This is a genomic window from Kitasatospora sp. NPDC058170 (genome assembly GCF_042883905.1).
Classification (GTDB): domain Bacteria; phylum Actinomycetota; class Actinomycetes; order Streptomycetales; family Streptomycetaceae; genus Kitasatospora.
Genome location: NZ_JBHVUV010000026.1, coordinates 55,183 through 110,457, shown reverse-complemented (window position 1 = coordinate 110,457; position 55,275 = coordinate 55,183). Strand labels below are relative to the sequence as shown.

At 74.4% G+C, this 55,275-nt stretch carries 54 protein-coding genes (1 of these 54 only partly in view); 32 read left to right on the top strand and 22 right to left on the bottom strand.

Features of this window, described 5'->3' with window-relative positions:
* Positions 1 to 351: 351 nt before the first annotated feature.
* Positions 352 to 1,623 (top strand): branched-chain amino acid ABC transporter substrate-binding protein, encoded by a 1,272-nt coding sequence (locus ACFVVX_RS27645; protein ID WP_387949384.1) that lies wholly within the window; start codon positions 352 to 354, stop codon positions 1,621 to 1,623.
* A gap of 40 nt (positions 1,624 to 1,663) precedes the next feature.
* Here the strand turns inward: ACFVVX_RS27645 and ACFVVX_RS27640 are convergent, their stop codons facing one another.
* Both ACFVVX_RS27640 and ACFVVX_RS27635 read right to left on the bottom strand, forming a co-directional pair.
* Positions 1,664 to 2,449 (bottom strand): alpha/beta hydrolase, encoded by a 786-nt coding sequence (locus ACFVVX_RS27640; protein ID WP_387949347.1) that lies wholly within the window; start codon positions 2,447 to 2,449, stop codon positions 1,664 to 1,666.
* Between the two features lie 132 nt (positions 2,450 to 2,581).
* Complete coding sequence (locus tag ACFVVX_RS27635) at positions 2,582 to 2,935, bottom strand: DUF6401 family natural product biosynthesis protein (RefSeq protein ID WP_387949345.1); 354 nt, start codon at positions 2,933 to 2,935, stop codon at positions 2,582 to 2,584.
* Between the two features lie 161 nt (positions 2,936 to 3,096).
* Here ACFVVX_RS27635 and ACFVVX_RS27630 point away from each other — a divergent pair, with 161 nt between their 5' ends.
* From ACFVVX_RS27630 to ACFVVX_RS27610, 5 genes are all read left to right on the top strand, one after another.
* The gene (locus tag ACFVVX_RS27630; RefSeq protein WP_387949343.1) at positions 3,097 to 4,053 is read left to right on the top strand and encodes an LLM class F420-dependent oxidoreductase; all 957 of its coding nucleotides are present in this window, start codon (positions 3,097 to 3,099) and stop codon (positions 4,051 to 4,053) included.
* 325 nt (positions 4,054 to 4,378) lie between these two features.
* Entirely contained in the window at positions 4,379 to 5,008 is a 630-nt protein-coding gene (locus tag ACFVVX_RS27625; protein ID WP_387949341.1) for an AAA family ATPase, read from the top strand.
* 260 nt (positions 5,009 to 5,268) lie between these two features.
* Positions 5,269 to 6,279 carry a zinc metalloprotease gene (locus tag ACFVVX_RS27620; RefSeq protein ID WP_387949339.1) on the top strand — a complete coding sequence of 337 codons (1,011 nt, stop codon included), beginning with the start codon at positions 5,269 to 5,271 and terminating at the stop codon, positions 6,277 to 6,279.
* A gap of 259 nt (positions 6,280 to 6,538) precedes the next feature.
* Positions 6,539 to 7,000 carry a universal stress protein gene (locus ACFVVX_RS27615; RefSeq protein ID WP_387949337.1) on the top strand — a complete coding sequence of 154 codons (462 nt, stop codon included), beginning with the start codon at positions 6,539 to 6,541 and terminating at the stop codon, positions 6,998 to 7,000.
* A 142-nt stretch (positions 7,001 to 7,142) separates the two neighbouring features.
* The gene (locus tag ACFVVX_RS27610) at positions 7,143 to 8,000 is read left to right on the top strand and encodes a DNA-formamidopyrimidine glycosylase family protein (RefSeq protein ID WP_387949336.1); all 858 of its coding nucleotides are present in this window, start codon (positions 7,143 to 7,145) and stop codon (positions 7,998 to 8,000) included.
* On the opposite strand, the gene ACFVVX_RS27605 is transcribed toward ACFVVX_RS27610, so the two are convergent.
* Positions 7,948 to 8,583: a uridine kinase gene (locus ACFVVX_RS27605; protein WP_387949334.1), complete on the bottom strand. Its 636-nt coding sequence runs from the start codon at positions 8,581 to 8,583 to the stop codon at positions 7,948 to 7,950. The two genes, ACFVVX_RS27610 and ACFVVX_RS27605, sit on opposite strands and share 53 nt — an antisense overlap.
* 79 nt (positions 8,584 to 8,662) lie before the next feature.
* Entirely contained in the window at positions 8,663 to 9,988 is a 1,326-nt protein-coding gene (locus tag ACFVVX_RS27600; protein WP_387949332.1) for a PQQ-binding-like beta-propeller repeat protein, read from the bottom strand.
* Positions 9,989 to 10,135: 147 nt separating this feature from the next.
* Here ACFVVX_RS27600 and ACFVVX_RS27595 point away from each other — a divergent pair, with 147 nt between their 5' ends.
* Complete coding sequence (locus ACFVVX_RS27595; RefSeq protein WP_387949330.1) at positions 10,136 to 10,702, top strand: Uma2 family endonuclease; 567 nt, start codon at positions 10,136 to 10,138, stop codon at positions 10,700 to 10,702.
* Between the two features lie 11 nt (positions 10,703 to 10,713).
* Here ACFVVX_RS27595 and ACFVVX_RS27590 read toward each other — a convergent pair whose 3' ends face one another.
* Entirely contained in the window at positions 10,714 to 11,031 is a 318-nt protein-coding gene (locus ACFVVX_RS27590; protein ID WP_387949383.1) for a DUF4326 domain-containing protein, read from the bottom strand.
* Positions 11,032 to 11,101: 70 nt separating this feature from the next.
* Here ACFVVX_RS27590 and ACFVVX_RS27585 point away from each other — a divergent pair, with 70 nt between their 5' ends.
* The 3 genes from ACFVVX_RS27585 (at position 11,102) to ACFVVX_RS27575 (ending at position 16,237) form a co-directional block, all read left to right on the top strand.
* Positions 11,102 to 13,627 carry a SpoIIE family protein phosphatase gene (locus tag ACFVVX_RS27585; RefSeq protein WP_387949329.1) on the top strand — a complete coding sequence of 842 codons (2,526 nt, stop codon included), beginning with the start codon at positions 11,102 to 11,104 and terminating at the stop codon, positions 13,625 to 13,627.
* A gap of 184 nt (positions 13,628 to 13,811) precedes the next feature.
* Positions 13,812 to 15,503 (top strand): sensor histidine kinase, encoded by a 1,692-nt coding sequence (locus ACFVVX_RS27580; RefSeq protein WP_387949327.1) that lies wholly within the window; start codon positions 13,812 to 13,814, stop codon positions 15,501 to 15,503.
* Between the two features lie 65 nt (positions 15,504 to 15,568).
* A complete protein-coding gene (locus ACFVVX_RS27575) occupies positions 15,569 to 16,237 on the top strand; it encodes a response regulator (RefSeq protein WP_387949326.1) in 669 nt (222 codons plus the stop codon).
* 67 nt (positions 16,238 to 16,304) lie between these two features.
* Here the strand turns inward: ACFVVX_RS27575 and ACFVVX_RS27570 are convergent, their stop codons facing one another.
* The gene (locus ACFVVX_RS27570) at positions 16,305 to 16,736 is read right to left on the bottom strand and encodes an Lrp/AsnC family transcriptional regulator (protein ID WP_387949324.1); all 432 of its coding nucleotides are present in this window, start codon (positions 16,734 to 16,736) and stop codon (positions 16,305 to 16,307) included.
* Between the two features lie 70 nt (positions 16,737 to 16,806).
* Between ACFVVX_RS27570 and ACFVVX_RS27565 the strand changes: the two genes are divergently transcribed.
* Positions 16,807 to 17,508 carry a lysine transporter LysE gene (locus ACFVVX_RS27565; RefSeq protein WP_387949323.1) on the top strand — a complete coding sequence of 234 codons (702 nt, stop codon included), beginning with the start codon at positions 16,807 to 16,809 and terminating at the stop codon, positions 17,506 to 17,508.
* Positions 17,509 to 17,619: 111 nt separating this feature from the next.
* Here ACFVVX_RS27565 and ACFVVX_RS27560 read toward each other — a convergent pair whose 3' ends face one another.
* Positions 17,620 to 17,814: a hypothetical protein gene (locus tag ACFVVX_RS27560; RefSeq protein WP_387949322.1), complete on the bottom strand. Its 195-nt coding sequence runs from the start codon at positions 17,812 to 17,814 to the stop codon at positions 17,620 to 17,622.
* A 219-nt stretch (positions 17,815 to 18,033) separates the two neighbouring features.
* Here ACFVVX_RS27560 and ACFVVX_RS27555 point away from each other — a divergent pair, with 219 nt between their 5' ends.
* From ACFVVX_RS27555 to ACFVVX_RS27545, 3 genes are all read left to right on the top strand, one after another.
* Complete coding sequence (locus ACFVVX_RS27555) at positions 18,034 to 18,855, top strand: transglycosylase family protein (RefSeq protein WP_387949321.1); 822 nt, start codon at positions 18,034 to 18,036, stop codon at positions 18,853 to 18,855.
* Positions 18,856 to 19,144: 289 nt separating this feature from the next.
* Positions 19,145 to 19,885, top strand: a complete 741-nt coding sequence (locus ACFVVX_RS27550) for an SDR family NAD(P)-dependent oxidoreductase (protein ID WP_387949320.1) — start codon at positions 19,145 to 19,147, stop codon at positions 19,883 to 19,885.
* Positions 19,886 to 20,046: 161 nt separating this feature from the next.
* A complete protein-coding gene (locus ACFVVX_RS27545; protein ID WP_387949319.1) occupies positions 20,047 to 20,643 on the top strand; it encodes a TIGR03086 family metal-binding protein in 597 nt (198 codons plus the stop codon).
* A 219-nt stretch (positions 20,644 to 20,862) separates the two neighbouring features.
* Here ACFVVX_RS27545 and ACFVVX_RS27540 read toward each other — a convergent pair whose 3' ends face one another.
* On the bottom strand, positions 20,863 to 22,080 hold the full coding sequence (locus ACFVVX_RS27540; RefSeq protein ID WP_387949318.1) for an alpha/beta hydrolase: 1,218 nt from the start codon (positions 22,078 to 22,080) through the stop codon (positions 20,863 to 20,865).
* A 266-nt stretch (positions 22,081 to 22,346) separates the two neighbouring features.
* On the opposite strand from ACFVVX_RS27540, the gene ACFVVX_RS27535 reads away from it, so the two are divergent.
* Complete coding sequence (locus tag ACFVVX_RS27535) at positions 22,347 to 22,691, top strand: RidA family protein (protein WP_387949317.1); 345 nt, start codon at positions 22,347 to 22,349, stop codon at positions 22,689 to 22,691.
* 126 nt (positions 22,692 to 22,817) lie between these two features.
* Here ACFVVX_RS27535 and ACFVVX_RS27530 read toward each other — a convergent pair whose 3' ends face one another.
* The 3 genes from ACFVVX_RS27530 to ACFVVX_RS27520 form a co-directional block, all read right to left on the bottom strand.
* Complete coding sequence (locus tag ACFVVX_RS27530) at positions 22,818 to 23,294, bottom strand: (2Fe-2S)-binding protein (protein ID WP_387949316.1); 477 nt, start codon at positions 23,292 to 23,294, stop codon at positions 22,818 to 22,820.
* A 96-nt stretch (positions 23,295 to 23,390) separates the two neighbouring features.
* On the bottom strand, positions 23,391 to 25,664 hold the full coding sequence (locus ACFVVX_RS27525) for a molybdopterin cofactor-binding domain-containing protein (RefSeq protein WP_387949315.1): 2,274 nt from the start codon (positions 25,662 to 25,664) through the stop codon (positions 23,391 to 23,393).
* A gap of 418 nt (positions 25,665 to 26,082) precedes the next feature.
* A complete protein-coding gene (locus ACFVVX_RS27520; RefSeq protein ID WP_387949314.1) occupies positions 26,083 to 26,988 on the bottom strand; it encodes a LysR family transcriptional regulator in 906 nt (301 codons plus the stop codon).
* Positions 26,989 to 27,294: 306 nt separating this feature from the next.
* Between ACFVVX_RS27520 and ACFVVX_RS27515 the strand changes: the two genes are divergently transcribed.
* The 8 genes from ACFVVX_RS27515 to ACFVVX_RS27480 all read left to right on the top strand — a co-directional run bounded on the left by ACFVVX_RS27515 (position 27,295) and on the right by ACFVVX_RS27480 (position 37,135).
* Positions 27,295 to 27,912, top strand: coding sequence for a cupin domain-containing protein (locus ACFVVX_RS27515; RefSeq protein ID WP_387949313.1), 618 nt, complete (start codon positions 27,295 to 27,297; stop codon positions 27,910 to 27,912).
* A gap of 32 nt (positions 27,913 to 27,944) precedes the next feature.
* A complete protein-coding gene (locus tag ACFVVX_RS27510) occupies positions 27,945 to 28,568 on the top strand; it encodes a 2'-5' RNA ligase family protein (protein WP_387949312.1) in 624 nt (207 codons plus the stop codon).
* 323 nt (positions 28,569 to 28,891) lie between these two features.
* Positions 28,892 to 29,302: a peptidase inhibitor family I36 protein gene (locus ACFVVX_RS27505; protein WP_387949311.1), complete on the top strand. Its 411-nt coding sequence runs from the start codon at positions 28,892 to 28,894 to the stop codon at positions 29,300 to 29,302.
* Between the two features lie 161 nt (positions 29,303 to 29,463).
* On the top strand, positions 29,464 to 29,919 hold the full coding sequence (locus ACFVVX_RS27500; RefSeq protein WP_387949310.1) for a peptidase inhibitor family I36 protein: 456 nt from the start codon (positions 29,464 to 29,466) through the stop codon (positions 29,917 to 29,919).
* A gap of 170 nt (positions 29,920 to 30,089) precedes the next feature.
* On the top strand, positions 30,090 to 31,337 hold the full coding sequence (locus ACFVVX_RS27495) for an MFS transporter (protein WP_387949309.1): 1,248 nt from the start codon (positions 30,090 to 30,092) through the stop codon (positions 31,335 to 31,337).
* A 190-nt stretch (positions 31,338 to 31,527) separates the two neighbouring features.
* On the top strand, positions 31,528 to 33,297 hold the full coding sequence (locus tag ACFVVX_RS27490) for a peptide-N4-asparagine amidase (protein WP_387949308.1): 1,770 nt from the start codon (positions 31,528 to 31,530) through the stop codon (positions 33,295 to 33,297).
* 277 nt (positions 33,298 to 33,574) lie between these two features.
* Positions 33,575 to 35,197, top strand: a complete 1,623-nt coding sequence (locus tag ACFVVX_RS27485) for an alpha/beta fold hydrolase (RefSeq protein ID WP_387949307.1) — start codon at positions 33,575 to 33,577, stop codon at positions 35,195 to 35,197.
* 270 nt (positions 35,198 to 35,467) lie between these two features.
* Positions 35,468 to 37,135, top strand: a complete 1,668-nt coding sequence (locus ACFVVX_RS27480; protein ID WP_387949306.1) for a phospholipase D-like domain-containing protein — start codon at positions 35,468 to 35,470, stop codon at positions 37,133 to 37,135.
* Positions 37,136 to 37,210: 75 nt separating this feature from the next.
* On the opposite strand, the gene ACFVVX_RS27475 is transcribed toward ACFVVX_RS27480, so the two are convergent.
* Positions 37,211 to 38,200, bottom strand: coding sequence for an MBL fold metallo-hydrolase (locus ACFVVX_RS27475; RefSeq protein ID WP_387949305.1), 990 nt, complete (start codon positions 38,198 to 38,200; stop codon positions 37,211 to 37,213).
* A gap of 187 nt (positions 38,201 to 38,387) precedes the next feature.
* Here ACFVVX_RS27475 and ACFVVX_RS27470 point away from each other — a divergent pair, with 187 nt between their 5' ends.
* A complete protein-coding gene (locus tag ACFVVX_RS27470; protein WP_387949304.1) occupies positions 38,388 to 39,200 on the top strand; it encodes a helix-turn-helix domain-containing protein in 813 nt (270 codons plus the stop codon).
* A gap of 42 nt (positions 39,201 to 39,242) precedes the next feature.
* Here ACFVVX_RS27470 and ACFVVX_RS27465 read toward each other — a convergent pair whose 3' ends face one another.
* Together ACFVVX_RS27465 and ACFVVX_RS27460 are read right to left on the bottom strand one after the other, a co-directional pair.
* Positions 39,243 to 40,127: an aldo/keto reductase gene (locus ACFVVX_RS27465; protein ID WP_387949381.1), complete on the bottom strand. Its 885-nt coding sequence runs from the start codon at positions 40,125 to 40,127 to the stop codon at positions 39,243 to 39,245.
* A 25-nt stretch (positions 40,128 to 40,152) separates the two neighbouring features.
* Entirely contained in the window at positions 40,153 to 41,106 is a 954-nt protein-coding gene (locus tag ACFVVX_RS27460) for a reductase (protein WP_387949303.1), read from the bottom strand.
* 88 nt (positions 41,107 to 41,194) lie between these two features.
* Between ACFVVX_RS27460 and ACFVVX_RS27455 the strand changes: the two genes are divergently transcribed.
* The 5 genes from ACFVVX_RS27455 (at position 41,195) to ACFVVX_RS27435 (ending at position 45,714) form a co-directional block, all read left to right on the top strand.
* Complete coding sequence (locus tag ACFVVX_RS27455) at positions 41,195 to 42,112, top strand: LysR family transcriptional regulator (RefSeq protein WP_387949302.1); 918 nt, start codon at positions 41,195 to 41,197, stop codon at positions 42,110 to 42,112.
* A 147-nt stretch (positions 42,113 to 42,259) separates the two neighbouring features.
* Positions 42,260 to 43,321, top strand: coding sequence for a phosphatidylinositol-specific phospholipase C domain-containing protein (locus ACFVVX_RS27450; RefSeq protein ID WP_387949301.1), 1,062 nt, complete (start codon positions 42,260 to 42,262; stop codon positions 43,319 to 43,321).
* A gap of 81 nt (positions 43,322 to 43,402) precedes the next feature.
* Complete coding sequence (locus ACFVVX_RS27445) at positions 43,403 to 43,759, top strand: ArsR/SmtB family transcription factor (protein ID WP_387949300.1); 357 nt, start codon at positions 43,403 to 43,405, stop codon at positions 43,757 to 43,759.
* 182 nt (positions 43,760 to 43,941) lie between these two features.
* Positions 43,942 to 45,225, top strand: a complete 1,284-nt coding sequence (locus ACFVVX_RS27440; RefSeq protein ID WP_387949299.1) for an MFS transporter — start codon at positions 43,942 to 43,944, stop codon at positions 45,223 to 45,225.
* A gap of 93 nt (positions 45,226 to 45,318) precedes the next feature.
* Positions 45,319 to 45,714: a hypothetical protein gene (locus tag ACFVVX_RS27435; RefSeq protein WP_387949298.1), complete on the top strand. Its 396-nt coding sequence runs from the start codon at positions 45,319 to 45,321 to the stop codon at positions 45,712 to 45,714.
* Between the two features lie 168 nt (positions 45,715 to 45,882).
* On the opposite strand, the gene ACFVVX_RS27430 is transcribed toward ACFVVX_RS27435, so the two are convergent.
* Genes ACFVVX_RS27430 through ACFVVX_RS27420 form a run of 3 tightly spaced genes read right to left on the bottom strand, consistent with a single transcriptional unit; the run spans position 45,883 to position 47,809 of the window.
* The gene (locus ACFVVX_RS27430; protein ID WP_387949297.1) at positions 45,883 to 46,755 is read right to left on the bottom strand and encodes a hypothetical protein; all 873 of its coding nucleotides are present in this window, start codon (positions 46,753 to 46,755) and stop codon (positions 45,883 to 45,885) included.
* Positions 46,752 to 47,411: a DUF6875 domain-containing protein gene (locus ACFVVX_RS27425; RefSeq protein WP_387949296.1), complete on the bottom strand. Its 660-nt coding sequence runs from the start codon at positions 47,409 to 47,411 to the stop codon at positions 46,752 to 46,754. The genes ACFVVX_RS27430 and ACFVVX_RS27425 overlap by 4 nt, the downstream gene beginning before the upstream one ends.
* Complete coding sequence (locus ACFVVX_RS27420; RefSeq protein ID WP_387949295.1) at positions 47,408 to 47,809, bottom strand: hypothetical protein; 402 nt, start codon at positions 47,807 to 47,809, stop codon at positions 47,408 to 47,410. Before ACFVVX_RS27420 ends, ACFVVX_RS27425 begins: the two co-directional genes overlap by 4 nt.
* Positions 47,810 to 48,085: 276 nt before the next feature.
* On the opposite strand from ACFVVX_RS27420, the gene ACFVVX_RS27415 reads away from it, so the two are divergent.
* Positions 48,086 to 49,408, top strand: a complete 1,323-nt coding sequence (locus ACFVVX_RS27415; RefSeq protein ID WP_387949294.1) for a multiprotein-bridging factor 1 family protein — start codon at positions 48,086 to 48,088, stop codon at positions 49,406 to 49,408.
* Here the strand turns inward: ACFVVX_RS27415 and ACFVVX_RS27410 are convergent.
* A complete protein-coding gene (locus tag ACFVVX_RS27410; RefSeq protein ID WP_387949293.1) occupies positions 49,395 to 50,219 on the bottom strand; it encodes an alpha/beta hydrolase in 825 nt (274 codons plus the stop codon). The genes ACFVVX_RS27415 and ACFVVX_RS27410 overlap by 14 nt on opposite strands.
* Positions 50,220 to 50,395: 176 nt before the next feature.
* Here ACFVVX_RS27410 and ACFVVX_RS27405 point away from each other — a divergent pair, with 176 nt between their 5' ends.
* Positions 50,396 to 51,064: an O-methyltransferase gene (locus ACFVVX_RS27405; protein ID WP_387949292.1), complete on the top strand. Its 669-nt coding sequence runs from the start codon at positions 50,396 to 50,398 to the stop codon at positions 51,062 to 51,064.
* 104 nt (positions 51,065 to 51,168) lie between these two features.
* On the opposite strand, the gene ACFVVX_RS27400 is transcribed toward ACFVVX_RS27405, so the two are convergent.
* From ACFVVX_RS27400 to ACFVVX_RS27385, 4 genes are all read right to left on the bottom strand, one after another.
* Positions 51,169 to 52,443, bottom strand: coding sequence for an NAD(P)/FAD-dependent oxidoreductase (locus ACFVVX_RS27400; RefSeq protein ID WP_387949291.1), 1,275 nt, complete (start codon positions 52,441 to 52,443; stop codon positions 51,169 to 51,171).
* A 222-nt stretch (positions 52,444 to 52,665) separates the two neighbouring features.
* Positions 52,666 to 53,097 carry a nuclear transport factor 2 family protein gene (locus ACFVVX_RS27395; protein WP_387949290.1) on the bottom strand — a complete coding sequence of 144 codons (432 nt, stop codon included), beginning with the start codon at positions 53,095 to 53,097 and terminating at the stop codon, positions 52,666 to 52,668.
* A gap of 6 nt (positions 53,098 to 53,103) precedes the next feature.
* Positions 53,104 to 53,907 carry an MBL fold metallo-hydrolase gene (locus ACFVVX_RS27390; protein ID WP_387949289.1) on the bottom strand — a complete coding sequence of 268 codons (804 nt, stop codon included), beginning with the start codon at positions 53,905 to 53,907 and terminating at the stop codon, positions 53,104 to 53,106.
* 200 nt (positions 53,908 to 54,107) lie between these two features.
* A complete protein-coding gene (locus ACFVVX_RS27385; protein ID WP_387949288.1) occupies positions 54,108 to 54,938 on the bottom strand; it encodes a helix-turn-helix transcriptional regulator in 831 nt (276 codons plus the stop codon).
* 87 nt (positions 54,939 to 55,025) lie between these two features.
* On the opposite strand from ACFVVX_RS27385, the gene ACFVVX_RS27380 reads away from it, so the two are divergent.
* Positions 55,026 to 55,275 carry the start of an MFS transporter gene (locus ACFVVX_RS27380; RefSeq protein WP_387949287.1) on the top strand. The gene runs 1,238 nt beyond the window's last position, so only the first 250 of its 1,488 coding nucleotides appear in the window; its start codon is at positions 55,026 to 55,028; its stop codon lies off the right edge, out of view.

Below are 55,275 nucleotides of genomic sequence, written 5' to 3'. Positions count from 1 at the left end.
TCGCCGGTGCCGCGGCCGCCGACGGAGGTCGCCGCGCCGGCGCCGCCGAGCACACCACCGCCGACCGCTCGGCCGATCACGCCGCCGTTGACGACGCCACCGCCGACCGCGCCGCCGACCGCGCCGCCCCTGCCGTACGAGGCGGCGCCGCCCGGCACACCGCCGTTCGCCCCTCCGTACGCCGGTACGCCGACGCCTCCGTCGGCGCCGTCCCTGCCTTCCACACCGTCCCCGTGGGCCGATCGCGCCGACTCCTACCCGCCGGTGACCTACCGCCCGCCCGACGACCCGGCCGCCACCACGCCGCGGCGGCCGTCCGCCGCCCGGCGGGCCGCCGTGGTGGGCGTGGCGCTGACCACGCTCGCCGTCAGCGGCATCGTGGCCTGGTCCCTGACCCGGGGTGACTCCCCGGACGACCGGAGTGGACCCACGGGACCGGCCGCGCCGCCCGCGTCGACCGGAGCGCCCGCGTCGACCGGAGCGGCCGGAGGCGACGCGGTGCCCGCCACCACCGTGGTGATCGGCCTGGACGCGCCGCTCACCGGCAGCCTGGCGGCGCTCGGCCTCGGCATCAGGAACTCCGCCGACCTGGCGGTGAAGACGGCCAACCGCACCCACCGCGTGCCCGGTGTCACCTTCGAGCTGCAGGCCCTGGACGACCAGGCGCAGCCCGCCGTGGGCCAGCAGAACGCCACCCGGCTGGTCGCGGACGCCAAGGTGCTCGGGGTGGTCGGGCCGCTCAACTCCAGCGTCGCCCAGTCCATGCTGACCGTGTTCGACCAGGCCGGTCTGGCCGGTGTCTCGCCGGCCAACACCAACCCGGTGCTGACCCAGGGGGCCGACTGGGCCAAGGGCGTCAAGTCCCGCCAGCACCCGTCGTACTTCCGCACCGTCACCACGGACGCCACCCAGGGGCCGTTCGCCGCCCGGTACCTCTACACGGACGCCCGGAAGAGCCGGCTGTTCGTCGTCGACGACGGCAAGACCTACGGCAGCGGCCTGGCCGCCGGCTTCACCAAGGAGTTCGGCCGGCTCGGCGGCTCGATCCTGGGGGCGGGCCACGTCAACCCCGACGACCACGACTTCTCGACGGTCGTGGGGACGATCAAGTCCGCCGGGGCCGACGCCGTGTACTTCGGCGGTGAGTACCCGGCCGGGTCGGCGCTGTCCCAGCAGCTCAAGCAGGCGGGGGTGACCGTCCCCCTGATGGGTGGCGACGGCCTCTACGCACCCGAGTTCATCAGCGCCAACAACAAGGCCGAGGGCGACCTGGCCAGCGCCGTCGGCGCGCCTCCGGAGGAGCTGGCCAGCGCCAGGACCTTCCTGTCGGACTACCGGGCGGCCGCGTACCCGGAGGCGGCCGGCGCGAACGGGGGCTACGCGTACGACGCGACCTGGGCCGTCATCGAGGCGGTCCGGTCGGTGGTGGAGGCGAACGGCGGGACGCTTCCCTCCGGCGCCCGCGCCAAGGTCCTGCAGGCGGTGGCCCGGGTGGCCTTCGACGGCGTCACCGGGCGGGTCGCCTTCGACGAGTACGGGGACACCACCAACCGGCAGCTCACCGTGTACTCCGTGAAGGGCGGCTCCTGGAGCACCGCCAAGACCGGCCTCTACACCCCCTGACGCGAGCCGCTGGGAACCGCAGCCCGGACGCGGGGGCGGTTCAGGCGTCGGTGGGGAGCGCGCGGGCGGGGGTGCGGGGCGGCGCGGTCCGCGGCTGGGCGGGGAGCGGCAGGTCGAGGGCCCCGGTGGCGTCGGCGGGGAGGGCGAGGGCGGCGGCGACCTCGGCGGGCAGCTCGCGCAGGCCGAGCAGACCGGAGGAGAGCCGGGCGGTGGCGCGGTGCCAGTCGCCGACCCGCTGCAGCAGCGCGTGACCGCTGCCCGTCACGGTGTAGCCGCAGACCCGTGCGCCGGCGGCCCGGCCGCGGGCGGCGAACAGGCGGGTCTCGGCCGGCGCGGTGATCCTGTCGCGGTCGCCGTGCAGCATCAGCACGTCACGGTCGGCCAGCTGCTCGCACGGGTCCTCCGGCGGGCACCAGGGTGCGAGGGCGATCACGCCGGTCACGTTCGGGTGGCCCGCCGCGCGCAGCGCGGCCCGGCCGCCCATCGAGTGGCCGACCAGCACCGTCGGGATGTGGCCCAGCTCCTCGGCGAGGTCGCCCAGGGCGGCGCGGGCGTCCCGGGCGGCATCGGCCCGCTCGCCGTTCCAGCCCCGGTGGCGGTAGCGGACGGTGCCGATCGCCACGCCGGCCCCGGCGGTCTCCCGGCGCAGCGCGCGGACGAAGCCGGCCATCCGCAGGCCGGGCAGGTTGATCGGGCCGGGCCGGGAGAGGCTGTGCTCCTCGCCGCCGTGCAGTACCAGGACGGCCGCCGAGGGCCGGTCCGGCAGCTCGCGCCAGACCAGTGCCCGGTGGCCCGCCGTCGAGTTGCCCGTACCGTCCGCGCTCACCTGAACCGTCCCGCCGCCGTCCGCCCTGTGGACCGCCACTGTACGCGCCGGCCCGTCCGTGCAGGTTCACCCGGGTGGATCAGCGTCGGCCCGGCCGGTGCGGGCCCGGGCCGGGGTTCGGCCGGGGTCCGGTCAGGCGGCGAGCAGGTCCTGTTCGCGGACCAGCCAGCAGATCGCCGTCAGCCGGAACACCGCGAAGTCGTACCCCGCCGGCTCCCGCCAGCCGATCTCGGCGAGCGCGGCGAGGAAGCCGACGGCGTAGTCCGAGAGCTCCGCGCGCTCCACCGGCAGCGGCAGCAGGTCGGGCCCCTGCGCGTACAGCAGCTCGCGCACCTCGGCGGCGTGCTGGTCGACCGCGGCGACCAGGCCGGGTTCGAAGGCGGACTCGGCCAGCCGGGGGGCGAAGGCGGCGGCGATCCCCGGCAGCGGACAGCCGGCCGGCTCGTGGGGGGAGCCCCGGTGGGACTCGTCGGGCGTGGCGAACATCCGTCCACGGTAGGGGAGCGGCGCCGCGGGCACGGCAGGCCGTTGCGGTTCCGTGTTGAGACCTTGGCCACCCCCGGCCGTCCGGGCGGCCGCCGTCCGAGGTCCGGCGGGATCCGTGAAACCACGGGGATCATGGGGTGGTCCGGACCAGAATGGGCCGCATGGATCTTCGCATCTTCACCGAGCCGCAGCAGGGCGCCGACTACGAGACGCTGCTGCGGGTGGCGCGGGCCGCCGAGGAGCTCGGCACCTTCAGCGCCTTCTTCCGATCCGACCACTACCTGCGGATGGGCTTCGCCCCGGGCACCGACCCGGCCGCCGCCATCCGGGCCGGCCTGCCCGGGCCGACGGACGCCTGGATCACCCTGGCCGGCCTGGCCCGGGACACCAGCACCATCCGCCTCGGCACCCTGATGACCGCCGCGACCTTCCGGCTCCCCGGCGTCCTGGCCGTCCAGGTCGCCCAGGTCGACGCGATGAGCGGCGGCCGGGTCGAGTTCGGCCTCGGCGCCGGCTGGTTCGAGGACGAGCACACCGCCTACGGCATCCCCTTCCCGAAGGAGAGGTTCGGGCGGCTGGAGGAGCAGCTGGCCATCGTCACCGGGTTGTGGAACACCAAGCTCGGCGACACCTTCGACTTCGCCGGCCGCTACTACACGCTGACCGACTCGCCCGCGCTGCCCAAGCCCGTCCAGGACCGGATCCCCGTCCTGATCGGCGGCAAGGGCCCGACCCGCACCCCGGCGCTAGCCGCCCGCTTCGCGGACGAGTTCAACCTGCCCTTCGTCTCCGTCGAGGACAGCGCCGCCCAGTTCGGCCGGGTCCGCGCGGCCGTCGAGCGGGCCGGGCGGCAGGCCGACGAACTGGTGTACTCCAACGCGCTGGTCGCCTGCGTCGGCCGCGACGACGCCGAGGTGGCCCGCCGGGCCGCCGCGATCGGCAGGAACGTGGACGAGCTCAGGGCCAACGGCCTGGCCGGCACCCCCGACGAGGTGGTGGAGGCCATCGGGCGCTACGCCGCGATCGGCACCCGGCGGGTCTATCTGCAGATCCTCGACCTGCACGACCTGGACCACCTGGAGCTGATCGCCTCCCGGGTCGCCCCGCAGCTGGGCTGACGCCGCGCCGACCTGCCCCGCCGCCGACTGCGCCGTCCTGCCGACCGCGCAGCCCCGCCGACCGCGCCGCCTCCGCCCCCGCCGAGGGGAAGGGGACGGCGCGGTCCTGTGAGCGGACGGTGAAGGGGCTCGGCCGCACCGGGGCTGACCACTAGTCTTTACTCTCTCTTGAAGGGGAAGACTCCTTCGGGAGGCGGAAGCCGGGGAGTCAGGGGGAGTGCCGGTGGTGGAGACGAGGTCGTCCGGGGCGGAACGGTCGGGAGTGGAACGGGCCGGGGCCGAGCAGCCGGGCGTCGAGCGGCCCGGGGCGCCGGGGCGGGTGCCCGTGCCCAGATCCGGGTGCCGGGGCGCGCTCGGGCCGGCCGAGCCGGTGCTGCGCCCCCGCGGCCTGCACGACGTTCGGCACGGGCGCGGGCCGGCCGCCCTGCACTACTCCGCCGACGACCTGCTGGTCGTCTCCGGTCTGCCCGGCAGTGGCAAGAGCACCCTGATGCGCCGGTGCATCCGCGCCCGGCTGGTCGACTCCCAGCAGGTGCGGGAGGAGTTCGCCGCCCGGCTGCCCGGGTGGCTGCCGTACTTCGTCTACCGCCCGCTGGTCCGGGTCGCGCACTACCACCGGCTGCGCCGTGCGGTGCTGGCCGGCGGCCCGCTCGCGGTGCACGACTGCGCGGCGCTGCCCTGGGTGCGGCTCTGGCTGACCAGGGCGGCCGGGCGGCAGGGGCGGCGGGTGCACCTCGTCCTGCTGGAGGCGAGCGCCGCGGAGGCCCGCGAGGGCCAGCACACCCGGGGACAGGCGGTCTCCGCGTACGCGTTCGCCCGGCACCGGGAGGCGGCCGGGCGGCTGCGCCGACGGCTGGCGGGCACGGGGACGCCACCGGCCGGGTGTGCGTCGGCCGTGGTACTCGACCGGGCCGCTGCGCGTGCCCTACGGGAGATCGTCTTCGTCGCGTCGTAGTCTCGGCGGGTCGGTGCGGGGCTGCCTGGACGGACGGAGTGTCAACTTTCGGACAGCCCGGGAGCGCCCCGGTGATGTGGTGGCACGGTAAATGCTCCACCTGTGGCCGGTGCCGACCATACGTGCTTCCAGGTTATGTCCGATTTGTCGTCAGAATTTTCAGGCCGGAACAGATCTGACGCGTACACGCAGCCCTGCGTACCCTCGGCTCGGCGGCTGCTTGCGGTCGCCGCCCCCACAACTCCCCTTCAGGAGCGCAGATGCGTCGTTCTGCCCGCGTCCCCTCGCGTGTCCCCAGCAGATTCCTCAGCGCCGCCGCCCTCGTCGCAGCCCTCGGGCTCAGCCAGTTCGCCGCCCCCTCGGCGTTCTCCTCCTCCACCACCAACGCCCAGGCCCCGGCCGCCACCCAGTGCGTCGGCGGGGAGGGCCAGGACGCCGCGGCCCGCAAGCCCGCCGGAAGCCCGGGCGGCCAGGAGCCCAACGCCGTCACCGAGGCCCAGGCCAAGGCCATGGAGGCGGACCTCGCGGTCAAGGTCGCCCAGCTCGGCCAGTCGTCCAAGGGCAGCGCGCTGGTCGCCCCCGGCACGCTGGCCGCCGCCACGACCATCCCGGTCTACGTCCACGTCGTCCACGCCGGCGCGACCGGCAAGCTCAGCGCCACGACCATCAGCAAGCAGATCGCCGTCCTCAACGCCGCGTACAGCGGCCAGGGCGCGGGCAACACCGCGAGCCAGTTCCAGTTCCAGCTGGTCGGCACCGACTACACCGACAACTCGTCCTGGTACAACGGCATCACCCCCGGCTCCTCGGCCGAGCGGTCGATGAAGAGCTCGCTGCGCAAGGGCGGCGCCAACGCCCTCAACCTCTACACCGCCAAGCTCGGCCAGTCGCTGCTCGGCTGGGCGACCTTCCCGAGCTCCTACCGGTCGAACCCGAGCGACGACGGCGTGGTCATCCTCGACACGTCCTTCCCGGGAGGCTCGGCCACCAACTACAACGAGGGCGACACCGTCACCCACGAGGTCGGCCACTGGCTGGGGCTCTACCACACCTTCCAGGGCGGCTGCGGCGGCCAGGGGGACTACGTCTCCGACACGCCCGCCGAGCAGAGCGCCGCCTACCAGTGCCCCACCGGCCGCGACACCTGCAGCGCCACCGGCATCGACCCGATCCACAACTTCATGGACTACACCTACGACTCCTGCATGACGCAGTTCACCCCCGGCCAGGTGGCCCGGATGGCCAACTCCTGGGCCGCCTACCGGGCCTGACGGTCCCGGCCGCACCGAAGCCCTGACGGGTGCGCGGGCGATCGGGCCCGCGCACCCGTCAGAACCAGTGGTACCCGGGCCGTGGCGGCCGGCGGCGGAAGGCCCCCGAGCGCCACGGCACACGGTTCGCAAGCCCAGCAGGCCCTCCAGCGCGGCATTTACCGGTCGTATGTCCGTTTTGATCTACCTTTGGGGTGTCAGGACGGAACTCGGTGTGCACCCGGCGAGCACCCGGTGTGCAAGGGCAAGGAGCAGCGGCATGGGCAACAGCGCTAACCCCCGGATCGTCGTCGGCGTCGACGGATCACCGGCCTCGGCGCAGGCGCTGCGCTGGGCGGTCGACTACGCGCGGCTGACCGGCGGCACGGTCCACGCGATCGCCGCCTGGGAGTACCCGGCCTTCTACGGCTGGGCCGGGCTGACCGTGCCCCCGGCCGAGGGCTTCAACCCGGAGGAACTGGCCGGCCGGACGCTCTCCGACACCGTGCGGGGCGTGGTCGGGGACGACCCGGGCGTCAAGATCACCGAGGCCGTGCTGCCCGGCAACGCCGCGAGGGCCCTGCTGGACGCCGCCCAGGGCGCCTCCCTGGTCGTGGTCGGCAGCCGGGGCCTCGGCGGGTTCTCCGGCGCGCTGCTCGGCTCCGTCAGCCGGCACCTCACCGAGCACGCCCCCTGCCCGGTCGTCGTCGTCCGGGACACGCAGGAGCCGGCCGACGGGTGACCGGCGGCGGGGCCGGAGCGCGGTGCCCCGGAGCGCGACGCCCCGGAGCGCGGGGCCCGGAATGCGGGGCCCTGGCCTTTCGGGGGCCCGGGCCGCGGCCCAAGGTCTGCGCCGGACCGCCGAGCGGGGGCAGGATGGAGACATGCCCGAAGGCGACTCCGTCCACCGCGTGGCGGCCCGACTGCACGAGGCCCTCGCCGGCCGACTGCTGACCACCGCCGACCTGCGGGTGCCCGCCCACGCCACCGCCCACCTCGCCGGACGGCGGGTCCTGGAGGTCGCCCCGCGCGGCAAGCACCTGCTGACCCGCCTCGAAGGCGGCCTCACCCTCCACACCCATCTGCGGATGGACGGCCGCTGGGAGGTCTACCGCCCCGGCGAACGCTGGGCCGGCGGGCCCGCCTGGCAGATCCGGGCCGTCCTCGGCACCGAGCGGAGCACCGCCGTCGGCTACCGGCTGCCGGTCGTGGAACTGCTGCGCACCGCCGACGAGCAGCGCGTCGTCGGCCACCTCGGGCCCGACCTGCTCGGGCCCGACTGGGATCCGGCCGAGGCACTGCACCGCCTGCTCGCCCACCCCGGCCGCCCGCTCGCCGAGGCCCTGCTCGACCAGCGCAACCTGGCCGGGATCGGCAACATCTACGCGAACGAGCTGTGCTTCCTCGCGGGCCTCACCCCGTGGACCCCGGTCGGTGAACTGCCGCGCCCGGAGCGGCTGGTGGACCGCGCCCGGCAGCTGCTCGACGCCAACCGGCTGCGCCCGGGGCACGTCACCACCGGCGACACCCGGCCCGGGCACCGGCACTGGGTGTACGGGCGCGCGGGCCGGCCCTGCCAGCGGTGCGGGACCTCGGTGCTGACGGCGGGCCACGGCGCGCCGCCGCAGGACCGGGTGGCGTACTGGTGCCCGTCCTGCCAGCGCGGCCCGGCGCCCGAGGCGCGGCCGGTCAGCGGCGCTCGACCAGGGCCGGGTGGCGCGGGTCGTCCACCCGGACGGTGAGGTCGGCCGCCTCGGCGGGGGCGGTCTCGGCCTCGTAGCGGGCGAAGGCGGGCAGCGTCCACTGCTCCTCGGGCGGGGTGCGGCGGGCCAGCGCGCCGGGGGTGAGGGCCAGGTGGACGGTCAGCTCCAGCGGCAGCCACCGGCCGAGCAGCAGTGCGCCGTCCAGCAGCAGCACACCGCCGGGCGGCAGCACCGCGTGCGGCACCCGGGTCGAGCGGTCCGTCGCCGGATCGCGCAGCGAGGGCAGGACGCTGCCGCTGCCGCCCGGCTCCAGCGGGTCGAGCACCTCGCGCAGCAGGGCGTTGTCGTCCAGCCAGAGGTCGTGGAAGGCGTCCGCGTCCTGCCGGCCGTACTCCAGCCGGACCGAGGCGGGCCGCAGGAAGTCCCGCGCCGAGACCCGCAGGGCCGGTCGGCCGCGCAGCCGCAGCGGCTCGACCAGGGCGTCGGCGAGCAGTTCGGGCCGGGTGGCGGCGGCGCCGTCCACGGCGACCCGCAGCCACCGCTGCCCGGAGCCGGGCAGGGCGGTGATGCGTTCGGCGAGGAGTTCGGTCAGCCGTTCGGGCGAGATCGGGCGTACCTGCATCGGCCCATCCTGCCTCAGGCCGGGGCCGCCGGATCCGCCGGGCGCCCGCGCTGCGCGGCCAGCCGTCACCGGTGGGCGGTCAGCCGAGCGGGAGGGCGTGCAGGATGTCGTCGTGGCCCGCGTAGAGGCGCGCGGGGTCGGCGGAGAGCGACCAGACGTCGACACCGGGGCCGGAGTCGCGGAAGGTCCAGAGCTCGGCGCCACTGCCGGCGTCGAGGGCGCAGATCCCCGCGGCGGCCGGGCCGGGGACGTACAGGGCCGGCCCGGCCAGCAGCGGGCGGCTGCGGCGGTCCAGCCGGAACGGGACCCGGTGGGACCAGATCCGGGCGCCGGTCGCCGCGTCGTGCGCGGTGATCAGGCCGTTGTCGCGCGGCACGTAGACCCGGGCGCCGTCGCTCACCGGCGGCAGGCAGCGCCACTCCTCGGACGGGCCGGGCAGGACCGACCAGCGCGCGGCGCCGTCGGCCAGGCGCAGCGCCCGCACGCCGAACTGCCCGTCGGGAACGTAGACGTGCTCCTTGTCGGTGGCCGCCCAGCGCAGGTTCTCGTCGGCCGGGACCACCCACACGCGGCGGCCGTCGGCCGCGTCCAGCAGGACCAGCCGGGTCGATCCGCTCTCCGTGGCCCGGGCCGGGAGGCGGTCGGTGGAGGTGGCGAGCGGAACGTCCACGTCCTCGGCCGGACGGGACCAGCGCAGGGTCCGGTCCTCGATCCGCAGGGCGAACAGGGTGGCGGGAATCCGGTCGCCGGTGCTCGGCGCGGCCCAGCTGCGCCCGTACAGGGTGCTGCCGTCGCAGCCGAACAGGTCGACGGTGCCCTCCAGCAGCTCGGGCAGCGGCAGGCTCCAGTCGGCGGCGGAGTCGGTCAGATGACGGCTGTCGATGTGGCCGCGCGAGGAGGTGAACACCCGGTTGGCGCCGACCACCACCCGGGCGGCCGGCAGTTCGAGGTCGCTCGGCCAGTCCTTGCCGGGCGCCGGGAACGCCAGCGTGCGCAGCCGGGTGCCGGCGGCCGGATCGAGCACCTGCAGCCCGCCGCGGGAGAGGAAGACCGGCAGACCGGGCCGGTCGGTCAGCCGCTCGGGCGTCATCGCCTCGGGCCCCCGGTACGTCCAGAGCGGCTCCGGCCCGGCGAGCCGGGTCGGGGCCGGCTTGGGCGGTTGCGGCGCCGACCCGCCCCCGGCGGACCGGGTGAACGCCCAGACGGCGCCGCCCGCGGCCAGCACCCCGGCCCCGGTCAGCAGCCGCCGCCGGCTCAGCCACGGCCCGTCGGGCTCGCCGCCCCCGGAGACGACATCGCCGGCCTCGGCACCGCCGCCACCCTCCTCACCGTCCCACTGCCACCCGGCGGCGCCCGACTCCTCGGACGCCTGCTCTGCGGAACGCTCGGACGGTGCCGACTGCATGCTCGATCCCACTTCCCCCGGTGGCAGCCGGTGTGCTGCGCTGTCCGACGGAGGATATCCGAGCAGCTGGAACGGCTTGTCGGCCGCTGACAGTAGGCTTTGGCCCGGAGAGCACGTCCCGCCGAGCAGGCCCAGGGGAGGTACGCCGTGGCAGCAGAGATGATCGCGCCCGCGTGGATGCACCGGCAGATCACCAGCGAGCAGTACGACTCCTGGTCGGAGGAGCAGTGCGCGGGCATCGAGATCGTCGACGGGATGGTGGCCGTGAGCCCCAGCGCCTCCAAGCGGCACAACCGCCTGGCACGGCTCCTCGCGAACGCCCTGGACCGGGCCGGTGGCACGGAGTGGAACGCGGACACGGACTTCGACGTCCGGCTCCAGGACGTACCGCTCAACAACCGCCGTCCGGACGTGGTCGTCTACCGGGCTGACACCATCGACACCTCGCCGACGAGGCCGGAGCACGTGCTGCTGGTGGTCGAGGTGGTCTCGCCCGGCTCGGAGACCACGGACCGGGTCGTCAAGGTGGACCAGTACGCCAACGCCGGCATCCCGTTCTACTGGCGGGTCGAGCAGGCGGCCACGGGTGTCCCGATCGTCCACACCCACGTCCTCGATCCGGCGGGCCGGGCCTACCGCGACGGCGGGGTGTTCGGCGGCGTGCTCAAGGCGTCGGTGCCGTTCCCGGTGGAGATCGACCTCGGCACGCTCTGAAGCCGGGCTCGTCAGCCGCCGGGCCCGTGGTCGGCGAGGTCGGCGAGGACGTCGGCGTGGCAGGGGAGCGGGGCGCACCAGCAGCCGAGGCGGCGGCCGCGCAGGGCCGGGACGAGGGCCAGCAGCTCCGGACGGGCGAGCAGGTGAGCACGGTAGCGGACGAGCATCTGCGCGCGGGTGAGGTCGGGGCCCGGGCGGAAGGGGCAGTGCAGCGGGGAGCCGGCCAGCTGCCAGCCGCCGCGGTGCATCGGGCGGCCGACGTAGACGACGTCCGCGAAGCCGGGGTCGTCGCGATGACCCTTGAGATTGACCACGGTGGTGGGCTGCACGGTGTCCATGGTGGCGCAACCCGGGGGGACTCGCCTTGACAGTCCCTTGACCCGGGCGTAGCAAGAGAGGATGCGCCAGGGTGTGCCGGCGGACCGGTACGGTCCGCACCTGACCGGCGGGGCCCGGGCGGCGCGACCCGACGCGAACCGCCCCCGGGGGCACGATGCCGCCGCGAGGGCGGCGCACGAGCGGGACGCGCTGCTCGCGACCGCCGTCCGGAAGTCGCTCGCCGTCACCGATGCGTACGGCGGGATGATCTACCTGCGGTCGCGCGACCGGAAGTCGCTGGTGCTCTGCACCATCGCGGGCGTGCCGCTGTCGATCATCAGCGCGTTCCGGCGGGTCGCCGCGGCCGGACCGCTGCCCGCGGCGGTGAGCTACCGCAGCGGGCGGACGATCACCCTGGCGGACACCGAGGACACCATGCGGCGCTTCCCGCAGCTCGCCGTCGGCATGCCGTACGACTTCGCCTCGGCCTGTGTGCCGGTCAAGGCGGGCGAGGAGACCTACGGGGTGATCAGCGTGCTCTGGGCGGCCTCCGACGAAGGCGTACCGGAGGGCGCGCGGCGCCACCTGCGGACGGTGGCCAACCGGCTCGCGGCGGGGCTGGCGGGCCTGGAGGAGGGCGGCCACCTGGTCGAGCCGAACGGCGACACGGCCGTGGTGGAGCTGACCCCGCCGACCGAGCCCACCACCCGGGTCGGACTGTTCGACTGGAACGTCGCCACCGGGGCGCTCTCCGCCGACGACCAGTTCTGCGAGATCTTCGGCCTCGACCCGGCCGAGTTCGACGGGCGGGCGGCCACCCTGACCACCCGGATCAGCCCCGGCGACCTGCCCGAGTTCCGGGCCGCCTCCCGCGCCGCCCTCAACGAGGGCCGGATGCTGGCCACCCGGGTCCGGGTGCTCGACCAGCAGGGGCACCCGTACCCCGTCGAGCTGTGGGGCAGGGTCCCCGAGGGCGGCGGACCGGACGGGCGCACCCACCTGGTCGGCGCCGTCCTCGACACCCGGACCGGCACCGCCGCCGCGGCCGCCGTCGAACGGCTGCGCGACGGGGTCTTCTCGCTCGACCCGGACGGCCGGATCACCTACGCCAACCGCAGCGTCGAGCTGCTGCTGCGCGCCCGCCGCGAGGACCTGATCGGCCACCACCCCTGGGACGTGCTGCCCTGGCTCTCCGACCCGGTCTACGAGAACCGCTACCGCGCCGCGATGCTCTCCCAGCAGCCCACCGCCTTCCTCGCCGCCCGCCCGCCGGACGGCTGGCTCGCGTTCTCGCTCTACCCCGACGCGCACGGCGTCACCGGCCGGGTCGTCGCCGCCGAACCGCCCGCCGGCGCGGTCGAGGCACCGGCCGAACCCCCGCCCGGCGCCCGGACCAGCGTCGGCGCGATGTACCACCTGCTGCAGCTCGCCAGCGCGCTCAGCGAGGCCGTCACCGTCCGGGAGGTCTGCCGGGCCGTCGCCGACCAGATCCTGCCGGCCTTCGGCGGCCAGGAGCTCGCCATCTACGCCGTCCGCGACAAGCGCCTCCACCTGGTCTCCCAGACCGGCTACCCCGACGGCTTCCTCGACCGCTTCGAGGGCACCCCGATCGGCGCCCGCGTCCCCGGCGCCGAGGCGCTCAGCACCGGCACGCCGATCTTCTTCGAGTCCGTCCACCAGCTCGCCGCCGCCTACCCCGGCATCGCCCTGGACGAGATGCGCGCCTGGGCTTTCCTGCCGCTGATCGCCTCCGGCCACCCCGTCGGCAGCTGCATCATCGGCTTCGACGAGGCCCACCCGTTCACCCACGAGGACCGCGGCCTGCTCACCGCCCTCGGCGGTTTCATCGCCCAGGCGCTGGAGCGCGCCCGGCTCTACGACGCCGAGTTCGCACTCGCCCGCGGCCTCCAGCAGGCCCTGCTGCCGCACCGGCTGCCGCACCTGGACGGCATCCGGATCGCCGCCCGCTACCTGCCCGGCACCCAGGGCATGGAGATCGGCGGCGACTGGTACGACGCCATCATCACCGGCCGCCACCTCACCCTGGTGATCGGCGACGTCGAGGGCCACAGCGTCGGCGCCGCCGCCACCATGGGCCAGCTGCGCAGCGCGGTGCGCGCCTTCGCCGCCAGCGGGAACCGGCCGGACGAGGTGCTCGCCCGCACCAACCAGCTGCTGCTCGACCTCGACCCGGGGCTGCTCGCCTCCTGCTGCCTGGTGCGGCTCACCCCCGCCGACGGCACCGCCAGGATCGCCCGGGCCGGGCACCTCCCGCCGGTGCTGCGCCACCCCGACGGACGCACCGAGGCGCTGTACGTGGCCGGCGGCCCGCTGCTCGGCGTCGACCAGCGGGCCGACTACCCGGTCAGCGAGCTGCAGCTGGCCGAGGGCTCGGTGCTCGCCCTCTACACGGACGGGCTGGTCGAGGACCCGGCCGTGGACATCGACCTGGGCGTCGACCGGCTGTGCGCCGCGCTCGCGCACGGCATCGGGGCGGGCGACCCTGCCGACGAGGCGCTGGACCGGCTCGCCGAACGGCTGCTGCGCGAGGTCGGCTCCACCCACCGGGTGGACGACGTGGCGCTGCTGCTCACCGCCTTCGGGTGAGGGCGCGCGGGCCGTCCGGGTGTCTGCCTGCCCCGGTGCTCCGGCGCTCTGCCTGTCTGCCTGTCCGCCTGTATGCCGCTCGCCCCGGCGGCGCGTCTGCTGGTCGGCCGGCGCGACTTTCGTCGGGGCCGGTCGCGACGAAGGGTGGCGGCGGGCGGACCTGCCGCGCCGTTACCCTCGCCCGGTGGATGCGATAGCGAGGGCCTGGTCGAGGGCGGTACGGACGGCGTTCCCCGGGCCCTGGCGGCCGTGGTGGACGACCGTGCGCGAGGTCGGCGGCGCGCTGCTGCTGGGCGGGCTCGCGCTAGTGCTGGAGAGCGCCGACAGCTCCGGCCTGTGCCCCTTCATCGGCCCCGTGGTCGCCGCGCTCTTCCTGCTCCGGCGGGGTCTGCCCGCGACGGTGCTGGTGCTCGCCGCCGCCCTCGGCGGCTGGGCCGCCGGGCCGCTGCCGCTGCTGGTCTTCGCGGGCTGGTCGGTCGGGGCCCGGGTGACCAGGGTCGGCGTCCTGCTCGGCTCACTGACCGGCGGGTTCGTGCTGATGACGGCCACCGGGGTGCTCAGGGAGATCGGCTCGGCACCGATGAAGCTCCTGTTCGGGCTCTCGCTGGGCGGGTTCCTGGTCGTCGCCGTGCTGCCCGCGCTCTGGGGCCGCTACCGGGCCCAGCGCCGGGCCCTGCTGGACGCGATGCGCGAGCGCAACGAGCAGCTGCTGCGCGAGCGTGCGATGGTCGCGCACCAGGCGCGGCTGCGTGAGCGGCACCGGATCGCCCAGGACATGCACGACAGCCTGGGTCACCAGCTCGCCCTGATCTCCGTCCACTCCGGTGCCCTGGAGGTCGACCGGACCCTGGGCGACCGGCAGCGGGAGGCCGTCGGGGTGCTGCGGCTGGCCGCCGTCAGCGCGATGCGCGAGCTGCGCGAGGTGGTCGGGGTGCTGCACGACGAGTCGAGCGCCCCGGCGGCCGCGCCGGGCGGGCCGGGCTCCGGTCCGGCCGCGGGCGGCGCCCGGACGGGCGGCGTGGCGGAGATCGAGAAGCTGGTGGAGTCCTCGCGGGCGGCCGGCACCGAGGTCTCCTTCGGACTGGAGGGCGAGCGCCGCCCGCTGGCCGCCGCCGTCGGCCACGCCGCGTACCGGATCGTCCAGGAGGCGCTCACCAACGCGCACAAGCACGCCCCCGGCGCGCCGATCGGCGTCGCGCTGCGCTACGAGCCGGACGCGCTGGTGGTGGAGGTCGCCAATCCGCGGGCGCCCGAGCCGGTCGGCGCCGGGGCCGGCGGCCTGGTGGCGGTCAGCGGCGGGCAGGGGCTGACCGGGCTGCGCGAGCGGGCCCGGCTGGTCGGCGGCATGGTGCACGCCGGGCCGACTCCCGAGGCGGGGTTCCGGATCGCCGCGGTGCTGCCCTTCGAGGGCTCGGCGGACGGGACCTCCGGCGGCGACGGGGGCGCGGGCGCGGAGCCCTGGGAGCTGGACGTCCTGCTGCCGACCGGCGGCCTGGACACCGGGAAGCGCCGCCGCAGCCCGGCGATGGGCTGCGCGATCGGCGTGCTGGTGGTGCTGCTCACCATGCTCGGGCTGCTGGTGTGGGGCGTGGTGTCGTTCCTCCGGGCCGCCGACGAGGCGACCGTGCAGAAGTCGGTGTCCGAGTCCGTCCGGGAGGGCGATCCCGAGGACGAGGTGGAGCGCCGGCTCCCGGCCGGCAACGGCTTCTTCACCAGGGACTACGAGCACAGCGGCCCCACGCCGCCGCCGGACGCCAGGTGCCGGGTGTTCCTGGCCGGCGACTCGACGGACCGCTGGGGCCGGGACGAGGTGATCCGGTTCTGCTTCAAGGACGGTGTGCTGGTCGAGAAGAAGCAGTTCCTGGCGGAGTCCTGAGCGGCGGGGATGTGAGGATGGTGCCAGCAGGGCCGCCAGCAGCACCGTTCGAGGGGTGACCAGTAGTGATCCGAGTCCTCGTCGCCGACGACGAGCCGCTCATCCGGGCCGGGATCAGGATGATCCTGTCCTCCGCCGACGACATCGACGTGGTCGCCGAGGCCGCCGACGGACGGGAGGCCCTGGAGCTGGCCCGGTCCCACCGGGTGGACGTGGTGTTGCTGGACATCCAGATGCCGGTCATGGACGGGCTGACCGCGCTCGGTGAACTGCCCCGGGTCGCGCCCGGCGCACGGGCGCTGATCCTCACCACCTTCGGGGAGCGGGACAACGTGCTGCGCGCCGTCACCGAGGGCGGTGCCGGGTTCCTGCTGAAGGACACCGCGCCCAACGAGCTGATCCAGGCCGTGCGCGCGGCCGCCACCGGGCACGCCTTCCTGTCGCCCGCCGCCACCCGGCACATCGTGGACAGTCTGGCGGGCGCCCGGGCCGACCCGGCCGCCGCCCGGGGTGCGGCGGCCCGGCGGCGGCTGGAGGTGCTGACCGGGCGTGAGCTGGAGGTGCTGGCGCTGCTCGGGGAGGGGCTGTCGAACGCGGATGCGGGGACCCGGATCCATATGAGCGAGGCGACGGTGAAGACGTACGTGAGCCGGATCCTGGCCAAGCTGGGGTGCGACAACCGGGTGCAGGCGGCTCTGCTGGCCCGGGACGCGGGGCTGGACGCGGGGGCCTGAGGGGGGGGCTTCGGGGGCGGGCGGGGCGGGGCGTGGCGCCGGGGCCGGACCGGGTGCGGTGCCGGGGTCAGCGGGTGGTCGTCCGCAGAGCGAGGCGGGTGCTGGACACGGCGACGCCCGCCTCGTGTTTGAGCCGGCGCAGCAGCTGGTCGAGTGCGGCGGCGTCGGCGGCGCGGGCGCGCAGCAGGTAGTCGTACTCGCCGGTGACGTGGGAGGCCTCGGTGACGCCGGGCAGCCGCAGGGCCAGCGCCTCGAAGGCGTCGCTGTCCGTCTCCGGGCGCAGCCGGACGTCGATGAACACCGTCAGGCCGGGGCGGCTCGCGTCGGCGGCCGGGTCGACCAGGGCGGTGAAGCCCCGGATCACCCCGGTGCGGACCAGCCGCCGGACCCGGTCGGCGGCGGCGTTGGCGCTCAGGCCCACCCGGGCCCCGAGATCGCGGTAGGAGATCCGCGCATCCGCCCGGAGTTCGCCGAGGATCTCTCTGTCGAGGTCGTCCATGCCGCGATTATCGCGGTCGGGGCCGGAAAACGGCCGGTGGTTTTCGCGCCGGTCGGCCACGGTGACGGGCATGGAATCTCTGGTCGGGGCGACGGCGTCGGGTGTGTTGGCGGGGTTGGGCGTGGCCGTGCCGCTGGGTGCGGTCGGGGTGCTGCTGCTGGAGGAGGGGCGGCGGGGGTGGCGGTCGGCGGCGAGCGCGGCGTCCGCCGTGGCCCTGGTCGACATGGTGTACGCGGGGCTGGCGACGGCGTTCGGGGCGCGGTTGGCGCAGGCACTGGCGGGGTGGGAGGTGTGGGCGCGGGCGGGTTCGGCGGTGGTGCTGGGCGTGGTGGCGGTCCGGGGGCTGCTGGGGCTGCGGCGGCCGGTGGCGTTCGCGGGCGGCGGGGGCGGTGCGGGGGCCGTAGGGGTCGGCGGGGCTGTGGGGGAGGGCGGGGTCACCGGGGCTGCGGGGGAGGGTGGGGCCGGCACGGCTGCGAGGGAGGGCGGGGTCGCCGGGAGCTTTCTGCGGTTCGCCGGGTTGACCCTGGTGAACCCGGCGACGGTGCTGTACTTCGCGGCCCTGGTCACGGGCGGTGGCGGGCCGGCCGGCTGGGCGGGCGGCGCGGCGTTCGTCCTCGGTGTACTGGTGGCCTCGCTGACGTGGCAGCAACTGTTGGCGGCGGTGGGGGTGTCGGTGGGCGCACGGCTCTCGCCCAGGGCGCGCAGGCTGACGTATTGCGCCGGATACGGACTGATCGTGTACTACGCCGTGCGGATGGCGTGGCCACGGTGAGTGACGACTGTGGCGGGCGCCACGCGGCCGCCGCGCGGAACCGGGAACTCCGCCGACTCCGGTGACGCTGGGTGGAGTTCGTGTTGCCCTGGGTGGATGGTGTGGGTGGCTTCACAGGCGGATAGATGTGAGCGCAAGCACGAATAAGTGCTCTTTGATCATGGAAATGCTGTCAAAAGTGGTCATTCTGGACAGGTTTTCTTGATCGATACCGCCGGTAACAGTCAACTGACCAGCGGCGTCCAAGAATTGCTTGAAGCCGCCGGTGAGGGCCCGTAGCTTCATTGGCGGTGCAACGAGCACCACCCGGGTTCACCCCCGACGCACAGCCCGCCGACTGACCCCCGGCGCGAGGGCCGTGCCCGCCGACGCGACCGGCTCGAACAGGCCGTTGGCGAGCGAGGGTGACCGGGGCGGCACGGCACGTCCGACACGTGCTCGGCCGCCCGTCGAGTGAGGTGAGCGCGAAGACCCTTCGAGGGTCTGGTTCCGCATGCCCGCCCGGGGCTTGTCGAGAGGACTTTCATGACTTTCCGTAACGAGACCGCCGCTGCCACCACCTCCACCGCCACCAAGCGCAACCGCGTCAGGATGGCTGTGGTGGCGGGCGCCGCTGTCGCGGCCCTGCCGGTGGCCGGCCTCGTCACGGCCACCTCGGCCTCCGCCGCGTCCACCTCCACCTGGGATGCCGTCGCCCAGTGCGAGAGCGGTGGGAACTGGAGCATCAGCACCGGCAACGGCTTCTACGGCGGACTGCAGTTCACCCCGTCCACCTGGGCCGCGTACGGCGGGACCGCGTACGCGTCGCAGGCCAACCAGGCGACCAAGGCGCAGCAGATCTCGGTCGCCGAGAAGGTCCTCGCCTCGCAGGGCCCCGGCGCCTGGCCGGTCTGCTCGCAGAAGGCGGGCCTGGCCAAGGGCGGCGCCCCGGCGGCCGTCGACACCTCGGACGCGGGCTCGTCGGCCAAGGCCGCCGCGCCCAAGGCCCCGCAGCAGGCCAAGCCCGCGCAGACCCCGCAGGCCAAGCCGGTACAGAGCGACCAGACCCGGACCTTGCAGAAGGCGCAGAACGCGCAGTCCTCGAAGGCGCAGTCCTCGAACGCGCAGTTCTCGAAGGCGCAGTCCTCGAAGTCGCAGGACGTCGCGAAGCCCTCCGCGAAGGCCTCCAAGCCCGCCGCCACCGGTACGAACACGTCCGGCGGCAGCTACACCGTCAAGAGCGGCGACACCCTGAGCGACATCGCGGCGAAGTTCGGCACCGACACCGCGAGCCTGCACGCCAAGAACGCCAAGGAGATCGGCGGCAACCCGGACCTCATCTTCCCGGGTCAGACCCTGAGCGTCTGACGCCCGAGCACCTCGTCCGCCCGAGCGGCCGCCCCTGCGCAGGGGCGGCCGCTCGGCGCGTCGCCGGGGCCGGCCGGGTCGTGGGCCGCGGGGCGCCGGTCGCGGGTCGGGGTGCCCCGGCCGGCCGGATGCGTGATTGTTGAAGATTGAACGCGACGTCCGAATACCGCCGGACCGAGAAGCCGTGACAGTCGAGGATCGAGTCATGCCCGAGAGCGCGACAGGCGCGACGGGAATGACGAACACGACGATCAGGACGGGGAGTTCTGCTGTTATGACGATCTCGACGATGGCACGGCTCGATGGCAAGGTGGCTCTGGTGACCGGTGGCAGCCGGGGTATCGGGGAGGCGGTCGCGCTGCGGCTGGCCGAGGAGGGTGCCGACGTGGCGCTGACCTACCTGGGGAGTGCCGAGCGGGCCGAGGCGGTTGCGGCCAAGATCACGGGGATGGGCCGGCGCGGTTGGGCCGTGCGGGCGGACAGCGCCGACCCGCGGGAGGTCCGGGCCGTGGTGGAGGCGGTGGCCGAGCGCTTCGGGCGGCTCGACATCCTGGTCAACAACGCGGGCGTCGGGGTGCTCGGCCCGATCGGGGAGATCGGCCTGGAGGATGTGGACCGCGTCCTGGAGGTCAACGTCCGGGCGCCGTTCCTGTACGCGCAGGCGGCCTCCGCCCATCTGGCCGAGGGCGGCCGGATCATCACCATCGGCAGCTGCGTGGCCCAGCGCATCGCCTTCCCCGGAGTCACGCTCTACGGGGCCAGCAAGGCCGCGATGGTCGGACTCACCAAGGGGCTGGCCCGTGAGCTGGGCCCGCGTGGGATCACGGCCAACGTGATCCACCCCGGCCCGATCGACACCGAGATGAACCCGGCGGACGGTCCGGGCGCGGAGTTCCAGCGGGACCTGACCGCCCTCGGCGCCTTCGGCCGGGGTGCGGACATCGCCGCCACCGTCGCCCACCTCGCGGGCGAGGACGGCCGCTACATCACGGGGGCGGAGATCGCGGTGGACGGCGGGGTCGCGGCCTGACCCGGCGGTAGCCGGTCCGGCGGTGTTGCCGTCGGACCGGCTCGGGGGTGTGGCTCGTGTGGCTCGGACCGGCTCGGCGGTGTTGCGCCGGGCCGGTTGTCGGTGGCCGTGCTTACGATCGGCCGGTCCGACGCCGTGCTCCGGAACCCGAGAGGTGCACCATGACCGCCGCAGAAGACCCGATCGAGCTGCTCGCCCGGGTGCTCGCCCAGACCGCCGGGCTGATCGACGGCACGGGCGTCGAGCTGGCCACCCACCCGACGCCCTGCCGGTCCTGGGACGTGGGCGGGCTGATCAGCCATCTGCTGTTCGACCTGACGCAGTTCACCCTCCGGGCGACCGGCGGCAAACCCGACTGGACGCAGCCCTTCGAACGGGTGGAGGACGACTGGCTGCACCGCTTCGAGGCCGGCGCCGAGGAGCTGGTCGCCGCCTGGCGCGCGGCCGGCGACCTCGACGGGGTGCTGGAGGTCCCCGGTGGCGGCACGCTGCCCGCCCGCTTCCCGGTGGACCAGCAGACCGCCGAGTTCGCCGTCCACGGCTGGGACTTGGCGCGGGCCACCGGGCAGTCCACCGACGGGCTCGACCACGAGGCGGCTCTCGCCTCGCTCGCCTGGGGCCGCGGTGCGCTGAGCCCCGCGTACCGGGGAGCGGAGGAGGAGAACCACGCCTTCGGCCCGGAGGTGTCCGTCCCGGAGGACGCCGCGCCCTATGACCGGCTGGCCGCCTTCTTCGGCCGCGACCCGGCGTGGCACTGACCCTGCGCCGGCGCCGCGGGTCCGGTCTCCCGGTGTGAGGCCCTGCGGTCGCGGAGCAGGAAGTCGGTCTCGCCGACTTCCTGCTCCGTCTCTTGGCCCCGGACAGCTACCTGACCGGCCTCCAGCTGTGCGCCTCGATGATCTGGATCAAAGGGCCGCTCCCGCTCTCATCCCGCCGCGAGAGCGGATCCGCAGATTGATCGTCATTCGATGCGGACCCTAGCGGTCGCGGGTCCAGTGGAACTCGATCTCGGGGAAGCGGGCCGAGGGGCTGTTCAGCAGGGGGGTCGGGCGGCCGCGCAGGAAGTGGTCGAAGTAGCTGCGGGTGTAGACGCGGGTCAGCTCGGTTGCCCGGGTCGGGGTGATCGTGCCGAACAGGGCGGCGTACACGTCGGCCGGAATGCGGCCGGCCAGGCCGCCGGGTGCGGCGGCGTGCGGGAGGTCGGTGAAGCTGAGGTGGCCGGTGTCGCGCGCCCTCAACTGCCATCCCCAGGCGTGCTGGTGCTCGCGCCAGCGCTGCCAGGTGTCGTGGTCGGCGAGTGAGGTGAGCAGCAGGAGCGGTCGGTCCAGGCCGAGTTCGGCCACCGGTGAGCCGAACAGGCCGCCGTCCAGGTCGAGTCCGGCCGCGAAGCGGTCGTCCTGGCGGACGGCCTCGGCGGCGGCCGCCCCGCCCATCGAGTGGCCCAGCACGCCGATCCGCCGGGGGTCGGCCGTGGGCAGGCCGGCCTGCGCGCCGGTCCGGCGTTCGGTCAACTCCGTTGCCACGAAGCGGATATCGCCGACCCGGGCGGCGATCTCCTTTCGTTCGGCGGCGTCCCAGTCCGCCGGGTCGTCGAGCAGCGCGCTGCGGATCAGGCGGCCGTCGGGGAACTCCACGGCGGTCGCGTCGTAGGTGTGGTCGATCGCCGCGACCAGATAGCCGTGGGCGGCCAACTCCTCGGCCAGCGCGGTGCAGTTGCTGCGGCCGCCCTTGCGGCCGTGCCCCAGCAGCAGGAGCGGCAGGGCGCCCGGTACGGCGGGTGCGCCGGTGCGGGCGGTCGGGCGGACGGCGGCGATCGTGCCCGGGTCCAGCGGCAGACCGGCGTCGATGGCGGCGGCCACCCGCGGCGTGGTGTAGGGCGCGCGGGCGCGGCCGCCGGTGGCGAGGGCCGGGTACCAGAGCTGGACCATGAGCTCGCGCGGGCCGGGGACGGGGGCGAACGGGTCCTGGCGGGCGCGGTCGACCAGGTGCAGTGAGACCGTGCCGACCGGGCGCCGGAGGGTGGGCGCCGGCAGGTCGATCACGCGCGGCCGGGCGGGCGCGCCGGGTGCCGCGGCGGCCCCGGGGGAGGCGGCCGTACCGGGGGAGTCGGCCCGGGCGGGTGCGGTGGGCAGGCTGAGGGTGGCGCCGCCCAGACCCGCGAGTGCCAGCAGTGACCGGCGCCTGATCATCGTCATCCACCCCTTGGGTCGGCCGTCCTGACGGGCTCTCACTTTAAGTGGACTGGACCAATCTGGCCAGGTCGGCTGCTGCCGGGTCCGGGGGCCGACCGGGTCCGGGCGGCGCGGTGCCGGTGGGGTGCCGGGTGAGGTGCCTGACCGGGTTCGGGCGGCGGGATCGCGGTGGCGGTGCAGGTCGGAGGCCATCCTGTGGACGCGGCCGACGGTGGTGCGGCGCCGCGGCTACCATCGGCGCTCCTTGACGATCTACAGGAGGTCCCCCCATGATCCAGCGGTTCGGTTCGGGCGAGCGCATGAGCGAGGCCGTGGTGCACAACGGCACCGTGTACCTGGCGGGCCAGGTGGCCGCGGACATCGACCAGGGTGTCGAGGGGCAGACGCGGCAGGTCCTGGCCTCCGTCGACCGCCTGCTGGCGGAGGCCGGCAGCGACAAGACCAAGGTGCTCCGTGCGGAGATCTTCCTCGCGGACATCACGGACTTCGCCGAGATGAACCTCGCCTGGGACGCCTGGGTGCCCGCCGGGGCCACGCCCGCCCGCGCGACCGTGGAAGCCCGGCTCTACCGCCCCGAGGTGCTCGTCGAGATCCTCGTGACCGCCGCCGTCTGACCCACCGCTGAACCATCGCTGAACCATCGCGAGCCGCGTTCAGCCCGCCCGGGGCCGGGCATCCGGTAGCCGGCCCCGGGCGTCGGCGGGGTGCCGGGGAGGGCGGGCACGACCGAGGACGTGGCCCTACGAGGGCGTGCCCGGGACGGCTCCCCGGGCGGCCGCCTTCTTGATCGCCTCGCGGATGCGGGGGTAGGTCCCGCAGCGGCAGATGTTCTGGATCTGGTCGATGTCCGCGTCGGTGGGGGCCGGGGTGCGCCGCAGCAGGGCGACCGCCGTCATGATCTGGCCGGGCTGGCAGAAGCCGCACTGGGCGACGTCGCACTCCAGCCAGGCCTCCTGGACGGGGTGCAGCGTCTCGCCGTCGGCCAGGCCCTCGATGGTGGTGACCCGGCGGCCGGCGCAGTCCTTGACGGCCAGCGTGCAGGGCTGGAACTCCTCGCCGTCCAGGTGGCTGGTGCAGGCGCGGCAGACGCCGACGCCGCAGCCGTACTTGGGGCCGGTGACGCCGAGCTTGTCGCGCAGGACCCAGAGCAGCGGCATGTCGTCCGGGGCCTCGACGGTGACCGGTTGCCCGTTGAGGACGAAGGTGTGGCTGGGCATGGTGAGGCGGGGCCCTTCGGGAGAGTCAGAGGGGGGTCCGGAGTCCGCGGTCCAGCTGTGCGGGGGCCGGGTGTGCGGGGCTTCCGGATTGCGCGGTCAGAAGTTGATCGGGAACGAGCGGGGGCTGGTGCCGGTCGCCCGCGCGTAGGCGTTGGCGACCGCAGCCGAGGCCGCCGGGACGCCCAACTCGCCCGCGCCGCCGGGCGGTCCGCTCGGTGGCATGAGGTGGATCTCGACCGAGGGCGGCGTGTGGCGCTGCCGGGCGTACCGGAAGTCGGCGAAGCTGCCCTCGCGGACGGCGCCGTGGTCGATGTGGTTGCCGGCCTGGAGGATCACCGAGATGCCGTCGATCAGCGCGCCGGTCAGCTGGGCCTCCAGACCGCGCGGGTTGATCACCCGGCCCAGGTCGGCGGCGATCACGGCCTTGGTGACGCGCGGCTGCCCGGGGTCGCTGGCGTCGAGCTCGACCAGGTAGGCGGTCCGGCCGCCGTTCTCGTCGTGGTAGCCGATGCCCTGGGCCTGTCCGGCGGGCATCGGGCGGCCCCACCGGCCGGCCTGGGCGACCTTGTCCAGTACGGCCCGGCCCCCGGTGTCGCGGATCCGGGCCCGGCGGAAGGCGACCGGGTCCTGGCCGAGGCGGCGGGCGATCTCGTCCATCATGATCTCGTCGGCGACCCGGACGGTGCCCGAGTACACGGACCGCCAGCTGCCGGTGTGCATGTCCAGCGGCAGCTCCGACAGCAGCTGGGTGACGATGCCGACGTTGTACGGGTTCTTCTCGCTGAGCAGGAAGAAGGCCTGGGCGAGGCTGATCCCGGCCACCGACAGGCTGAACCCGGCGGCGGTGAGCGCCTCGCCGAGGCCGTGCCGGAAGTCGGTCTGCACGGTGGCGGCCCGGTGCTCGTAGCTGAGCACCTGGCCGAGGGCGAAGGTGGCACGGACCCGGTGGTGGCTGGCGGGGCGCATCCGGCCGTGGCGCATGTCGTCGTTGCGCGTCCACATCAGCTTGACCGGTCGGCCCGCCGCCCGGGAGATCTGCGCGGCCTCCAGCGCCGCGTCGAAGAACAGCCGGCGCCCGAACGAGCCGCCGCCGCGCACCACGTGGACGGTCACGGCGCCCTGGGGCAGGCCCAGTTCGGCGGCGATGGCCTGCTGGGCGACGATCGGCGTCTGCGAGGCGAACCAGATCTCGGCGCGGTTCGGCCGGACGTCGGCGACGGCCGTCAGCACCTCCATCGGCGCATGGTTGACGAAGGCGAAGTCGAACTCGCCGTCCACGTACTGGGTGAGCAGCGGCGGTACCAGGAACGGTAGGTGGCTGGCGCGCAGTTGGCGGCGGATGTCGGCGTCGGAGAGCGCGGCCACCGGGCCGGGGTTCCACGAGGTCTGCAGCGCGTCGCGGGCCTTCAGCGCCTGGTCGAAGGTCTCGGCGAGCACCGCGACTCCGCTGGGGATCCGGACCACGCCGAGCACGCCGGGCATGGCGCGGGCGGCGGAGGCGTCCAGGGACCTGAGGGTGCCGTTGATGGTGGTCGGGCGGGCGACCACGGTCGGGACGGCGCCCGGGACGGCCAGGTCGCCGGCGTACTTGGCCCGGCCGGTGACGATGTCGCGGGCGTCGATCCGACCGGTCGGGCGGCCCACCAGGCGCAGCTGGTCGGGGGTCTTGGGGGTGCTCGGCACGGCCGGGACGGCGATGGCGGCGGCCGCCTCGGCGAGTTCGCCGAAGCCGGCCCGTCGGCCGTCCGGGGCGAGGACGGCCGAGTCGGCGGTGCGCAGGGTGTCGGCGGGCAGCCCCCAGCGGCGGGCGGCGGCGGTGACCAGCCGGGCGCGGGCGGCGGCGGCCGCGGCGCGGACCGGGTCGTACAGCGAGCGCACCGAGTTGGAGGCGCCGGTGAGCTGGTTGAACAGCAGGTCCGGGCGGCCGTCGGAGAGCGGGACGTCGACGTCGGCGAGGCGGGCGTCGAGTTCGTCGGCGACCAGCATCGCGATGGTGGTGGTGAGGCCCTGGCCGACCTCCAGGCGCGGGAGGTACAGCGCGGCCCGTCCGGCGGTGGTGATCTCCAGGACCAGCAGGTGTGCGGTGGGAAGGCCGGCCAGGATCAGCGCGTCGCCGAGGTCGACGATGTCCGGAATGCCGGGGAGACCGAGCAACTGCGGTGCGGCGGCGGCCGCTTCGGCGCGCACGGCGGCCGGCTGGGCGGCGGCGGTGGTGGGTGCGACGGCATCGAGGCCGAGCCGGGCGCCGACGGTGAGGGTCGGGGCGGCGAGCAGGTAGGTGAGGAAGCGGCGGCGGCCGGTGGGCGCGGCGGCCCCGGCGGGGTCGGCGGCGTCCCGCGCGGCGGTCTCCGGCGCGCTGGTGTCCCGCACGGCGGCGTCCCGTGCGGCGGTTTCCGGCGCGCTGGCGCCGGGTGCGATGGAGGTGCTGATGGGAGAAGCCCTTCGAACCGATGGCGGCTCCGGCCGGGCGGGCCTGGGAGGCCCCCGGCCCCGGTGCCGGATCGCGAACGCGGTTGAGCATAGGAGGGCTCTACTGACGGGTCAACACCGCCGGTTCGCGCGCGATCGGGCAGGTGCTCGAACCCTGGTGCGTGCGCCGTCGGAGCGCCTGACGAGGCGCGGATGGGGCGGGTACGGACGGTGGGGGGCGCGCGACAGGGCAGCCCGCCCCCGTTGTGGGAGGCCGCCGCGGCGAAGGGGGTGAGGAGTCCGGCGACCGGCTGCCGGTGCGCGGGCGGCGAGTTGCGCTGCGTGTCGATCCGGTGACTGTCGGTGTGCGGCGATCTGATCAACTTCTCCCCGGTGCCGGGGAGTTCACGAGGTGCAGGGCCTGGAGGAGTCGGCGCACGGCCGGCGGCGGTGCGCCGCTTCGGACGGCGAGGGAGGTGGTGACGGTGAGGTCGGCGAGGGGGCGGTAGGCGACGCGGGGGACCGGGGGCAGACCGGAGACCTGGTAGAACACCGTCCACGACGGGGGGTCGTCCGCGATCTCGGTGAGGGTCTCGCGCAGGGTGGTGAACGGCGGCCCGGGCGGTGGCGGGGCCAGGCCGGCCGTGTGCCAGGCGGCGGTGACCAGCTCGTGGAACGGCGGGTTGTCCGTGCGGGGCGCCAACCGCAGGGGGAGGTGTGCGAGTTGGCCCAGGCGCAGCGGGGTGCCATCGGCCGCTGCGGCGAGCGGGTGGACGGCGGGCAGTGCGGCGTACAGCGGGTCGCTCCACAGCGGGAGCAGGTCCAGGCCGGGGACGGCGGCCGGGCCGCGGACGAAGGCGGCGTCGAGCGCGCCGGAGCGGACCAGCGCTAGACGCTGCGTCGGGGCGGCCCGGGTGAGCCGGACCCGCAGCTGCGGGGCGAGCTCGGCCAGTGCGGCCAGGACACGGTAGAGCCGGTCGCCGGGCCCGTGGACGGCGCCCAGCCGCAGCACGCCCTCGGCGCCGGCGGTGATCTCGGCGGCCACCCGGCGGGTCTGCTCGGCCGCGGCGAGGACGGCGCGGGCCTCGGGCAGCAGGCGCTCCCCGGCAGCCGTCAGCCGGATCCGCCGGGACGAGCGGTCGAAGAGGACCAGCCCGAGCTCGCGCTCCAGCCGCCGGACCTGCTGGCTGACCGCGGACTGGACGATGCTCAGCCGCTCGGCGGCGCGGCCGAACCCGCCCTCCTCGGCCACCGCCACCAGGTAGGCCAGCTGCCGCAGCTCCACCGCACCCCCTTCGGACCGTCGATGCGCGGGCCCGCCGGGTGGGGCGGGTGCGCGGCCGCGCCGATCCATCGCGATCGGTGATCGGTGCCATCGCCAACCGGGGCTGGTTCGGGCGGTATTCCCGCGGTCGAATGGGTCCCGGCCGCCTGGCGGAGTGAACCGCCTGATCGCCCGGCCGCCGGCCGGTCTGCCTGACCGCCGGCCACCTGACCACGGACCGAGGAAGCACCGATGCCGTCCCGCCCCGCCTCTGACACCGCCCCTCACGCCGTCCCTCACGCCGTCCCTGACGTCGTGCCTGACGTCGTGCCTGAGTTCGCCCCCTCGACCCGTCCCGGCCCCGGGGAGGCCGCGGTCGTCCGCGGGGCGGGCGCCGAACTCGTCGCGCTTGCCGCGGGCGGCGCCTTCCAGCTGCTCGTGGACGGCGGTGGTGAGGGTGGTGGTGGCGCCTTCGGGGCGAACCGCCTGACCCTGACGGAGGGGGCCGATGGCGCCAGGCCGCACTTCCACGCGCGATCCTCCGAGCTGTTCTACGTGCTCGGGGGTGTGGCGGAGTTCCTGCTCGGCGACCGCCCGACCACTGCTGCCGCGGGCGATCTGCTGGTCGTTCCGCCCGGGTTGCCGCACGCGTTCGGCGCGGCGCCGGGGAGCACGGCCGACCTGCTGGTGGTGATGTCGCCCGCGGTCGAGCGCTTCGGCTACTTCCGCCACCTCGGGCGGATCGCGGCGGGGCAGGACAGCTTCGACGGCCTGCTCGCCGAACAGGATCGCTATGACGTGCACTTCACGGACCCAGCGCCCTGGCAGCGCGCCCGGTCCGGGGACGTCCGGTCGGGGGACGTCCGACCGAGGGACGTCTGGTCCGGAGACGCCCGGTCCCGCGAAGTCCGGCCTGGCGACACCTGGTCCCGCGACGTCCGCTGACGCGGGAGGCCGGCGAGCGGGACCATGGAGGGGTGGACGCCCACCCGACCGACGGCCGCCCGGGCCCCGCCGACCTCCCGGGCCTGCTGGACGTCGCACCGACGCCCCGGACGGCGGTGGCCTGGCTCCCGCCGGCCGGGCTGTGGCCGGTGATCCAGGGGATCCGGCAGGAGCACGACCCGCAGATCCGCCGCTGGCCCCCGCACGTGAACCTGCTGTTCGGCTTCGTCCCCGAGTCGGACCTCGGCCCGGCCGCGCCGCTGCTGGCCGCCGCGGCGGCCTCGCACGCGCCGTTCACCGCCCGCCTCCGGGGTGTGCGAAGCTTCCGGCACCGCCACGACTCCACCGTCTGGCTCGACCCCGCGGCCGGCGACCCGGCGCCCTGGGCCGCGCTGTACGACGCGCTGGTGGAGCGCTTCCCCCACTGCCGGGGCCGGGCCGACGGTTTCACCCCGCACCTGTCGCTGGGGCGGACACGCGAACCGCGCCGGCTCGCCGCCGAATGCGCCGTGCGGCTCGGCGCCACCTCGGCGCGGGTCGACGAGCTGGTCGTCCTGTCCCGCCGCGGCGAGGGCCCGATGCGCGTGCGGTTGACGGTTGCTCTGGGTACGGGCGAATTGCGGTGGCCGGCCCCACCCGCCGGTCCGGAGGAGTAGCGAGGATCGCGCCGCAGGGTATTTGTCGGCGGAAAGACTGCCGCAGCGGGCCGGGGGGTGTCGGCTCTATGCGGTATTTCATGGCGTTTCGGTCAGTTTCGGGTGGGGCGGGATCCGGTGGCCGCTATGGTGCGGCCATTTCTTGTAGGCTCATGCGGCAGTGGATCAAGGGCCCTGGAGCGGTGCGGCGGTATAGCCGTGCCCGCTTGTCGTCGGTGTGCCCCGGTTCGAGGATCGGCAGTTTTTGTGAAGGTGGAAAGATGAACATGTTGAGGCGAATGGCGGCCCTCGGGGCTGTGACGCTTTTGGTGACCGGTGCGAATGTGGTCGTCTCGAGCGAGGCGCAGGCTGATCCGCTGTACCAGTCGAACCTGGACGGCTGGTGCGATCGGGGTGAGATCTGCCTCTACTACAACTCGAACATCGCGGGAGCGGTGTTCGACGTGAACTTCAACGTCTCGCACTACGGCTTCCCGGTCCCCGGTCAGCCCGGTGGCGCGGAGTTCGTCTGCAGCAAGCAGGCGCACGGGGACGGTCCGCTCTGCAACGGCGCCGGGAAGAGCGTGTGGAACAACGCGGCAGCTGTGCTCAACGAGAGCAACTGCGATGTCGCGATCTTCTACAACTCGAATTACAACGGGAGCTACGCGTACCAGGTGATCACCAGGGGGAGCTGGGCCAATCTCAACTCCAAGCTGAAGAACCAGAACGCGTCTCACAAGTTCCTCTGCTGACGCGGGCCGCTATGGTGCGGCCATTCCTGTAGGTTCATGCGGCAGTGGATCCGGGGCCCTTGGAGCGGGTGCGGCGGTATGGCCGTGCCCGCTTGTCGTCGGTGCCCCGGATCGAGGTCGGGCAGTTCTGCGGATGCGGGAGGATGAACATGTTGAGGCGAATGGCAGTCCTTGGGGCTGTGACGCTCCTGGTGGCCGGCGCGAATGTGGCCGTTTCGAGTGAGGCGCAGGCTTCGCCGCTTTATCAGTCGAACCTGGACGGCTGGTGCGACGAGGGCGAGATCTGCCTCTACTACAATTCGAACGTCGCCGGGTCGGTGTTCGATGTGAACTACGATGTCTCGAATTATGCTTTCAATATCGAGGGTCAGCCCGGTGGTGCGGAATTCGTCTGCAGTGCGCAGGCGCACGGGGACGGTCCTCTTTGCAGTGGTGTCGGGCAGCACGTGTGGAACAACGCGGCGTCGGTACTCAACGAGAGCGGTTGTGATGTCGCGATCTACTACAACTCGGGCTTCAACGGGAGCTATGCGTACCAGGTGATCACCAGGGGGGGATGGGCCAATCTCAACTCCAAGCTGAAGAACCAGAACGCGTCTCACAGGTTCCTCTGCTGACGGCCCGGCGGACCGGGGTGCCGCCGTCGGATCCGTACGTTCGGGGGAGTAAAGTGGCCCACCGTCAGGAGCTGCAACTGGCTCTGTCCGCTGGTCCACTTGACCCCTAGTCTGGACGGAGTCGAGGTGAACGAGCGGCCGGTGGGCCGCCTCAGCCAGGAGTGCCGCCCATGCGTCCCATCCCGCCCGCCGGACCACAGCGGACTCTGGTCGTCGCCCAGTTGATCAGCGCCGTCGGTGACGGTGCCTACTACACCTGCTCGGCGCTGTACTTCACCCACGTCGTGGGCATGTCGGCGACGCGGCTCGGTGTCGGCCTGGCGATGGCGTGGGCCGTGGGGTCGCTGGCGGGAGTGCCGCTCGGCCACCTCGCCGACCGGCGTGGGCCGCGCGGCACGGCGGTGCTGCTGGCGTTCGCCACCGCGGCGGCCGTCGCCACCTTCCTGGTGGTCCGCTCGTTCGGGCCGTTCCTGGTCGCCGTCTGCCTGTACGCCACCGCGCAGTCGGGGCTCACCGCCGCCCGTCAGGCGCTGATCGGCGGACTCGTCGCACCGTCGGAGCGGACGGAGGTGCTGGCCCGGCTGCAGTCGACGCTCAACGCGGGCCTGGCCCTCGGCGCGGCCCTCGGCGGCGTCGCCCTGAGCGTCGGGACGAGGGCCGCGTTCCTGGCGGTCTTCGCGGTCGACGCGCTGGGGTTCCTGGCCTGCGCCCTGATCCTGCTGCGGCTGCCCGAGGTCGCACCGGCCGCCGGGCGGGCCGAGGGCGGGCCGAGGCTCGCGGTGCTGTCGGACCGGCGGTACGCCGTCGTGGCGCTAGTCAACACGGTGCTGCTGCTGCGGATGCCGCTGCTCAGCCTGGTGATCCCGCTGTGGATCGCGGCCCGGTCGAGCGATCTCGGCTGGCTGGGCTCGGCACTGTTCGTGCTCAACACCGGTGTCGTGATGGCCTTCCAGGTCAGGGCCGCCCGTAGTGTCAGCGGGCTGCCGTCCGCCTCCCGGGCGGTGCGCGACGCGGGTGTCCTGCTGCTCGCCTCGTGCGCGGTGTTCGCGCTGTCGGCCGCCGACCTTCCGCTGTGGGGCATGGGGGCACTTCTGGTGGTGGGGGCCACGCTCCAGGTCGCCGGCGAGATGAAGCAGTCCGCGGGCTCCTGGCAGATCGCCTTCGACCTGGCCCCGGCCCACCAGACCGGCCAGTACCAGGGCTTCTTCGGTACGGGTGTGGCGGTGGCGCGCACCCTGGGGCCGTTGCTGCTCACGACGCTGCTGCTGGACTGGGGAGCGCCCGGCTGGCTGCTGCTCGGTGGGCTCTTCCTGGCGGCCGGTTGCGCGATGGGTCCGGCGGTGCGGTGGGCGGAGCGGGACCGCGCCCGCCTGGCACCGGAGGCCGCCGGGGCGCCGGTGGTCCCGTCGCCGGTCTGAGGGTCTGAGGGTCTGAGGGTCTGAGGGTCTGCCGGGCTGACTGGGTGAGGGGTGGGGTGCCCGCAGGGATCCCGGGGTGCAACCTCGGTGCACGGCGGGCCGGTTCGGGGCGGGCCCGATGCTTGACGGTGTCATGCCAGGGCCGGGAGGATGCCCGGGTCGCCCGTCCGGTCCGAGGAGAGGGACCCCGTTGGCCGTTCACCTGCCGATCCGCCGAGCACAGATCCGCCGAGCACGGATCCGCCGAGCAGAGATCCCCCGAGCGCCGATCCGCCGAGCGCCGAACAGCCCGGGCCGGCTCCGCGGCGGCCCGTTCCGCCGGGCCGCCGCCGTGCTGGCCGCCCTCGTCCTCGCCCTCGCCGGTGCGCTGGCCGCCGGCGGTCCCGCGTACGCCGACTTCGGCACCGACTACCACGACCCCGTCACTGCCGTGAAGCCGCTCCACCGGCCGGACACCCGCTCCTGCAAGGCCGAGGTGATGCACGACCAGCCGTTCCGCGACGGCTACGGCAGCCCGCCCGACACCCCGTACACCGCCACCGTCACCGCGCCCGCCGAGTGCGCCGGACCGTGGTCGGCGGTCGTACTGGACCTGCACGGGCAGGTGGCGGGGCGGCAGTTCGACCGGCTGTTCTCCGTCCGGATCGGAGGCGTGCAGGTGATGCTCTCCTCCACCCCCGAGCCCTCCGCGGACGGCATCGAGTGGGCGGTCGAACGGGACGTCACCCGCTACGCCCCGCTGCTCACGGGCGGCCCGCAGCCGTTCTCCTTCGACCTGGCGAACGTCACCGACGCCACCTATACCGGCGTCTTCCGGATCTCCGCGAGCCTCACCTTCTACACCGCGTCCGCGCGCTGGCCCGCCGCGCACACCGCCGACCGGCTGCTCACCACCGGCCCGTTCGGCCTCACCCAGGCCGCTCCCGCGGCCGCCCGGGAGCTCACCCTCCCGCAGAACCTGGAGCGCCTGACCGCCGAGGTGTACGCCCGTGGCGGCGGCGCCTGCGAGGAGTTCGCGTACGCCTCCGCGCCCGACGAGTTCGTCCGCGCCAACCCCGGTCTCGGCGCCTGCGGCAAGGGCCCGTTCCGCGAGCTGCGGCTCACCGTCGACGGGCGGACGGCCGGCGCGGTGTGGCCGTACCCGGTGATCTACACCGGCGGCTGGGACCCGTTGCTCTGGCGGCCCACCCCGGGGATCTTCGCCTTCGACCTGCCCGCCTACCAGGTGGACCTCACGCCCTACGTCGGGCTGCTGCTGGACGGCCGCCCGCACTCCCTCGGCATCGCCGTCAACGCCGCCGAGGCGCAGGGCAACGACCTCTGGAGCGGCCAGGTCAACCTGTTCGCCGAGGTCGACCACGGCGCCGCCCGCACCACCGGGCAGCTCACCGAGCACCGGGTCGCCCCGGACGCCGCCGTCGGCACCGCCCTCACCGACCGGGGCGGCGGCAGTGCGGACTGGTGCGTCACGGCGAGCCGGCACGACCTGGCCCGGGGCTGGGTGCAGACCTCGCACGGCCGGATCACCACCGAGGTCCGCGACGACCTCTCCTTCCGCTCGGACCAGCAACTGCGCGACGGGGGCAACGACCTGACGCTGCACAACCGCACCGACCTCACCCGCACCACCGCCACCTCGGGTGCCGGCCCGCGCCGCACCGCGACCGTCCACGAGGGCGCACCGCTGGACGTGGACTACCGCGTCGCCCGGGACGCGGCCGGCGCCGGGGACCAGTGGACGGCCATGGACCTCGGCTACCACCGGGAGGCCACCACCGCGGTGGGCGCCCGGATCACCGAACGCTCCACCGTCGACCACACGCTGAGCCCGTCCGCCCACCGGCACGACGGCGACGGCACCGTCCGCACCGGAAGGTCGGTCGAGGACTACCGCAGCACCGGCCCCGACGGGCCCTACCACCGCAGCCTCACGATGGTGGACGGCTGGCCGGCGGGGTAGGCCCGGAACCGCCCGGCGGCCTCCGGCGCCGCCGGGCGGTGGCCACCCGCGCCACCCGCGCCAGCTGTGCCACCCGCATCGCCCGCACACCCGCACACCCGCACACCCGCGCCACCGCGTCGCGCGCGCCGATTTATCGTCAGGTTCGCTCGATTTGCGCCAAATCCTGTTCCCAGAACGGTATTCAGCCAAAGGATCTTCGGTGTGTACGAGGCCTTCCCCTGCTGATCGTGGACTGTCAGGCTGGGCCCGATTCTGTAGAAACGGAGGAGATTCCTTGTCCCGCATATCCACACTTGCAGCGGCGGCCGCCTGCGCCCTCGCCCTCGTCGCCGGTACCGCCGGTGCGGTGTCGGCGGCGCCGACGGACCAGGCGCCCGGGGTGGCCGCGGCCGCGGCCGCGGAGAAGGTCGACCCGGTCGCCTGGACGCCCTGCAACCCCGACCCGTCGAAGCCGGACCCGAAGATCTACGACTGCGCCGTCTACCCGGTGCCGATCGACTACGACAACCCCAAGGGCGAGAAGATCGGCATCGCCATGCTGCGCCGCCGGGCCGGCGACCCGGCCAAGCGGATCGGCTCGCTGTTCCTCAACCCCGGCGGCCCGGGCGGCAGCGGCTACCTGTGGGCGACCACCGCCCGGTTCGCCCCCCAGGTGCAGGACAGCTTCGACCTGATCGGCTTCGACCCGCGCGGCGTCGCCCGGAGCAACCCGCTCCGGTGCTTCAAGACCGCCGAGGAGGCCGACGCGATCACCGGCCGGATGACCGGCGTGCCCGTCACCCGGGCCGAGGTCGACGAGACGCTGGACGCGACCGAGGACTACACCGACGCCTGCAGCCGCAACGCCGGCCCGCTGATCGAGCACATGTCGACCATCAACGTGGTCCGCGACCTCGACCGCATGCGCCGGGCCGTCGGTGACGCCAAGCTCAACTTCGCCGGGTTCTCCTACGGCACGCTGATCGGCGCCACCTACGCGGGCATGTACCCCGACAAGGTGCGCGCGCTGATCATCGACGGCAACGTCGACCCGAACCTCCGGCTGCACAACGGCCTGGAGTACGACCGGCAGCGCGCGGACGGCTTCGAGATCGCCCTGGACGAGTTCCTGAAGCGCTGCCAGGCGGTCGGCGCCCCGCGCTGCGCCTTCGGCGAGGGCGACACCCGGGCCAGGTTCGACGCGATCCGCGACCACCTGCGCACCAGCCCGGTCACCCTGCCGGACGGCTCGCAGGTCACCCTGAGCAGCTTCACCAGTCAGGTCGCCAACGCCCTCTACGCGCAGAGCCGGCTGGCGCCGCTCGCCGTGTCGATCCAGGCGCTGGACCGGGCGATCCAGCCGCAGGCCGTGTCCTCGCTGGCGGCCGCCCCGTCCACGGACGCGGCGAAGGTGCTGGCACAGACCGTTCCGGCGGCGCTGCGGGAGGCCCCGGCGGACACCCCGTACACCACCGACGACTCCTACTACGGGGTCAACTGCCAGGACAAGCCGTACCCGTCGAACACCCGGGTGTTCGCGAACGTGGCCAAGGCCTGGGAGCAGGAGTCGCCGACCTTCGGCCGGTACCAGGCCTTCGACGCGCCCGCGTGCGCGAGCTGGCCGGCTCCGGCGCGTGACGCCGAGCGGTACTCCGGCCCGTGGAACCGCCGGACGGCCAACCCCGTCCTGGTGATCGGCAACCTCTACGACCCGGCCACCCAGTACAAGTTCGCCCAGCGCATGCAGCAGCAGCTGGGCAACGCCGTACTGGTCAGCGTCGACTCGATCGAGCACTGCGCGATCGGTCGCAGCAAGGCGCTGAACGCGTTGGTCACCTCGTACCTGGTGGACGGCAAGGTGCCCGCGGCCGGCCAGCTCCTGCGCCCCGACGCCGAGATCTTCCCGTCGGCCGCCTGACGCCGGCGCGCCCGGCGTGATGCCACGGCGGAGGGGGAGCGGCCCGCGGCCGCTCCCCCTCCGCCGCTGTCGTCTCCGCTGTCGTCTGCGCCGCCGCAGTGCGGGCCGCCGCCGTCTCCGCCGTCTCCGCCGGACGGCGGGGGCTGAACGGCGGGTGTGATTCCGGACAGCTGGCCTGTTGTCATGTCCCGATTAGACGCCATGTTACTTTTGGGTAATCTCAGGGGGTCCCACGGGTGAACCACCCGCCGCTTCCTGAAGGAACATCACGTGCACCTCCACCGGTCCCGCCGTCCCGGCCGCCTCCTGCGGTCCGCCCTGGCCACCGCCGCCGCCTCCGCCCTGCTCGCCGTCGTCCCGGCCCTCCCGGCACAGGCGGACCCCTCGCCGGCCGCCGGGGCCGGCGGCGCGAGCACCGACGGGACCCCGCACCTCGACGCGATCGAGAGTGTCCTGCGCCAGGTGTCGCCGGGCCTGGAGGGCGCGGTCTGGCAGCGCACCGAGGGCAACAGCCTCGACACCCCCGCCGGCGACCGGGCCGGCTGGCTGCTGCAGACGCCGGGCTGCTGGGGCGACGCCGCCTGCGCCGACCGGCCCGGTACCCGCGCACTGCTCGACCGGATGACGGCGGACATCGCCGGCGCCACCCGGACCGTCGACGTCTCCACCCTCGCGCCCTTCCCCAACGGAGGCTTCGAGGACGCTTTGGTGGCTGGCCTGAAGGCCTCGGCCGCCGCGGGCCACCGGCTCCAGGTGCGCATCCTGGTCGGCGCCGCGCCGATCTACAACGCCAACGTGCTGCCGTCCCGCTACCGCGACGAGCTGCTCGCCAAGCTCGGTCCCGCAGCGGCCTCGGTGACGCTCAACATCGCCTCGATGACCACCTCGCGCACCGCGTTCTCCTGGAACCACTCCAAGCTGGTGGTGGTCGACGGCCGCAGCGTCATCGCCGGCGGCATCAACGGGTGGAAGGACGACTACCTCGACACCGCGCACCCCGTCTCGGACGTCGACCTCGCCCTGACCGGTCCCGCCGCCGGCTCGGCCGGCCGCTACCTGGACACCCTGTGGGGCTGGACCTGCCAGAACACCGGCCTGTTCGACAACGCCTGGTTCGCCTCCTCCGACGGCGGCGCCTGCCGCCCCTCGATCGAGCGCGAGCTCAACCCGGCCGCCCCGCCCGCCACCGGCACCGTCCCGGTCCTCGCGGTCGGCGGCCTCGGCGTCGGCATCAAGGCCAACGACCCCACCTCGCCCTACCGCCCGGGCCCGGTCGCCGCCGCCTCCGACGCCCGCTGCGGCCCGCTCACCCTGCACGACAACACCAACGCCGACCGGGACTACGAGACGGTCAACCCCGAGGAGAACGCGCTGCGGGCCCTGGTCCAGAGCGCCCGCAGCCACATCGAGATCTCCCAGCAGGACATGAACGGCACCTGCCCGCCGCTGCCCCGCTACGACTCCCGCCTGTACGACGCGCTGGCCGCCAAGCTCGCGGCCGGCGTCAAGGTGCGCATCGTGGTCAGCGACCCGGCCAACCGCGGCGCCGTCGGCAGCGGCGGCTACTCGCAGATCAAGTCCCTCTCCGAGGTGAGCGACGTCCTGCGGGCCCGGCTGACCGCCCTCACCGGCGACCCGGCGAAGGCCTCGGCAGCCCTCTGCGGCAACCTCCAGCTCGCCACCTTCCGCGCGGCCCCGACCGCCACCTGGGCGGACGGCCACCCCTACGCGCTGCACCACAAGCTGGTCGCGGTGGACGGTTCGGCCTTCTACATCGGCTCGAAGAACCTCTACCCCGCCTGGCTCCAGGACTTCGGCTACATCGTCGAGGACCGGGCCGCCGCGGCCCAGCTGGACCGCGACCTGCTGGCCCCGGAGTGGCAGTACTCGCAGGCCACGGCCGCGGTCGACTGGGCCACCGGCAGCTGCCGGGTCTGACCGCCGTCACCCCGGCCCGGTTCCGTCGTCATCCCGGGGGCGGAGCCTGGCCCGGGCCCGGGCCCCGGCCCCGGGTCACCCCCGGCCCGGGGCCGGCGGCGGGCCGGGGAGCCGGACGAACGGCTGGTTGAGGTGGGCGGTCGCCAGCACCGCACGGGTGCGGCGGGCCTCGGCGAGCAGCTCCTCGCGGCTGCGCCGGGCGAGCGCCGGATCCAGCTCGTAGGCGTAGGCCACCGCCGGGTCGGCCAGCTGGACGGCGTGCACCAGGACGTCCCCGGTGACCACCAGCCGGTGCCCGCCGCCGTCGACCAGGAGCGACTGGTGCCCCGGCGTGTGGCCCGGGGTGGGCAGCAGGGTGAGCGCGTCGCAGGCCGGCCCGGTACCGGGCAGCCGGACCCGGCCGTCCACCTCCCGCAGCAGCCCGGCCCGGCGCAGCGGCGTCACCACGTACGTCATCGCCGTCCTGGTCTCGGCGAGCGCCGCGACCTCGGCCCGCTGGACGAGGTACCGGGCGTCGGGGAACACCGGGGTGCCGTCGGGCAGTACCGACCAGCCGTAGTGGTCCTCGTGCAGATGGGTCAGGACCACCGCGGTCACGTCGCCCGGGGCGATTCCGGCGGCGGCCAGCACCTGCGGCAGCCGCCCGGGGACCGGCGCCCAGCCGGAGGCGGGACTGCCGACCGGACCGACCCCGGTGTCCACCAGCGTGACCCGGCCGCCCGGACCGCGGACGGCGTAGCAGCGGAAGTCCAACTCCCAGGTGTCGCCCGGCCCGAAGGCCGCCGGGTCGAGCTCCCGGGCGTGCTGCCAGTCGTCCGCGCCGGCGGTCGGGAACGCCTCCTGGCGGGTGCCGGGAAAGGTCCCGTGCGCGTCCAGCAGCGCCAGCACCTCGAACCGGCCGAGCTGCCGGGCCGCCACCCTCCCCCCGGGGGCGGCGGCCCGGTCGGCGTGGGCCGGGCGCCCGGCGAGGCCCCAGAGGGAGGCCGTGCCGGCGGCCGCGACCGCACCGCGCAGGACCTGGCGGCGGCCGGGACGCGGTCCGGGGCGGGCGTGCTGATGGTTCACCGGGGGCTCCTTCGCGAGGGGGGAGGGAGGAGTGGGGTGGGGCGACCGGCACCCCGTCCCCTGTGCGGGGCGCCGGTCCGACCATGCTGGCGCCCGCGGTGCGCCGGCGGCTTGTAGGTTCTTGTGCGATCGCCGCCCCCCGCGCGCAAGCGGCGACAGCCCGGCGGGGCGGCGGTAGGGTGCGCCCATGCCGGTCGAACGCAGGTGTCTGCTGAGCGGCGACGACCTCTACGTCGCCGATGTGCACTGCGAGGACCCGCCGCACGGCTGGACGGAGCTGCGCCCGGCCCCCGTCTTCGGGCTGGTCATGGTGCGCCGGGGTCTCGTCCGGGGGCGGGCCGACGGCGTCGAGCAGGTGCTCGACCCGGCCAGCGTCTACGTCGAACGGCCGGGCTGCGAGCAGCAGTTCGCGCACCCGTGCGGCGGCGACGCCTACACCGAGATCGTGCTCTCCGAGCCGCAGTTGGCCACCCTGCTGGGCGGCGACCCGGTGGTGCCGCAGGGCCTGGTGTTCACCACCCCCCGGCTGGCGCTGGAGCAGCGGCTGCTCACCGCCCGGGCCAGGGGGCAGGCGGACGCCTTCGAACTCGCCGAGCGCACCCTGGCGTTGGTCGGCCGGGTACTGGCCGGGTTGGCTCCGGAACGGGCGGCGAGCGGCCTGCCGGTGCGGACGGCGGCCCGCCGGCGGCTGGTGGACGGCGCCCGCGCGGCGCTGGCGACCGAGCCCGGACTCGGCCTGGCGGAGCTCGGCCGGGCCGTCGGCTGCTCCCCGCACCATCTGAGCCGGATCTTCCGTGCCACCACCGGCGAGGGCCTGGCCCGCTACCGCAACCGCCTGCGGGTCACCCGGGTGCTGGAGCGGCTGACCGAGGGCGAGGCGGAACTCGGCCTGCTGGCGCATGAGATGGGCTTCGCGGACCAGGCGCACATGACCCATGTGGTCCGCCGGGCGGCCGGCCTGCCGCCGGGCCGGCTGCGTGCGCTGCTCGGGCCGCACTGACCTTCCGGATGCCGCGCGGCCGTCGGCGCAGCGCGTGGGCGGTCAGGCGAACGGCAAGGAGAGCGCGGCGAGTTCGGCCGGGTCGAGGGTGAGCGCGGCGGCCGCTGCGGAGTCCCGGATGCTGGCGGGCCGCCGTGCGCCGGGGATCGGCACGACGGCGGGCGACAGGGCCAGCAGCCAGGCCAGGCCCACCTGTTGGGGAGACGCGCCGCGCTCGGCGGCGATCCGGTGGAACGCGGTGCGGGTGGCGGTGGTGTCCGCGGGGCCGTCCAGGGCGCTGCGCGACAGGCCGCCGAGCGGGCTCCACGGCAGGAACGCGAGGCCGAGCCGTTCACAGAGCCGCAGCTCCGGCTCGGCGGTGCGGACGGCCGGGGAGAAGCGGTTCTGCACCGCGACCAGGTCCGTGCCGAGGATCTCCCGGGCGGCCAGGATCTGCGCCTCGTCGACGTTGGAGACACCCGCGGCGCGGATCTTCCCGGCGTCCAGCAGCTCGCGCAGGGCGCCCACCGACTCGGCCCACGGCACCTCCGGGTCCGGCTTGTGTAGCTGGTAGAGGCCGATCTCCTCGACGCCGAGCCGTCGCAGCGACCCCTCGCAGGCCCGCCGGAGGTGCTCGGGCCGGCCGTCGACCGTCCAGGAGCCGTCCCCGGGCCGGCCGCGGCCGCCCTTGGTGGCGACCAGCGCGGCCGCCCGGTCGGCGGCCGGCCGGTCGGCCAGGGCGCGGGCCACCAGCCGTTCGTTGTGGCCGAGTTCACCGGCGTGCCAGTGGTAGGAGTCGGCCGTGTCCAGCAGCGTGACACCGGCGTCGAGCGCCGCGTGGAGGGTGGCGAGTGCGGCCTCCTCGTCCGGGCGGCCCTCGACCGAGAGCGGCATCGCGCCGAGGCCGATCGCGCCGACCGGGGCGCCGCCGATGCTGCGCTGCGGCAGCCGGGTGGGGAGCGGGAGGGGCATGTCAGGCCGCCTTTCGGAAGTCGGCGGCGACGGCCTCGTCGACGGCCGCGGGCAGCCAGTCGGCCGTCCGGGAGAACCGCAGGCCGAGCTCGACGGCGCGCCGGCCGTCCATCGGGTACCAGCGGTCGAAGGAGAACGGCGAGGCGTCCGCGCCGACGGCCGGCCTGAACCGCGCGGTGGTGCCGAGCCGGTCGGCGACCAGCTCGCCGAGCGCGACCGCGTCGAGCGGGTCCGCGGAGCAGGCGTTCACCGGGCCGACGGCGTCGGAGGCGGCGACCAGGGCCAGGGCGGCGGCGATCTCCTCGTGGTGGACGAAGGAGGTCGGCTGCGGGTCCTCGTGCACCGCGACCGGGCGGCCGGCCGCGATCAGCCCGGTGTAGTGCGCCAGCCGGCCGGTGAAGTCCCGCTCGCCGCCGCCGAGGACGTGGGCGCTGCGCACGCTCGCCCAGGAGAACGGCGGGTCCTGGGCGAGCACCGCCTCGGCCTGCCGCTTGCCCTCCGCGTACCCCGTCGCCTCGCCGAGGTGCCGGGTGATCGCGCCCGGCTCGTGCCACGGCAGGCCCGCGTCCACCGGCCAGCCGGCCGGGTCGACGGTCTGCTCGGCCACCGGCACGCCCGGTACGGTGCGCACCAGCGGCGAGGTCGCCGGGTCGTACACCTCCATCGTGGAGGTCATCACGTAGCGGTCGGTGCGGTGGGCGAACACCCGGCGGGCCACGGCGGCCTGGGCGGGCGTGTAGAGCACCTGGTCGACCACCGCGTCGAAGGTCCGGCCGCCGAGGGCGGCCCGCAGCGCGGTCTCGTCGGACCGGTCGGCCAGGACGTGGTCGACGCCGGGCGGGGGCGGTTCGGAGCCGCGGTTGACCAGGGTGACGCGGGCACCGGAGTCCCGGAGCAGGGTGACCAGGTGGAGACCGAAGTAGCGGCTTCCGCCGATGACGCAGACGTTGTTCATGGCCCCCACTCTGGTGCCGTATGGTCATCACCGGAACTACCGACTTACTGAACGGGTCATCAGCGGAACTGTTGACCGGGGGAGCGCGATGATCGACGTCCGACGGCTCGGGGTGCTCCAGGCGGTCGCCGAGCACGGGAGCTTCAACCGGGCGGCGGCGGCCCTGCTGCTCACGCCCTCCGCGGTGTCGCAGCAGGTCGCGGCGCTCGAACGGGGTCTGGGGACGTCGGTGGTGGAGCGCTCGACCCGCGGGGTGCGGCTGACCGAGGCCGGGCGGCTGCTGGTGGAGGCGTCCACCGCGATCTCCGCCGAACTGCGGAACGCCCAGGAGCGGATCGGCCGGCTCGGCGCGGCCCGGCCCCGGCTCACCCTCGCCACCTTCACCAGCGGCGGGCGGCACCTGCTGCCGGTGGCGCTGGCCCGGTTCGCGGCCGAGCACCCGGAGGTCGAGCTGCGGATCGTGGAGCGGGAGCCCGAGGACAGCCTGCCGATGGTCCGCGAGGGCACCGCCGACCTCGCCCTCGCCTACCACTTCGACGGGCCGCTGCCGGTGCTCACCGGGGACCGCTCCGGGCTGGACTGGACGCCGCTGATGGACGACCCGCTCGCGGTGGTGCTGCCGGACGGGCACCGGCTGGCCGGCCGGGAGGCCCTGGACCTGGCCGAACTCGCCGACGACCGCTGGGTGCTGGGCTGTCTGAAGACGGAGGCCTTCCTGCACCGGCAGGCGGCGCTGGCGGGGTTCGAGCTCCGGGTGGCGGGCTCCACCACCGACTACTTCTTCGCCCGCACCCTGGTCGCGGCAGGCGTCGGGGTCTCCCTGGTGCCGTCCGTGGCGCTCGAACCCGTGCTGCCCGGCACCCGGGCGGTGCCGGTGCGCCCGCCGAGGCCGGCCCGGCACTTCGGGATCGCGCTGGCCCGGCGCGGCAGCCCGCAGCCCTACGCCGAGGCGCTGGCCCGGCTGCTGGGCGAGCAGGCGGCCCCCGCGAAGCCCGTCGGCGCCTGAGCCGTGGAGCGGGTCCGGGGGTGGCCTACGATGATGCGTCGCGTTCTTGTTGTGTCCCCTTCATCTGAAGGATGCTCAGGCGCACCATCCTTCTGCTCGGGCGGGGAACGACCGTCCACCGAACCTCCGACAAGGGGACAGCCACCCGTGAACGCACGCCGTACCTTCGCCGGTACCCTCGCCGCCGCGCTGCTCGCCGCAGCCGCCCTGATATCGGTGCAGTCGGCCGACGCCGCGACCGGGCCCGCCGACCTGCCGTTCGGCTCGGCCACCACCGTCGGCCTGCACAACACCTACGACCCGGCGGCCTTCGGCTACCTCGCCCAGGGCCTCGACACCGGCACCGGCATGATCGAGCTGGACGCGTGGACGGACACCGTCACCAAGGAGTGGAAGGTCAGCCACTCCAACCCGCTCGGCAACGCCAACAACTGCGTCACCGCGAGCACCCCCGCCCAGCTCTACACCGGCAGCGCCAACAAGAACCTGGAGACCTGCCTGGACGACGTCCGGGTCTGGCTCGGCGCCCACCCCGGCGCCGGACCGCTGGTGGTCAAGCTGGAGCTCAAGGGCGGCTTCGCCGCCAACCGCGGCATGGGCCCCGCCCAGCTCGACTCGCTGATCGCCGCGCACCTCGGCCCGGCCGTCTTCCGCCCGGCCGACCTGCTCGCCAAGCCCGGCGGTGGCTCCTACCCGACCGCCGACGAGGCGGCCCGGGCCGGCAACTGGCCGACCCGGGCGTCGCTCGCCGGGCGGGTGCTGCTGTACCTCCTCCCCGGCACGGTCGAGGAGGGCAACCCCTTCGACACCCTGCACACCGACGTCGAGTACGGTCGGCACCTGCGCGACCTGGCCGCCGCCGGCCGGATCGGCAACGCCCAGGCCTTCCCCGCCGTCCACGGCGCCGCCGCCGGCGACCCGCGCGGCAAGTACGGCGAGGCCGCGATCCGCCCGTGGTTCGTGCTCTTCGACGGTGACGCCGCCGCCTACACCGGCGGCGGGATCGACACCGCCTGGTACGACAGCCGGCACTACCTGCTGGTGCTGACCGACGCCCACAACGTCGCCCCGGCGATCAGCGCCACCGACCCCACCGTCGACCAGGCCCGCAGCCGCACCGAGCAACTGGCCCGCGCGCACGCCAGCATCGTCTCCAGCGACTGGCGTCGGCTCCCCGCCGTCCAGTCCCTGGTACTGGCCCGCGGCTGAGGCTTCGGCCCCGGCCCCTCGGGGGGTGTCCGCCCCCTCCACGAGGGGCCCGGGCCGGGGCGGTCCCACTACGATGAGGCCATGAGCGGCAGCCTTCAGCTATCAGGTGCACATCAGGTGCAACAGCGCGACGGCGCCGAGCGGCTGGACACCGCCGCCGGCATCCTCGCGCTGCTCGCCGACCGCACCCGGCTGGCGCTGCTGCAGCGGCTGGGTGAGGGCGAGGCCGACGTGACCACGCTGACCGAGGCGTGCGGCGCCGCCCGGCCGTCGGTCAGCCAGCACCTCGGCAAGCTCCGGCTGGCCGGGCTGGTCACCGCCCGCAAGGACGGCCGCCACGTCGTCTACGCGCTGCGCCACGGCCACCTCCGACGCCTGGTCAACGAGGCGCTGAACGTCGCCGACCACCAGATCAGCGGGCTGCCCCCGCACGACTGACCCCCCGTCCTCCCTGCTGCTCATCGCTCGCCTCCCGTTTCGCCTCCCGTTTCGCCTGCCGTTCGCCTGCCGTTTCGCCTGCCGGGGTGGGCGGCGGTCCGCGCAACAGGTGCACGCGTACGCACATGTTGTCCTATGCTGGATGCGTCGTCCTGCCGCGCCGAGCCCGAGCGGGGTCCCCGATGCTGTCCGTCCTGCGCGATCGCGCCTATCTGCACCTGTTCACCGCGCACCTCCTCGCCCTGGTGGGCACCGGGCTGGCGACGGTCGCCCTCGGACTGCTCGCCTACGACCTCGCCGGTGCGGACGCCGGTGCGGTGCTCGGCACGGCGCTGGCGATCAAGATGCTCGCCTACGTCGGAATCGCCCCGCTCGTCACCGCGCTGGCGCACCGGATCCCGCGCCGCCGGCTGATGGTCGGCTCGGACGCCACCCGGCTCGCCGCCGCGCTCGCCCTGCCCTTCGTCACCCAGGTCTGGCAGGTCTACGGCCTGATATTCGTCCTGCAGTGCGCCTCGGCGGCCTTCACCCCGGCGTTCCAGTCGGTGATCCCCGAGGTGCTGCCGAAGGAGCGCGACTACACCAGGGCGCTGTCCCTCTCCCGGCTGGCGTACGACACGGAGAGCCTGGTCAGCCCGCTGCTCGCGGCCGGGCTGCTCACCCTGGTCGGCTACCACTGGCTGTTCTGGGGCACCGCCGCCGGCTTCCTCGGCTCCGCGGCCCTGGTCGCCACGGCGGCCCTGCCCGGGCCGGCGCAGGCCGGACGCCCCACCACCGACGGCGTGTTCAACCGTGCCGCCCGGGGCACCCGGCTCTTCCTGGCGGTGCCCCGGCTGCGGGCCCTGCTCGCCCTCGACCTCGCGGTCGCCGCCGCCGGCGCCATGGTGATCGTCAACACCGTGGTGTACGTCCGCGACCGGCTCGACCGCCCGGCGGGCGACGTGGCGCTCGCCCTCGGCGCCTACGGTGCGGGCTCCATGGCCGTCGCCCTGCTGCTGCCGAGGGTGCTGGACCGGGTGGACGACCGGACGGTCATGCTCCCGGCGGCGTTCGCCGTCGTCGCCCTGTTCGCGGTCCTCGCCGCCATCACGCAGGCAGGCCCGGCCGCCTGGCGCTGGCCCGCCCTGCTGGCGGTCTGGGCGGCCTTCGGTGCGGCCGGCTCGCTCATCCTGACCCCCACCGGGCGCGTCCTGCGCGACTCGGTGGCCGCGGCGGACCTGCCCGCCGTCTTCGCCGCCCAGTTCTCCCTCTCGCACGGCTGCTGGCTGCTCACCTACCCCCTGGCCGGCCGCCTCGGCGCCGCGGCCGGGCTCACCACGGCGACGGCCGTCCTCGGCGCACTCGCCCTGGCCTCAGGCGTACTGGCGGCCCGCACCTGGCACCTGCTCCCGCCCGGCCCCGCCCCCACTCCGGCGGCGGCGACACGACCCGCCCCCGACCGGCGGGACGCCCCCGCGACGGGCTGAGTTCCTACGCGCGGATCGCCCCGGTGTCAAGGGCGTTGGGGTGATCCGACGTTTCCCCGCGGTACCCGGGTCCGGAGCGGCAGGCTGGTCGGCATGACGAACGAGAGCGAAGTCCAGAGCCGCGGACTGGCCCCGGAGGAGTTCGAGCTGCCCGTGGAGGTGGTCGAGCGGATCAGGCACGCGTGCGCGCTGCTGGGCATCGAGGTGGCGCCGACGCACGCCGGGCCCGGTTTGGTGCTGTGGCGCGAGCCGTGGAAGCCGGGCACCGTCGCCGAGGTCGTCCAGTTCTCCTGGTACGCGTCCGGGCAGCTCCTGGACGCCTGCGAGGCGAACCGCGACACGGGACCGGCGGAGGAACTGTACGACGTCACCGGGCACCTGGAGGAGACGGTGGCGGACGTGCTGCGCCTCACCGGCCTGGACGTCCGCCGCGACCCGTACACCCGCGAGTGGGGAGTCCACGGCATCATCGGCCCACCGCCGGCCTGAGCCGGAAGGGGCGGCCCGCATGTAACGCGTGCGGGCCGTCGACCGTTGCCCCGTACGGTAGACGACGACTCGGAACGCCTCGGCGAACGCGCGTCCGCCGAACTGCTGAGCCAGAGAGTGGAGGAGGTGCCGGCCCGGGGAGGCCGGCGGCGGGGTCTGCCGACCCGCCTACAGGGCGTCGATCGCGTCGCCCAGCTGTGCGGCGGTAGGCCGGTCATTCGATGCCGGTACGAGCGCGGCGGCGAGCACGGCGAGCAGCTCGGGCCACACCGTCGAGGTCGCGAGCGGGATGGTGCCGGTACCGATGGCAACTCGCAGGTCAGACGTCCCGACAGTAGACGGGTCAAGGCCTGCCAGCTGGTAGTTCAGAGGCCACGCGCCGGTGGCCGCAGCCCACAGTGATGCCGCGAGAGCGTAGACGTCGCTCGCGTACGTGGGTACCGGGCTCCGGCCGATGCCGAGCGGGGCGGCGAGTTCGGGGGCTTCCAGGTGGGCCAGGCCCCCGGTGAACGGTGTGTTGAGTTCCGGCTCGGACAGCTGGCGCGGACCTTGGGCGTTCGTGAGGTCGATCAGGCGCGGCCCGCTTTCGGTGTGGATGCAGTGGGCGGCCTGCAGGTCGCCGTGGACCCATCCGAGATGGTGAAGCTCGGCGACGGCCCGGCAGTAGTGCGCTGCGGCGGCGCGCATGTCGAGTTGCCCGGGGGTAGGCAGGTCGGCGCCGTAGCGGGCGGCGCGGAACAGAGTGGCGGTCGAGGGGCCGTCGAACCAGGGGGCGACAGTGAAAGTACCGCCGTCGATCAGTGGGCTGCGCGGGTTGCGGGTCTGTGCTCCGATGGCCTCCAGGGCCGCGACCTCGCGACGGGCGGCGATCAGCCCGGCCCGGTCGGGGATCTTGACGGCGAGGCGCTGCCCGGGGGCGGCGACGGGGCCACCGGTGGCGGTGACGCGCCAGACCTGGATGCCGCGCCGGTCGGTGACCAGCTCGGCCTCCTCAAGGGCGCCGGTGTGCTGCTCGAGAGCGGTGCGGATGCGGTCGGTCATGTCGGGTCCTTCTGTTCGGTGGCCCACGCCTTGACGGTCGGCCAGGAGGACAGGGCCGTGGCCATGCTGGTCGGCAGGCCGGTGACGGGTGCGAGGACGTCTTGGCCGCGGTCGTGGACAGTCGCGACGATGTGAGCCAGTCCCGGGGTGTTGTCCAGAAATCCAGGGTCGCGCGAGCGGACTGCTGGGCGCAGCGAGAGGAAGGTGATCGGCGGGACGGGCAGCGGGCGGCCGTCCCGGCCGGTGTCGACCTCTCCGGCCCAGAACTTGCCGACCATGAGCCCGGCAGGAGCGTAGAGGTGTTTCAAGGCCCAGTGCGGCCAGTCGACGGCGCTGCGCCCGGCGTCGAGGACGGCGATGTTCTCGCAGGTGAGGTGACCGCGCGGTCGGACGGCGAGGGAGCGAACGACCTCGGCCGCATGGACCGCGGCGGCGAACACGGCGGCTTCGATCTCGGTGGTGGTGGCGCCAGGGGTGGTGGTGTAGGTGGTCCAACTGGTGAGGCCGCGGGCGATGGACGGGGAGAGGTAGGGGCAGTGGGCGGCGGTGGCCTGAACGTAGGCGGCCGTGCCGTCGGGCGGCGTGGTGGAGCGTGCACAGGCGAGGCGCAGAGCCCCGGTCGGCGGCCGGGGCTCCGGGTGCGGGGTGATCGTCACTCGGCGGAGGGGACGGCCGGTTCGGCGTGCGGGAGGGCCTCGGGGGAGCACTTCCACGACGCCCACACCTCGCCCGTCTCGCGGTATCGGGAGTGGGTGGCGGTGTCGACGGCGCCGCTCTCGTCGGTGAACCACACCTCGGGCAGTGGGCCGTACGCCTCGTCGTAGGCGGTGACCCACAGGATACGGCCCTGGCCGGCGCCCTCGATGTGGGCGAGGGGGCGCCCGGCATGGGCGGTGGTGAACTCGGCGTGCGCCTGGCTGTCCTTGGCGAGAGCGTGCCACACGGCGTCGATCGCGCCGGAGAACATCTCGGGGGCGGTGCCGCCGACAGCGAGGCGGCGGCCGGCGATGCTGAGGAACCTGCCGAGTTCGGTGATCTCGATGGTGTCGTTCATGCGATCCTCCGACGGGTGTTGGTGGTGCCCGCCGGACCGGGGGGTCGGGCGGGATGGTGCACGGGCGGCGTGCGCGAGCCGTACGTGCCACCGCCCGGTGACCCAGCAGGCAGGGTGTCGACTCCGGCGGGCGATGTGCATTCAGTCAACCGTGATGAGCACTGAGCGACGAGGCCGGATCGCAGGACACTTCACCGGACATCTCCGCGGCCGGGTTGCGGTCGCTCGCTGCCAACCTGGGGTGGTGGATACGGTGGGTGGTGTGGGGGGAGGCCCATGTCCGAACAGGCAAGCGGAAACCGGCGGTTCGTCGCGGCAAGAGTCGAACGGGGCTGGCACACGCAACAGGATTTCGCGGACGCGTACGACGCCAGGGCCGAGTCGCTCGGCGAGAAGGCCCGCATCTCCGTCCGCCAGGTCCGGCGCTGGGAGGCCGGCCGGTCCGCGTGGCCCAACCGGGATGCCCGCCGGGTGCTGGACTCGATGTTCGGAGTGCCGGTGGAGGAGCTCGGGTTCGTTCGTCCGCCCCGACCGACCGGCCGGGCGGCGCCCGACATCGAGCAGCGCCCAGACGTGGACAAGAAGGTGCTGCGTCGTGCCTTCCCGGGCGGCGGCCTCGCCGCGGCAGCGTCGGTCCTCGACCTCGCAGCCCTGGAACACCTCACTGCTGCCAGCCGTGATGCCCGCCGGTACAGCGACGGTCGGCTCGTCGAACACCTCCGAGCAGCCTTGGACGAGACCGCCCACACCGACGGCACGGCAGGCCCGCACCAGGCGCTGCCGACCGCCCTCGGCTTGATCGCCGCCATCAACTCCAGCGCCCGCGAGGCCGACCCCGGCATCCGCCACCAACTCCTCCATGTCGGTGCCCGCGCCGCCGAACTCGTGGCGTGGCTGCACCGTGATGCCGGGGCGCCTCCGCAAGCCACCGCCTACTGGCACGCCCAGGCGAAGGAATGGGCAACCCTGGTCGGCGACGGAGCGATGCATGCCTACGTCCTGCTGCGCCAGGCCCAGGCGACCGACCGTGCCGACGCGGTGCGCATGCTCGACCTTGCTCGCGCCGCGACCGGCGGCCCGTGGTCCCTGCCCCCGCGCCCCCGTGCCGAGGCGTATCAACAGGAGGCTCGTGCACTCGCGCTCACCGGCGCCAGTGGTGACGAGGTCGCCCGCGTCCTCGACCTCGCCCACGACGCCCTCGACCGGGCTTCCCCGGCCGACGCGGAGCCCACCTGCACCGGCCCGCTCGGTGACAGTTACACCGCGGAGCGGCTCATGGTGCAGAGTGCTGTCTGCTATCGCGAGGCCCACCAACCCGAACTGGCCGTCGGTCTGTTCCGGCAGTACCTTGCGGGCAGCTCCTTCGCGCCGCGCGACCGGGCGTTCTTCACCGCCCAGTTGTCCGGCACCCTTGTCGAGGCCGGAGAGCCGGACGAGGCGGCGGTGGTCGCTCTCCAGGCCTTTGAGCTCGCCGCCGGAGCCCGCTACGGACAGGCCCTCGCCGAACTCCGTCGGACCGCCGGGACGTTGGAGCCGTGGAATCGGCGCCCGGCGGTACGGGAACTGGAAGCTCGGCTGCTGGCGGTCACAGTGGCTTAGGGGCGAGGAACTCCCGGACCCGGGTGATCACCTGATGTTGCCACGCCTGTGACTGCGGGGCCAGGTACTGCGGATCGTCATGGACTGCGAACCCGTGCTGCGCGCCGTCGAGTTCGAGCAGTTCGGTGGTTCCGCCGAACATGGGCCGGTGTCGGTGGGTGGACTCGATCGGCACGAAGGTATCCTTCGTGCCGTGGACGAGCAGCGCGGGGGCGCGGACGGCTGCGAGGATCGCCGGGGTATCGAGGTGGAGTACCTCGTTGAGGAGAGCGCGGTTCAGCTCGAAAGGCGACTTCTCGGTGTAGCCCTGCTTGTCGAGGAGGGCCGCCATGTCCTCGGAGAGGTAGTCGTCCGTCCAGCCGGGCCGGGTGGTGACGTAGCGCTCCCGGTAGTCCAGCCGGGGGTTCAGGAGGACGAGCCGGCCGACGTCGTCGGGGTGGTGTGCGGCGTGCAGGGCCGCCGCGCCGCCGGAGAACGAGGCGGCGATGACGTGGACCGGGCCGGTGGCTCCGGCGTGCGCCCGCAGGTGGTCGCCGGCTGCCCGGATGTCGTTGGCGACGGACGCGATGGTCAGTTCCGACTCCCGGCCGGCGCTCAGTCCGTGGGTGCGAAGGTCGAACCGGAGGCCGGCGACCCCGCTTTCGGCAAGGCCGGCGGCGAGACGAGTGAAGAAGCCGCCCTCCTCGCGGGTGACGCCGGAGCCGTGGACCAGTACCGCGAGCGCTCCGGCCACGGGGGTCGGTGGAGAGCTGATCGTTCCGGAGAGCGCAGTGCCGTCGAGGGATCGGAATGCCGTCTGGTGATCAACCATGTACTGATGGTAGCCAGTTGCCATCAGGTCGGGAGCATTGATTCGTCGCGTCGGCAGGTCGGGCCGCAGGCCGGGGCGGTCGGTGCTGTTCGGGTGGCGGGGGGCGGTGGGTGGTGCGGCGGGGAGGGGTAGTAGGTTTCTCTTCGGAACTGAGACAGTCTCGAAAGGGAACTCGCATGCCGCAGCAGACCTGGACCGCCGTCGACGACTACTTCAACGACCTGCTGGTCGAGCAGGACGACGCCCTGCTGGCCGCCGTGGCGGACAGCGCGGCGGCCGGCCTTCCGCCGCACCAGGTGGCGCCCAACCAGGGGAAGTTGCTCAACCTGCTCGCCCGGGTCCACGGCGCCCGCCGGATCCTGGAGATCGGCACCCTCGGCGGCTACAGCACCATCTGGCTCGCCCGCGCGCTGCCCGAGGGCGGGCGGCTGGTCACCCTGGAGGCCGACGAGCGCTGTGCGGCCGTCGCCGGTGCCAACCTCGCCCGCGCCGGGCTGGCGGAGGTCGTGGAGATCCGGGCCGGCCGGGCGCTGGACACCCTGCCGCTGCTGGAGCGGGAGCAGGCCGGGCCGTTCGACCTGGTCTTCATCGACGCCGACAAGCCCGCCAACCCGGACTACCTGGACTGGGCGCTGCGACTGACCCGGCCGGGCAGCCTGATCATCGGCGACAACGTCGTCCGGGACGGCGCCGTCACCGACTCCGCCAGCGAGGACCCGCGGGTCCAGGGCGTCCGCCGGTTCACCGAACTCGTCGCCGCCCACCCGAGGTTGACGGCCACCGCGCTGCAGACGGTGGGGGAGAAGGGCTACGACGGCTTCGTGCTCGCACTCGTCACGGCCTGAGGCCCGGCGGGCCGCCGGCCGCCCCTCCGGGCATGGTGTGCACCACCATGCCCGGAGGGGCGGCCGGTTGACCATGATTCGAGCCCGGCCGGGGTGTCGCCGGCTCAGAGACCGGACAGCGGGACGGCCGGGTCGGCGAGGGCCTTCGGGTCCACCGCCCGGCCGGAGCGCACCAGTTCGCGGATCGGGTCGGTGACGTCCCAGACGTTGACGTTCATCCCGGCCAGGACCCGGCCGTCGGCGAGCCAGAAGGCGATGAACTCCCGGGTGGCCGGATCGCCCCGGAAGACCACCTGGTCGTAGCCGCCGGGTTCGACGTACCCGGTGTACTCCATGCCCAGCTCGTACTGGTCGGTGAAGAAGTACGGGATCCGGTCGTACACCGCGTCCTGGCCGAGCATCGCGCGGGCGGCGGTCTGCGGCTGGTTGAGCGCGTTGGCCCAGTGCTCGACGCGGATGTGGCGGGCGAACAGCGGGTGGAAGGCGTTGGCGACGTCGCCCGCCGCGTAGATGTCCGGGTCGGAGGTGCGCAGGTGCTCGTCCGTCCGGACGCCGTTCGCGACGTCCAGGCCGGCGGCCTCGGCGAGCACGGTGTCGGGGGCGATCCCGATGCCGACGACCACCGCGTCGGCCGCCACCGTCGTGCCGTCGGCGAGCCGGACGCCGGTGACCCTGCCGCCCTCGCCGACCAACTCCTCGACCTTGGCGCCGAACTGCAGGTCCACACCGTGGTCCCGGTGCAGGTCGGCGAAGACCTGGGCGACCTCCCGGCCGAGGACCCGCAGCAGCGGCAGCTCGGCCGCCTCCAGCACGGTGACCGCGGCGCCCGCGGTACGGGCGGCGGCGGCCGTCTCCAGACCGATCCAGCCCGCGCCGATGACCGCGATCCGGGCTCCGGGCCGCTCGATCACGGCCTTGATCCGGTCGCTGTCCCCGACCCGGCGCAGGTAGAGCACGCCGTCCAGGTCCGCCCCGGGGACCGGGAGCCGGCGCGGCACCGATCCGGTGGTGAGCAGCAGCTTCGCGTACGCGATCCGCCCGTCGTCGGCGAGCGTGACGGTGTGCGCGGCCGGGTCCACGGAGGCGACCGCGGTGCCGAGGCGCAGGGTGACGTTCTGCTCGCCGTACCACTGCGGCGGGTGGACGTGGATCTTCTCGCGCGGGGTCTTGCCGAGCAGGTAGCCCTTGGAGAGCGGCGGCCGCTCGTACGGGCGCTCGTGCTCGTCGCCGATCAGCACGATGCCGCCCCGGTACCCGGCCTCGCGCAGGGCCTCGGCCGCCTTCGCGCCGCCGAGGGAGGCGCCGACGATGACGATCGGGCGTTCGTCCCCGATGCCGTCGGCGCCTTCGGGGGTGTCCGTGGATGTGCCCGTGCTCATGGTGAACTCCTCGCTCTCCGGCCGGAATCACGGACAGCCTGCCGCCGCCCGGCGGGCCTGTCGAGACCACGCCAGGCGCGCCGCGGCAGGCTCCCCCGAACGGGTGAAGCGGGCGGGCGCCGGGTTTGCGCGGCGCGTTCGGTGCTCCGCCGGCGGTGCCGGGGGTTCTGCGCCCTGTGCCCCGGCACTCCGCGCGGTGCGGTCCGATCCGCGCCCCGTGCGCTACGGCGTCATCGCGTCGCGGACCAGCGCGGTGTCCACGAACTGCTCGAAGCGGACGATCCGCGCGCCGCGCACGGTGAAGTGGTGGGCGACCCGAACCGCCAGCGGGCGGCCGGTGGCCTTGTGGACGGCGGTGTAGCGGGCCAGCACGACCACGTTCTCGCCGTCCACGACGTAGTGGTCGTCGTGTGCCGTCCAGCCGTCCCAGTCGGCGGCCAGCCGCTCCATCACCCCGCCGGTGACGCCCTTGGGGGTCCGGTAGGTGCCGGCCAGCGGGAAGCCGGCCATCTCGGTCCACTCGACGTCGTCGGCCAGGGTGGCCCGCAGCGCGGCCAGGTCGCCGCGCGCCGAGGCCAGGTACTGGCGGCGGACCACGTCGGCGGGGGCGGAGGACTCGGCGAACGACGCGGTGGACCGCGGGATCTCGATCATCGCGGCTCAGCCCCAGACCAGCTCGCCCTTGGCGACCTTCGTCCCGAGGTCGACCGCCAGCTTCAACCCGAGGTCCGGGTAGCGGCGTTCCAGCGCCGCCTTCGCCCCGGCCGCGTCCTCGGCCTTTCCGATCTCCGTCTCGAAGGCCCGCAGGTAGTCGCGGGTGTGGGTGATCGCGGTGGTGTCGGTCGGCGCGCCCGCGGTGCGGTGGCCGGCCACCACGAACTGCGGCTCCAGTGCCTCCATGCCGTCCAGCAGGTCGATCCAGGCGGCACGCTGCTGCTGGGTGGCGGTGTCGGCCGTCCACACGTGCAGGCCCTCGAAGAGCAGCACGCCGCCGAGGAGCGCGCCGTGGTGGTGCTGCCAGAGGTAGTGCCGGTCCGGGAGGTGGAAGTCGGCGCCGCGCAGCTCGAAGCGGTGGCCCTCGAAGACGATCTCGTCGCCGTGCAGGACCTCGGGGAGGACCAGCCGGGTGGGCAGCTCGGTGCCGAGGTGTTCCCAGGCCTTGAGCTTGCCCTCGTAGGACTCCTGGATGTGCTCGACGGTGCTGGCGGTGGCCACGAAGCGGGCCTGCGGGAAGGCGTCCTGGACCTCCTCCGCGCCGAAGTAGAAGTCCGGGTCGCCGTGGCTGACGAACACGGTGGTCAGCCGTCGGCCGGAGGCCCGGACCGCCTCGGCCAGCCGCCGCCCGTCGGAGCGGGTGAACCCGGCGTCCACCAGCAGGGCGTCGTTCGGGCCGGTCACCAGCACGGACGTCTTGTTGAGCGAGCTGTCGGGACTGTCGATGACCTGGAAGTCGAGGGAGCTCATGGGGGTCCTTCCTGGGGCCGGCCCGGCGGCCGTGGGCCGGGCACGCGTCGCCGCCCAGCATCGGCGCCCCCGGCGCCGCCCGCACCCCGGGTTGGCCCGACGGGGGGACGCGGCCCTCCGGTGACCAGGGCCGCCGGCGGGCCGCGTCGCCCTGTCGGGGACCGCGGACCCGGCCGAGGAGGGCGGACCCGGCCGGGCGCTCAGACCGCGGCCGCCAGGTGGGCCAGCTTCTCGGCGGTGTCGGTGCCGGGCAGCGGGTTGTACAGCACCACGGTGAGGTCCGGTCGGGCCGGCAGCTTCAGCTGGCTGCTCTCGAAGCTCAGCCGCCCGATCGTCGGGTGCTCGACCTCCTTCACCAGGACGCCGCCCGCCGCCACGTCCTGGCGGGCCCAGAGCGTCCTGAACTCGGGGCTGGTGGCCGAGAGTTCGTCGACCACCTCGCGGAATCCCGGGTTGTCCGGGTGCTCCGAGGCAGCGGCCCGGAACGCGGCGACCACGGACGGGGCGACCCGCTCCCACGGCCCGCTGCCGGCCCGGTAGGCGCGGTCGCGGAAGAAGGCCACCAGGCAGTTGCGGTCCGCCTGCCCGATGTTGAGCGCGAGACGGGCGGTGGCGTTGTGCGCCACGTAGTTCCAGGACCGGTCGAGGATGGCGGCCGGGTTCGGCGCCCAGGAGTCGATCAGCCGCTGCAGCTCCTCGCAGTACGCGGTGTCGACCGGGGCGCTGCTCGGCGGCGGGTTGAGGCCGGCCAGACCGTACAGGTGGCGCCGCTCGGTGTCGTCCAGCCGCAGCACCCGGGAGACCGCGTCGAGGACCCCGCCCGAGACGGTGATGTCCCGCCCCTGCTCCAGCCACTGGTACCAGGACGGGCTGACCCCGGCCAGCACCGCGACCTCCTCGCGGCGCAGCCCCGGGGTGCGGCGGCGGTCGGTGCCGGCCGGAAGCCCGGCTCCGGCGGGGCTGACCCGGGCCCGGCGGCTGATCAGGAACTCACGTAACTCCGGCCGCCGACCGGGCTGCTGGACATCCACGACTGCTCTCCTCACCGCCTGGTGGTGCGACCACCAGGATAGCCAGTGGCTCCCCACGGGCGGGCGCGTCCGGCCAGGCTGGTCGCCATGACCACAACCAGTGAACAGTCCGCCGGCCCGCGGGCGCCGCACGGGGCGGACGACGGACGGCTGGGCGCCCGCGCCGCGCTCACCCTCGCGGTGCTCTGCGGCGCCCAGTTCATCATCGCGCTGGACTTCTCGATCCTGAACGTCGCCCTGCCCAAGCTCGGCAAGGACCTCGGCATGGCGCCGAGCGACCTCCAGTGGGCGGTGACGGCCTTCGCCCTGCCCTCCGGCGGCTTCCTGCTGTTCTTCG

Bases quoted from the DNA above. Each gene is read 5' to 3' on its own strand.
- ACFVVX_RS27635 (WP_387949345.1), bottom strand. From the start codon at position 2,935: ATGTTCGCCACGCCCGACGAGTCCCACCGGGGCTCCCCCCACGAGCCG.
- ACFVVX_RS27630 (WP_387949343.1), top strand. From the start codon at position 3,097: ATGGATCTTCGCATCTTCACCGAGCCGCAGCAGGGCGCCGACTACGAG.
- ACFVVX_RS27620 (WP_387949339.1), top strand. From the start codon at position 5,269: ATGCGTCGTTCTGCCCGCGTCCCCTCGCGTGTCCCCAGCAGATTCCTC.
- ACFVVX_RS27615 (WP_387949337.1), top strand. From the start codon at position 6,539: ATGGGCAACAGCGCTAACCCCCGGATCGTCGTCGGCGTCGACGGATCA.
- ACFVVX_RS27610 (WP_387949336.1), top strand. From the start codon at position 7,143: ATGCCCGAAGGCGACTCCGTCCACCGCGTGGCGGCCCGACTGCACGAG.
- ACFVVX_RS27605 (WP_387949334.1), bottom strand. From the start codon at position 8,583: ATGCAGGTACGCCCGATCTCGCCCGAACGGCTGACCGAACTCCTCGCC.
- ACFVVX_RS27600 (WP_387949332.1), bottom strand. From the start codon at position 9,988: ATGCAGTCGGCACCGTCCGAGCGTTCCGCAGAGCAGGCGTCCGAGGAG.
- ACFVVX_RS27585 (WP_387949329.1), top strand. From the start codon at position 11,102: ATGCGCCAGGGTGTGCCGGCGGACCGGTACGGTCCGCACCTGACCGGC.
- ACFVVX_RS27570 (WP_387949324.1), bottom strand. From the start codon at position 16,736: ATGGACGACCTCGACAGAGAGATCCTCGGCGAACTCCGGGCGGATGCG.
- ACFVVX_RS27565 (WP_387949323.1), top strand. From the start codon at position 16,807: ATGGAATCTCTGGTCGGGGCGACGGCGTCGGGTGTGTTGGCGGGGTTG.
- ACFVVX_RS27555 (WP_387949321.1), top strand. From the start codon at position 18,034: ATGACTTTCCGTAACGAGACCGCCGCTGCCACCACCTCCACCGCCACC.
- ACFVVX_RS27550 (WP_387949320.1), top strand. From the start codon at position 19,145: ATGGCACGGCTCGATGGCAAGGTGGCTCTGGTGACCGGTGGCAGCCGG.
- ACFVVX_RS27545 (WP_387949319.1), top strand. From the start codon at position 20,047: ATGACCGCCGCAGAAGACCCGATCGAGCTGCTCGCCCGGGTGCTCGCC.
- ACFVVX_RS27540 (WP_387949318.1), bottom strand. From the start codon at position 22,080: ATGACGATGATCAGGCGCCGGTCACTGCTGGCACTCGCGGGTCTGGGC.
- ACFVVX_RS27535 (WP_387949317.1), top strand. From the start codon at position 22,347: ATGATCCAGCGGTTCGGTTCGGGCGAGCGCATGAGCGAGGCCGTGGTG.
- ACFVVX_RS27530 (WP_387949316.1), bottom strand. From the start codon at position 23,294: ATGCCCAGCCACACCTTCGTCCTCAACGGGCAACCGGTCACCGTCGAG.
- ACFVVX_RS27500 (WP_387949310.1), top strand. From the start codon at position 29,464: ATGGCAGTCCTTGGGGCTGTGACGCTCCTGGTGGCCGGCGCGAATGTG.
- ACFVVX_RS27495 (WP_387949309.1), top strand. From the start codon at position 30,090: ATGCGTCCCATCCCGCCCGCCGGACCACAGCGGACTCTGGTCGTCGCC.
- ACFVVX_RS27470 (WP_387949304.1), top strand. From the start codon at position 38,388: ATGCCGGTCGAACGCAGGTGTCTGCTGAGCGGCGACGACCTCTACGTC.
- ACFVVX_RS27460 (WP_387949303.1), bottom strand. From the start codon at position 41,106: ATGAACAACGTCTGCGTCATCGGCGGAAGCCGCTACTTCGGTCTCCAC.
- ACFVVX_RS27455 (WP_387949302.1), top strand. From the start codon at position 41,195: ATGATCGACGTCCGACGGCTCGGGGTGCTCCAGGCGGTCGCCGAGCAC.
- ACFVVX_RS27445 (WP_387949300.1), top strand. From the start codon at position 43,403: ATGAGCGGCAGCCTTCAGCTATCAGGTGCACATCAGGTGCAACAGCGC.
- ACFVVX_RS27440 (WP_387949299.1), top strand. From the start codon at position 43,942: ATGCTGTCCGTCCTGCGCGATCGCGCCTATCTGCACCTGTTCACCGCG.
- ACFVVX_RS27435 (WP_387949298.1), top strand. From the start codon at position 45,319: ATGACGAACGAGAGCGAAGTCCAGAGCCGCGGACTGGCCCCGGAGGAG.
- ACFVVX_RS27430 (WP_387949297.1), bottom strand. From the start codon at position 46,755: ATGACCGACCGCATCCGCACCGCTCTCGAGCAGCACACCGGCGCCCTT.
- ACFVVX_RS27420 (WP_387949295.1), bottom strand. From the start codon at position 47,809: ATGAACGACACCATCGAGATCACCGAACTCGGCAGGTTCCTCAGCATC.
- ACFVVX_RS27415 (WP_387949294.1), top strand. From the start codon at position 48,086: ATGTCCGAACAGGCAAGCGGAAACCGGCGGTTCGTCGCGGCAAGAGTC.
- ACFVVX_RS27410 (WP_387949293.1), bottom strand. From the start codon at position 50,219: ATGGTTGATCACCAGACGGCATTCCGATCCCTCGACGGCACTGCGCTC.
- ACFVVX_RS27405 (WP_387949292.1), top strand. From the start codon at position 50,396: ATGCCGCAGCAGACCTGGACCGCCGTCGACGACTACTTCAACGACCTG.
- ACFVVX_RS27400 (WP_387949291.1), bottom strand. From the start codon at position 52,443: ATGAGCACGGGCACATCCACGGACACCCCCGAAGGCGCCGACGGCATC.
- ACFVVX_RS27395 (WP_387949290.1), bottom strand. From the start codon at position 53,097: ATGATCGAGATCCCGCGGTCCACCGCGTCGTTCGCCGAGTCCTCCGCC.
- ACFVVX_RS27390 (WP_387949289.1), bottom strand. From the start codon at position 53,907: ATGAGCTCCCTCGACTTCCAGGTCATCGACAGTCCCGACAGCTCGCTC.